Genomic DNA, 55053 nt, shown 5'->3' with positions numbered 1-55053 from the left:
TTCATCAACTACCCGACCCTCTCGGTGTTCGAGAACATCGCCTCGCCGCTGCGCGTCGCGCGCCTGAAGCGGGCCGAGATCGAGCAGCGGGTGCGGGAGGCGGCGCGCCTGATGCGCCTCGAGCCCTATCTGGCCCGCCGGCCGCTTGAGCTCTCCGGCGGGCAGCAGCAGCGCACGGCGATCGCCCGGGCGCTGGTGAAGCGCGCCGCGCTGGTGCTGATGGACGAGCCGCTGGCCAATCTGGACTACAAGCTGCGCGAGGAATTGCGGGAGGAGTTGCCGAAGCTCTTCGCCGAGACCGGCAGCACCTTCGTCTATGCGACCACCGAGCCCGCCGAGGCGCTGCTGCTCGGCGGCTATGTGGCGACGCTGTCCGAGGGGCGTGTCACGCAATTCGGCCGTGCCGGCGAGGTCTTCCGCCGCCCCGCCGATCTCGCCACCGCCCGGGTCTTCTCCGATCCGCCGCTGAACGAGGCACCGGCACGCTGCGAGGGCGGGCGGCTGGTGCTGGACTCCGGCCCGGTGCTGCCGGCGCCGGTCGGGGGCCTGGCCGAAGGGCCCTGCACCATCGGCATCCGCGCCCATCAGGTCTCGCTGGAGACGCTGCCTGGCGCCGTGCCGCTGCCTGCCACGGTGCGCGTCGCCGAGGTGACGGGGTCCGAGAGCTACGTGCATGTGACGGCTGGTGGCCGCGACTGGGTGGTCCTGGCACCGGGCGTGCGGCGGCCGGAGCCCGGCCAGGAGGTGACGCTCTGGCTCGACCCGCAGCGCTGCCTCGTCTTCGGTGTGGATGGCCGGCTTGCCGCCGTAGCCGCCCTGGCGGAGGCCGCCTGATGGCCCGCATCGCCTTCGAGCGCCTGGCGCATGGCTATCCCGGCAGCAGCGCCTATGCGTTGAAGCCGATGGACATGGTCTGGGAGAATGCCGGCGCCTATGCGCTGCTCGGGCCTTCCGGCTGCGGCAAGACGACGCTGCTCAACATCGTCTCCGGCCTGCTGCGCCCGCGCGAGGGGCGGGTGCTGTTCGACGGGCACGATGTGACGGCGCTGCCGACCGAGCGGCGCAACGTGGCGCAGGTGTTCCAATTCCCCGTTGTCTACGACACGATGACGGTGCGGGAGAACCTGGCCTTCCCGCTCCGCAACCGTGGCGTTCCGGCCGCCCAGGCCCGGATGCGGGTCGAGCATGTGGCGGGGCTGCTCGGCCTTGCCGGCATGCTGGACCGGCGGGCCCGCAACCTCGGCGCGGACGACAAGCAGAAGATCTCCCTCGGGCGTGGCCTGGTGCGCGACGATGTCGCCGCCATCCTCTTCGACGAGCCGCTGACGGTGATCGACCCGCATCTGAAGTGGGAGTTGCGCTCGCGGCTGAAGGAGCTGCACCGCCAGGTTCCGGTGACGATGATCTATGTCACCCATGACCAGACCGAGGCACTGACCTTTGCCGACCGCGTGGTGGTGATGTCGGAGGGCGAGGTGGTGCAGGTCGGCACGCCGGAGGCGCTGTTCGAACGGCCGGCGCATAGCTTCGTCGGCCATTTTATCGGCTCGCCGGGGATGAATTTCCTGCCCTGCGCGGTGGAGGGCGATGCCGCCCTGCTGCCGGGCGGCCACCGCATCAGCCTGCCCCGCGCCTATGGGCCGCTCACCGGCAAGGTGGAGCTTGGCATCCGGCCGGAATTCGCGGCCCTCGCGCAGGAGGGGCTGCCGGTGACGCTGCGGCGCATCGAGGATCTCGGGCGGCGGCGCATCGCCCGGGTGGAGCTGCAAGGTGTACCCTTCGCCGCCACCCTGCCGGAGGGGATGGTGGTGCCGGCCGAGCCGCGCCTGGCCCTCGATCCCGCCCGCCTGCATGTCTATGCCGATGGCCGCCTGGTCGAAGGGAGGGGCTGAGCGATGGCGAAGCCGGTCGATAACCGCGCCTGGTTCCTGGTGCTGCCGGTGGTGGCGCTGGTCGCCTTCTCCGCCCTCATCCCGGTCATGACGGTGGTGAACTACTCGGTGCAGGACAGTTTCGGGAACAACGAGTTCTTCTGGAACGGCACCGGCTGGTTCAAGGAGCTGCTGGACCCCTCGACCGATCTCGGCGGCCGGTTCCTGGATGCGCTCTGGCGGACCCTGTTGTTCAGCGGCCTCTGCCTGCTGATCGAGGTGCCGCTCGGCATCGGCGTGGCGCTGACCCTGCCGCGCCGGGGCTGGGGCGTCGCCGCCTCGCTGGTGCTGCTGGCGCTGCCGCTGCTGATCCCCTGGAACGTGGTCGGCACCATCTGGCAGGTCTTCGCCCGGCGCGATATCGGCCTGCTGGGCGCGGCGGTGAACGGCCTCGGCATCGAGTACAATTATGCCCAGAGTCCGCTCGCGGCCTGGGTGACGGTCGTCGCCATGGATGTCTGGCACTGGACCTCGCTGGTGGTGCTGCTCTGCTATGCCGGGCTGCGGGCCATCCCGGATGCCTATTACCAGGCGGCCAAGGTGGATGGTGCCAGCAGCTGGGCGGTGTTCCGTGCCATCCAGCTGCCGAAGATGCAGCGCGTGCTGACCATCGCCATCCTGCTGCGCTTCATGGACAGCTTCATGATCTATACCGAGCCCTTCGTGGTGACGGGCGGGGGCCCTGGCAATGCCACGACCTTCCTCTCGATCGACCTGGTGAAGATCGCGCTTGGGCAGTTCGACCTCGGCAAGGCGGCCGCCATGTCCATCGTCTACAACCTGATCGTGCTGACGGTGTGCTGGATCTTCTTCGCCACCACCACGCGTAGCCAGAGCGAGGCGGTGCAATGAGCGGCGTGAGCCTCGCCCCGGCCGCGATGGCCAAGCCCCGTGCCGCGGCCCGGTCGGGCGCGGTGCGGGCCATGGCGCCGCGCCTCGTTCTCGGCCTCTACATCCTGTTCCTGCTGGTGCCCATCTACTGGCTCGTGAACATGAGCCTGAAGACGAATCTCGAGATCAACTCGGGGATGACGCTCTGGCCGCAGAACCCGACGCTCGAGCACTACCGGCGCATCTTCACCGATCCCTCCTGGTACAACGGCTATCTCAACAGCCTGACTTACGTGGCGCTGAACACGGTGATCTCGCTCGCCGTCGCGCTGCCGGCGGCCTATGCCTTCAGCCGCTACCGCTTCCTCGGCGACAAGCACCTGTTCTTCTGGCTGCTGTCGAACCGGATGGCGCCGCCGGCGGTCTTCGCGCTGCCCTTCTTCCAGCTCTACAGCGCGGTCGGCCTGTTCGACACGCCCTGGGCGGTGGCGCTGGCGCATTGCCTGTTCAACATCCCCCTCGCGGTCTGGATCCTCGAGGGCTTCATGTCCGGCGTCCCGCGCGAGATCGACGAGATGGCGGCGATCGATGGCTGGTCCTTCCCGGCCTTCTTCATCCGCCACTTCCTGCCCCTGGTGGCGGGCGGCGTCGGCGTCGCGGCCTTCTTCTGCTTCATGTTCTCCTGGGTGGAGCTGCTGCTGGCGCGCACGCTCACCACGGTGAACGCCAAGCCGATCGTCGCCACGATGACGCGGACCGTCTCGGCGGCGGGGATGGACTGGGGCCTGCTCGCCGCGGCCGGGGTGCTGACCATCATCCCCGGCGCCATCGTCATCTGGTTCGTCCGCAACCACATCGCGCGCGGCTTCGCGCTGGGGCGGGTGTGAGCATGATCGTCCAAGGCGTTCACGCCGAAGGGCGTGAATCATGCGATTTGGCGGAGCTCGCGCAATGAATCTCTCCTGGATGGCCTGGACCTGGCAGACGGCGCTGTTCTTCGCCCTGCTGCTCGGCGTGCTGGCAACGATGACGACGCTCGCGGCGCTGCGGCCGGAGCGCGACCGCATCGGCATGCTCGGCCTGCCCACCACGCGCGGGGACCGGCTGTTCCTGACGTTGCTGGGCGCGGCCTTCATCCATCTCGGCTGGCTGGCGCTGGCCGGGGAGGCACCGCTCTGGGGAGCCAGCATCCTGTCGCTGCTCCTCGGGGCGATCCTGTTTCGCTGGGCCTGAACGAACGCGGCCGGCCATGGGCCGGACGTGCCTGACCAAGGGAGGAAACCTCAATGAACGCCATGTCGCCCCTCGGCCGTCGCCGGCTGCTGCTCGGCAGTGCCGCCGTCATCGCCGCGCCCGCCCTGCTCTCGCCCCGCCAGTCCGTCGCCCAGGGCGTCGATGCCGCCCGGCGCTGGGTCGCCGAGGAATTCCAGCCCTCGACGCTCTCGCAAGAGCAGCAGATGCAGGAGATGGAGTGGTTCGCCCGCGCCGCGCAGCCCTTCCGCGGTCAGGAGATCAACGTCGTCTCCGAGACCATCACCACCCATGAGTACGAGGCCCGGACGCTGGCCCGCGCCTTCTCCGAGATCACCGGCATCCGTCTGCGCCATGACCTGCTGCAGGAAGGCGATGTGGTCGAGAAGCTGCAGACCCAGATGCAGTCCGGCCGCAATGTCTACGACGCCTGGGTGAATGACAGCGACCTGATCGGCACGCATTTCCGCTACCAGCAGGCGGTGCCGCTGACCGACTGGATGGCGGGCGAGGGCCGCGACCAGACCCTGCCGACACTCGACCTCGAGGATTTCATCGGCCGCAGCTTCGGCACCGGGCCGGACGGCAAGCTCTACCAGCTCCCCGACCAGCAATTCGCCAATGTCTACTGGTTCCGCTACGACTGGTTCACTCGCCCGGCCATCCGCGAGGCGTTCCGGAAGCAGTTCGGCTACGACCTCGGCGTGCCGGTGAACTGGTCCGCCTATGAGGACATCGCCGAGTTCTTCACCAACACGGTGAAGGAGATCGACGGGGTCAAGGTCTATGGCCACATGGACTACGGCAAGAAGGACCCCTCGCTCGGCTGGCGCTTCACCGATGCCTGGCTCTCCATGGCCGGGAATGGCGACCGGGGCATCCCGAACGGCAAGCCGGTCGACGAGTGGGGCATCCGCATGGAGGGCTGCCGTCCCACCGGCTCCTCCATCGAGCGCGGCGGCGACACCAACGGGCCGGCGGCGGTGTACTCGATCACCAAGTATATCGAATGGCTGCGCAAATACGCCCCGCCCGAGGCGGCCGGCATGACCTTCTCCGAGAGCGGCCCGGTGCCGGCGCAGGGTAACATCGCCCAGCAGATGTTCTGGTACACCGCCTTCACCGCCGACATGGTGAAACCCGGCCTGCCGGTGATGAATGCGGATGGCACGCCGCGCTGGCGCATGGCGCCCTCGCCGAAGGGCGCCTATTGGAAGGAGGGGATGAAGCTCGGCTACCAGGATGCCGGCTCCTGGACCCTGCTGAAATCCACCCCCGTCGATCGCCGCCGCGCCGCCTGGCTCTACGCCCAGTTCTGCGTCTCGAAGTCGACCAGCCTCAAGAAGAGCCATGTCGGCCTCACCTTCATCCGCGAGAGCGACATCTGGCACCAGTCCTTCACCGAGCGGGCACCGAAGCTCGGCGGGCTGATCGAATTCTACCGCTCCCCGGCGCGGGTGCAGTGGACGCCGACGGGCGTGAACATCCCCGACTACCCGCGCCTCGCACAGCTCTGGTGGCAGAATATCGGCGATGCCTCCTCGGGGGCGAAGACGCCGCAGGCGGCGATGGATTCGCTGGCGGCGGCACAGGACAGCGTGCTGGAGCGCCTGCAGCGCGCCAATGTCCAGGGCGAGTGCGGCCCGCGCCTCAATCCCCGCACCAGCGCCGACCACTGGTACGAGCAGGCGCAGAAAGACGGCAACATCGCGCCGCAGCGCAAGCTGGCCAACGAGAAGCCACAGGGTGAGACGGTCGACTACGACAAGCTCATCCAGAGCTGGCCGGCCAACCCGCCACGCCGCGGCTGACGACCATCGGCGGGGGCCGCAGCCCCCGCCACCCTTGCAGCAGAGGTCACGCCCATGCCCGCCGAAGGCCATATCCTCGCCCTCGACCAGGGCACCACCTCGACCCGGGCGATCATCTTCCGCACGCCCGACCTCGCGCCCGTCGCCTCCGCCCAGCAGGAGTTCGCCCAAGCCTACCCGAATTCCGGATGGGTCGAGCATGAGGCGGAGGATCTCTGGGACACGTCCCTCGCCGTCATGCGGGAGGCGCTGGCCAAGGCCGGGCTGGCGGCGGGCGATATCGCCGGCATCGGCATCGCCAACCAGCGGGAGACGACATTGGTCTGGGACCGGCGCACGGGCCGCCCGATCCACCGCGCCATCGTCTGGCAGGACCGCCGGACGGCCGCCACTTGCGCGGCGCTGCGCGAGGCGGGCCATGCATCCGCCGTCGCCGCCAGCACCGGCCTGCTGATCGACCCCTATTTTTCCGCCACCAAGATCGCCTGGATCCTGGATGCGGTCCCCGGCGCGCGTGATGCGGCGGAGCGCGGCGAGCTCGCCTTCGGCACCGTCGATGCCTTCCTGCTCTGGCGCATGACCGAAGGCCGGGTACATGCGACGGATGCGACCAACGCGGCGCGCACGATGCTGTTCGACATCCGCGCCGGCGCCTGGGACCCGGCGATGTGCGCGCTGTTCCGCGTGCCCATGGCGATGCTGCCGGAGGTGCGCGACTGCGCCGCCGAATTCGGCACGACCGGCGTGCTCGGCGCCCCGATCCCTGTCCGCGGCATCGCTGGCGACCAGCAGGCGGCGACAGTCGGGCAGGCCTGCTTCGAGCCGGGCATGGTGAAATCCACCTATGGCACCGGCTGCTTCGCCCTGCTCAACACGGGCGAGACGCCGGTCGCCTCCAGCCACCGGCTGCTGACGACCATCGCCTACCAGCTCGGCGGTCGCCGCACCTATGCGCTGGAAGGCGCCATCTTCGTCGCTGGCGCCGCGGTGCAATGGCTGCGCGACGGCCTCGGCATCATCCGCGACGCGGCCGAGAGCGGCGAGCTCGCGGCGCGATCCGACCCGGCGAACCGGCTCTACCTCGTCCCCGCCTTCGTCGGCCTTGGCGTGCCGCATTGGGATGCCGAGGCACGCGGCACCATCCATGGCCTGACCCGCGCCTCCGGCCGCGCCGATTTCGCCCGCGCCGCACTCGAGAGCGTGGGCTACCAGACGCGGGATCTGGTGGAGGCCATGCGGGCCGATATGGGCGGCGGGGGAGGGGCGGTGCTGCGCGTCGATGGCGGCATGGTCGCCTCCGACTGGACGATGCAGTTCCTGGCCGATGTGCTCGGCGCGCCGGTCGACCGGCCGATCATCCGCGAGACGACGGCGCTCGGCGCCGGCTACCTCGCCGGGCTGCAGGCGGGGCTCTGCCCGGAGCCAGCGGAGTTCGCGACGCGCTGGCAGCTCGACCGGCGCTTCACCCCATCCATGCCGGACGGGACGCGGGATGCGGCCTATGCGGGCTGGCGCCGCGCGGTGCAGCGCACCCTCTCCGATCCCGGCTGAGCGGATTCAGCAGCCGGTGACGCGGCCCGAGGCGATGCAATCCTGGTAGCCCATCGCCGCCTGGAGATGGGGGAAGACAAGGTAGGCCCCCAGCATCACGGCGAGGATGGCGACAAGGGCCAGGAAGCCGAGGAAGTCGGGGCGGCTGGGTTTCGGCAACAGGGGCATCCCGGGCGGCGGAGGTAGTGCCACCCTATCCGCCCCGTCCTGGCCCTTCCAGGCTTGTGCCGGCTGCGATCCGACCTGCCTCAGACGTCGCAGCCCTCATCGAGCAGCAGCCGCTCCACCGCCTCGGGCGGCACATCCCCGGCGGTGAAGGCCTCGCCTGGCCCGCGCAGCAGCACGAAGCGCAGCGCGCCCTCCCGCGCCTTCTTGTCCTTCCGCATCCGCCCGAGCAGGGCCGCCGTCGAGAAGCGGCGTGGCAGGTCGCCGATTCGGGCCGGCATGCCGCAGGCCTGGAGATGGGCGATGACCCGCCCCGGCAGCTCCTGGCTGCAATGGCCGAGCCGGGCCGAGAGGCTGGCCGCCAGGCCGAGTCCGACGCCCACCGCCTCGCCATGCAGCAGCAGGCCGCCATAGCCGCACTCGGCCTCCAGCGCATGGCCGAAGGTATGGCCGAGATTGAGCAGGGCGCGGCCGCCCTCGGCGCTCTCCTCCCGCTCGTCGCCGGCGACGACGGAGGATTTCAGCCGGCAGCTCTCGAGCACCGCCGTCACCAGCGCCTCCCGGTCGCCCTGCACCAGCGCCGGGCCGTTCGCCTCGCACCAGCGCCACAGCGCCTCGCCGGAGAGCAGGCCATGCTTCGCCACCTCGGCATAGCCCGCCCGCAGCTCGCGAATCGGCAGGGTACCGAGCGTGCCGGTATCGGCCAGCACGAGGCGCGGCTGGTGGAAGGCGCCGACCAGGTTCTTGCCGAGCGCGAGGTTCACCCCCGTCTTGCCGCCGACCGAACTGTCGACCTGGGCGAGCAGCGTCGTCGGCAGCTGCACGAAGGGCAGGCCACGCAGCGCCGTCGCCGCGGCGAAGCCCGCCAGGTCGCCCACCACCCCGCCGCCGAGCGCCAGCACCGCGGTGCGCCGGTCGGCCCCGGCAGCCAGCATCTCCTCCAGCACGCGCTGCAGCACGGTGAAGTCCTTGCTCGCCTCGCCGGCCGGCACGACGATCTCGGCGAGGATCGCGGTGCCGGTCTCGGCCAGGCCTGCCCGCAGCGCCGGCAGATGGAGCGGCGCGACGACCTCATCCGTCACCACCACCACGCGACGGGCGGGCAGCACGGGGGCGAGCAGGGCACCGGCACGGGCCAGCAGCCCGTCGCCGACCAGGATGTCGTAGCCGCGTTCGCCGAGCGCGACCGCCAGCCGGGCCGGTGGCTGCCAGCCCTCCAGCGCCTGCTGCACTCGGCGGGTGGTGACTTCGGGGCTCTCGTCGGAACAGGCGATCACGATATCGGCCTCGGCATAGAAGGGGTGGCGCGCCACCATCAGCCGCTCCAGCACCTCGGCCGGATCGGCGTTGACGAACATCGGCCGGTGCTCCCGCCCCGCCACCCGCTTCAGCAGGGTGGCCATGCGGCAGTGCAGCCAGACGGAGACGGCGCCGGAGGCGCGGATGGCGGCCCGGGTACGGGCATCGACGAAGGCGCCGCCGCCGGTCGCCAGCACCAGGGGTGGGCCGGCCAGCAGCCGGGCGATCACCCGCCGCTCGCCGTCGCGGAAATGCGCCTCGCCGTAGCGGGCGAAGATATCGGTGATGGGCAGGCCGGCCGCCGCCTCGATCTCCGCATCCGCATCGAGGAAGGGCAGGCCGAGGCGCAGCGCCAAGCGGCGGCCGATGGAGGTCTTGCCCGCCCCCGGCATCCCGACCAGCACGATGCTGCGGCTGACGAGCCGCCCGGGCAGCGAGGCGCGCGCCGACGGGCCGGTCCAGGCGGCGGTATCCGGGGCCGGGGAGGCCCCTGGCGGAAGAATGGCATTGGCGGAGTTGCGCGACACGATGCGCAGAGGCTAGCACACCGCGGCCCCGATGCGATGGGGCCGGCTTCGTTGCGGAGGCCGCCGTTTCTCCAGGAGCTCACCCTGCCATGTTTCGCCGCCCCATCCTGCTGCTGGCCGTGATCCTGCTCGCCTTGGTGGCGGCGGGGCTGCTGGCGCTGGGCGCCTTCCCACCCACCGCCACCCCGACCGCGGTGGAGCGGGTCCTGCCGAACGACCGCTTCCAGACCCGCTGAGACTCGCTTGGCTGGAGCCCTGCGCGAGGCCTTCCTCGAGATGCTGGCGGCCGAGCGCGGTGCCGCCCGCAACACCCTGGCCGCCTATGCGACCGATCTCGAGGATTTCGCAGCCTTCTGCGCCCGCCGCGGCCTGGCGCCTGAGATGGTCGGTCCCGAGCCGCTGGGCGACTACCTGCGCTCGCTGGCCGATCTCGGGCTGAAGCCGCGGACCGCAGCGCGCCGCCTCTCGGCGTTGCGGCAGTTCTTCCGCTTCCTGGCCCGCGAGGGGATCCGGCCGGATGACCCGACCGAGCTGCTGGAAGGTCCGCGCCCGACGCCACCCCTGCCGAAGCCGCTGGCGGAGGAGGAGGTCATCGCCCTGCTTGCCGGTGCCGCCGGCCTGCCCAAGGGCCGTGGCCCGCTCGCCGTGGCGGCGATCGAGCTGCTCTACGGTGCCGGATTGCGGGCGACCGAGCTGGTCACGCTGCCGGCCTCCGCCCTCCGCCCGGACCAGCCGATGATCGCGCTCCGCGGCAAGGGCGGGCGGGAGCGGCTGGTGCCCATCTCGGCCGGCGCCCGGGCCGCCGCCCAGGCCGCCCGTGCCGGGGAGGAGGAGACGCCGCCCATGGACAAGCGGCGGCGCTGGCTCTTCCCCTCGCGCGGCGCCGCCGGGCACATGACGCGCCAGGGGCTTGGCCTGCTGCTGAAGGAAGCCGCCGTGGCGGCCGGGCTGGCGCCCGAGCGGGTCTCGCCGCATGTGCTGCGGCACTCCTTCGCCAGCCACCTGCTCGCCCGCGGCGCCGACCTCCGCAGCCTGCAGATCCTGCTCGGCCATGCCGATATCGCCACCACCCAGATCTACACCAAGGTGATGGAGGAGCGGCTGCGGGCGCTGGTGGAACAGCACCATCCGCTGGCCGAGCAGGGCGAGTAGCCGCTCCGGCTTTCGCGCCGCACGCTTTTCCGCTAACCCCCCGCGCCATGCGCCACTTCCTGGATTTCGAAAAACCGATCGCCGAGCTCGAAGGCAAGATCGAGGAGCTGCGGCGGACCTCCGATGCCGGCGGGATCGACGTCGCCGAGGAGGTCGCGCGGATGCGCGACAAGGCGCAGGCCCTGCTGAAGACCACCTATGCCAAGCTCTCCCCCTGGCAGAAGACGCTGGTGGCCCGCCACCCGGACCGGCCGAAATGCCTCGACTACATCCGCGCCCTGATCGAGGAATGGACACCGCTCGCCGGCGACCGCGCCTTCGCCGATGATGCGGCGGTGGTTGGCGGGCTCGGGCGCTTCCGCGGCCGGGCCGTCGCCGTCCTCGGCACCGAGAAGGGCAGCGATACCGAGAGCCGGGTGCTGCATAATTTCGGCATGGCGCGGCCCGAAGGCTACCGCAAGGCGCGGCGGATCATCGAGCTGGCCGGGCGCTTCGGCCTGCCGATCCTCTCCTTCGTCGATACGGCCGGCGCCTTCCCCGGCATCGAGGCGGAGGCGCGCGGCCAGGCGGAGGCCATCGCCCGCTCGATCGAGGCCGGCCTCGAGGCGCCCGTTCCCTTCGTCGCCACCATCATCGGGGAGGGCGGCTCGGGCGGCGCCATCGCGCTCGCCGCCGCCGACCGCATCCTGATGCTGGAGCACTCGGTCTATTCCGTCATCAGCCCGGAAGGCTGTGCCAGCATCCTCTGGCGCGACGCCGCCCAGGCGCCGACCGCCGCTGAGGCGCTGAAGCTGACGGCCGAGGATCTCCGCCGCCTCAACCTCGTCGATGCGGTGGTGCCGGAGCCCATGGGCGGGGCGCATCGCGACACGGCAGCGACCCTGGCCGCGGTGGGCGACAAGGTCTGGGACAGCCTCGAGCCCCTGCTGGCGCTGGACGGAGCCACGCTCTGCGCCCGGCGGCGGGAGAAATTCCTGGAGATGGGCCGCAACAGCGTGGTCTGACCGCGGGATTGCCCCATGGCGCGGAGGGGCACCAGGCACCATCCTGCACAGGACCAGGGGGAGGGGCCGGACTTGACGGACAAGCCGCGTCGATGACGCCGCCGGAGATGCGCGCGGCCTTCTTCCGCACCTTTCCCGGCGTCGCACCCGCCATCATCCTCTCCGCCATCGACCAGACCATCACCGCGACGGCCCTGCCGGCCATCGCCGGCTCGCTCGGCGAGGTGGAGAGCCTTTCCTGGGTGGTCGTCGCCTATCTGGTCGCCGCGACCATCGCCGCGCCGGTCTTTGGCCGGCTGGGCGATGCGTTCGGCCGCCGCAACCTGCTGCTGGCGGCGCTGTGCCTCGCGGCCTGCGGCGCCGCCATCTCCGCCACCGCCCCGCGATTCGAGGTGCTGATCGTCGGCCGACTGGTGCAGGGCCTCGCGGGTGGCGGGCTGGCAACCCTCGCCATGGCGCTGATCGGCGAGGCGGTGCCGCCGCGGGAGCGGGGGCGCTTCCAGGCCTGGATCGTCGCCTGCTTCACCACCGCCTCCTGCCTCGGCCCGCTGGCGGGCGGCTGGCTGACCGAGGAGTTCGGCTGGCGGGCGGTGTTCTGGGTGCTGCTGCCCTGGATCGGGCTGGCTCTGCCGCTGGCGCTCCGCATCCCGGCCGTGCCGGGCCACCGGCATGGCGGCTTCCGCTTCGACCTGGCCGGGCTGCTGCTCTTCGCCGGATTCGTCGGACCGGCCCTGCTGGCGCTCTCCTATGCCCAACGCCTGGTGCTTTCGGCACTGCCGATGGCGATCGGCCTCGCCCTGGTCGCCGCGCTTGCCCTCCACCTGCTGGTGCGGCAGGAGCGGCGGGTGCGGGACCCGCTGCTGCCGCTCGCCCTGCTGGCTGAGCCGACCATCCTGCGCAGCAACCTGATGACCGCCTGCGCCCATGGCGCGCTGGTCGCCCTGCTGACCTTCCTGCCGATCTTCCTCCAGAGCGTGCGCGGCGCCACGCCCGCCGGCTCGGGCCTGCTGATGCTGCCGCTCTCGCTTGGTGGCGGCATCGGCGGGCTCACCGCTGGGGCGCTGATGACCCGCACCGGCATCGCCATGCCCTTCGCCCGCTGGGGGCTCGCCATCGCGGCGGCGGCGCTGGCGGCGATCGCACTCTTTGCCGGGCGAATTCCGGATTGGGAGATGGCGGCGCTGTTCGGCCTCGTCGCGCTCGGCTTTGGCTGCTCCTACCCGGTGGTGCAGATCGTGGTGCAGGTGGCAGCAGGCCCGGCGAGGCTCGGCGCCGCCGCGGCCTCGGTGCAATACGCCCGTACCCTCGGCGCGGCGGCGGCGACGGCGATGCTCGGGGCGCTGCTCTTCGGCACCCTGGCAGCCGGGGATGCCGAGGTGGCCAACCTCTTCGCCCAGCTGGTGCGCCGCGGGCCCGGCCTGCTGGCGGAGCTCTCGGCCGAGCAGCAGACCGGCCTCCGCGCCGGCCTGGGGGAAGCCTTCCGTTCCGCCTTCCTCGGCGCCGCGGCGATGGCAGGCCTCGGCAGCTGGCTCGCCGGGCGGGTGCCGATGCAGCGCCTGGGTTAGCGCTGGCTCCGATCAGGTGGTGCCACCTGATCGGAGGCCGTGTTCGAGCGGATACCGGGCCAGGGCGGGTTCCACGAGTCGATGCGATGGGAGCCACTTGGTGCGGCCCATGGCAGCCGGCCCGACGGTTCGATATCAGGCGGGGGCGGCTTCCATGCCGAGCGACGGCGGGGCATCGGGGCGCGGCGCGGGCGCGGTCAGCACCGTCGTGGATGCGGTCCCGCAGGTCTCCACCGCCAGGTCGAGCGCCTCCGTCAGGCTCATGGCCAGTTGCAAGGGAGCCGTCTCGCTTTCCGCGCGCAGCGCCTTGGACAGCACGCCCTCGCTCGCCTCGACACCGCTCGGGCTCCAGGCAAGGGCGATGGCCGGCACGCCAGGGAGCCGGCGGCGGGCGCGGCGCAGCAGGTAGCGGGCGGTCGCGCTGCTGCTGCCGCCTTCGAGCAGGCACAGGCAGATCAGCCGCGGCGGGGCACCCGGCACGGCGCTGACGCCGCCCACCTGCACGCCGAAGCCGCGCCGTGCCAGCACCTGGGCCAGCATGTTCGCCGCCAGCGAGTCGAAGGGGCCGCGCCCCGGCAGGCAGAGCACGGCGCCGGGCACGTGCCAGGCGGGCGGCAGCGGCTCGGGCGGCGCCTCGCCTTCGGGCGGCGGCGGGTCATCCTCCTCCTCGAGGTCTTCGATGAGCAGCTCGACGCTGCGCAGCAGCGCATCGCGCCGCTCCGGCCGCAGCGCGCCATGCACCGCATCGGCCTGGGCGAGGCGCAGCGCCGGCATGGCGACGGCGTCGAGATACTCCGCCAGCGGCTTCTCGCTCAGGCAGCGCTCGGCCTGCTCGGCCAGGGCATTGGCATCGCCGGCCAGCGCCCGCTGGTAGAAGGTTTCCTCCGGGTCGAGCGGAGGGCGGTCGCCGAGCATGACCTCGAGGAATTCCAGCCGGTCCACATGCCGCCCGAGCACAACCAGGCAGACCGTCAGCGGCACCGCCAGCAACAGGCCGATCGGGCCCCAGAGCCAGGTCCAGAAGGTGGCCGCGGCGATGACGGCGATGGGGGAAAGGCCTGTGGAATGGCCGAAGACCAGCGGCTCGAAGACCTGGCCCATCAGCATCTCGCTGATGCCGAACAGCACCAGCACCCAGACCAGCGTCGCCCAGCCCGGATCGACGGCCAGCGCCAGCAGCAGCGGCCCGCTGACCGTGATGAAGACGCCGATGAAGGGCACGAAGCGCATCAACCCGGCGACGAAGCCCCAGAGCAGGGGATTCGGGATGCCAATCAGCCAGAGCGCCCCGGCGATGAACAGGCCGAAGCAGGTATTCATGCCCGTCTGCGCCAGGAAGAAGCGCGAGAGCCGGTAGGCGGCATCGTCCATGGCCGCCATGGTGCGGTGCAGGTCGCGCGCGCCTGCGAGGCGGATCAGCCGGTCCCGCAGGTCCTCCCGGTAGAGCAGGATGAAGATCACCAGGATGATGACGATGCCCGCCGTCGCCAGCGGGCCGAGCAGCGGCTCGGCAACGCGGCGTAGCATCTCGAGCGAGGTCGGGTCCGGCGTGCGGATCTCGACCGGCAGGGGTGGGCGCGTGGCATCGCTCGGGCTGGCCGTGGCGCCGGCGGATGGCGGCGTCTCATGCCCGCCCATGCCCTGGCCAACCGCCTGGACCGCACCGCTCAACCTGTCGATCAGGCCGCCGGCGCTCTGCAGGCCGGAGAGTTTCTGGCGGATGGTCGCCTGGTAGGTTGGCAGGTTCTCGGCCAGCAGCGTGGCCTGCCGCCCCACCAGCCCGCCGATCCCGAAGATGATGGCGCAGGTGAGCAGCACGCTCACCACCACCGCGGCGGAACGGGGCACATAGGCGCGTCGCATCAACCGCACCACCGGGGCGAGGACGAAGGCGAGCAGCACGGCCAGCACCAGGGGTACCAGCAGCTCCTGGCCAAAATACAGCACCGCGACAACGAGGATGGCGCCTTCAAGCATCTGCAGCCCGGAACCGGGCGTACCCGCCGCGGTCAGGCCGCGGCTGGGCGTCGGGGCTGGTCTTTGATCGGGCATCCGGCCTGGGTTCCGTCGTAGCGCTGGCCTGGAGCGGCCAATCCGGAACCGAACGCCCGGCCAGGGAATCCGTTGCGCTGGCCTATTCTTACAGGCGCGCCAGCTCCCGCTCGACCACGGCCGCCAGGATGCCGGCGCCATAGGGGATGGCGGCGTCGTTGAAATCGTAATGCGGGTTGTGGACCTCGCAGCCGCCGGCCTCGCCCTCGCCGTTGCCGACCAGGATATAGGCGCCGGGCACCTCGGCCAGCATGTAGGAGAAATCCTCCGAACCCATGGCAGGGATGCGGGCGCGGTCCATGGCGGCCTCGCCCACCATGGCGGCGGCGGCATCGGCGATCAGCGCGGTCTGCTCGGCGCCGTTCACCACCGGCACCGTGACCTCGCGGAAGTCGAGCGTCGCGGTCGCGCCGAAGCCCTCGGCGATGCTGGTGGCGAGCATGCTCATGCGCTGCTCGATCAGCGCCATGGTCTCCGTCCTGAAGGCCCGCACCGTGCCGCGCAGCGCGACTTGGTCGGGGATGACGTTATAGGCGGTGCCGGCGCTGAAGCCCGTCACGCTGACCACGCCGGTATCGTTCGGCGCCACGTTGCGGCCGATGATGGACTGGTAGGCCGAGACGATGGCCGCGCCGCAGACCACCGGGTCCACCGTGCTCTCCGGCCGCGCCCCATGCCCACCCCGGCCCTGGATGACGAGGTCGAAGAAGGCGCAGCCGGCCATCATCGCCCCGGCGCGGATGCCGTATTGCCCGACCGGCATCCCCGGGCGGTTGTGCAGCCCATAGACCGCGTTGCAGGGGAAGCGGCGGAACAGCCCCTCCGCCACCATCTCCCGGGCGCCGCCCTGGCCCTCCTCGGCGGGCTGGAAGATGAAATGGACCGTGCCGCTGAAATTCTTCGTCTCGGCGAGGTAGCGGGCGGCGCCGAGCAGCATGGTGGTGTGCCCGTCATGGCCGCAGCCATGCATCTTGCCGGGTATGGTCGAGCGATGGGCGAAGCCGTTCGCCTCCGGCATGTCGAGCGCATCCATATCGGCCCGCAGCCCGACCGCGCGGTCGCCATTGCCGGCGCGCAGCACGCCGACCACCCCGGTACGGCCGATGCCGCGATGCACCTCGATCCCCCAGGCCTCCAGCCGCTCGGCAACCAGGGCGCTGGTCCGCACCTCCTCGAAGCCGGTCTCCGGATGGGCATGGAAGTCCCGCCGCCAGGCAGTGAGCTCCTCCTGGTACCGGCGGATATGCTCGATGGGATTCAAGGCGGCCTCCTGCGGTTGAGGTGGGCAAGCCCTACCGCTCTGCGCTATGGCTTCCCGCTAAGCCTGTGACAGCATCGGGTCAACCACGTGTCCACGGAACATCATACGGAGGAAACGGCGCGGCCGCGCCGCGTGCTGCCGGCGCCGCACGGGCTCTCCCGCGGCGCACCGGTGCCATGGTGGGTGAAGCTCGGGGTGAAGCTGGGCCTCGCCGCGCTCGGGGTGCATGGCAGCCGGGCCCGGGCGCTGGGCCTGGCACGCCCCTCCTTCGATGCTCGGGACCCGGGGAAGCTGCTCGGCGCCCCGTCGGCCTGGATCGCCGATGCCACGCGACTGATGGGGCGCCGCCCCCGCACTATGCTGGAGGTTGGCCCGGGCCGGATGGTCCTGCGCGCACCGGTTCTGGCCGGGCTCGGCCTCGAACACATGTGGTTCATCGACCCGGCCGACAGCGCCCCGACCGAGGCGGCCGCCTATCAGCAGGTGGTGACGCTTGCCCGCAGCCAGGGCATGGCCGTGCCTGATCTCGCCGGCTGCACCGACCGCGCCGCGGTTCTGCAGCGCTGCCGCGCAACGTTGCTGCATGGTGGGCCTGCCGCGCTTGGGGCCATCCCGGACGGGGCGGTCGACCTCGTCGTCAGCGAGGCGGTGCTCGAGCATGTGCGGCGCGACGAGATGGGCCCCCTACTGGCGCAGCTCCGCCGGGTCACCGCGCCGGACGGCATCGGCCTGCACCGGATCGACTTCCAGGACCATCTCGGCGGCGGGTTGCAGCACCTGCGCTTCAGTGACGGCTTCTGGGCAAGCCCGCTGGTCGGCCGGGCGGGGATCTATGTGAACCGGCTCGGCCTCTCGGCGATGGTCGGGCGGTTCCGCCGTGCCGGCTTCCAGGTGGAGGTGCCGGAGGCCGTCATGTGGTCCCGCCGCCCACGCGGCCCGGCCCGGCCGCATCCGGAGGCGATGCGCCCGGCGGCTGATGACCTCGTGGCGCGGGCGGTGCTGGAAGTCCGGCCCCGGCGCTGACGCATGATCGCCGCGGGTCGGAGCAACGGGAGGCGTGAAGGCGGCGATGACCGCCGCTGAATTCGCGCTGGAGGAATTCCTCCCCTACCGGCTGTCGGTCGCCGCCAACCGCACCTCACGCCTCTTCGCCCGGCGCTATTCCGAGGAATTCGGCCTCTCCATTCCGGAGTGGCGGGTGCTGGCCGTGGTCGGGCGCTTCGGTGGCCTCTCGGCGAGCGAGGTGGTCGAGCGCACCGCCATGGACAAGGTGAAGGTCAGCCGCGCCGTCCGTGCCCTGCTCGGCCGTGGCCTGCTCGTGCGGCAGGAGGATGCGGCGGACCGGCGGGTGCAACGCCTGGCGATGACCGAGGAGGGGAGGCGCATCCATACCCGCATCCTGCCGCTCGCCCGCGCGCTGGAGGCGGAGCTGCTGGCCGGCATCGGCCCCGAGGACCGTGCCGCGCTGCACCGCCTGCTGGATGCACTCGATCGGCGGCTGACCGAGATGGGCGCGGAAACGGGAGCGGATGGACTTGATTGACGCCGCCGTGTTGTCCGCCATGGGTACAACCTATGGTCGCCCAAGGCCAGGCGGGGTTACTCTGCCGCCCTATCGTTCCGGAGGGTCGCATGTTGCGTCGCGTGGTGTTGGCCGCTGTCCTTGGGGTTCTGGCCTGGATGGGCCCTGGCCAGGCGCAGTCCAGCGATCCCTCCTTCCGGATCGTCAACAACACGCCGAATGTGGTGAACGAGGTCTATGCCTCGCCCTCCAACGAGCGCAGTTGGGGCCAGGACCGGCTGGGCAATGAGGTGATCGCCCCCGGTGCCTCCTGGATCGTCCGCCTGCCATCCGACGGGAACTGCAATTTCGACGTGCGGATCGTCTACCAGGGCGGCACGGCGGAGGAGCGGCGCAACCTCAACACCTGCAACATGACGGATCTGGTGCTTGGCCAGCCGAGCGGGCCGGCGCCGCGGACGGCGCCACGCAACCAGCCCGGCAGCACGCAGCAGGGCAATCCCTCCTTCAACTTGGTCAACCAGAGCGGCCGGGTGATCGAGGAACTCTACGCCTCGCCCTCCTCGCAGCAGAATTGGGGCCCTGACCGCCTGGGCGAGGATGTGGTGCAGCCGGGCGCCACCTATCCGGTGCGGCTGCCGCAGGGCGAATGCACCTACGACCTCCGCATCGTCTTCTCGGGCGGCCAGGCGCAGGAACGGCGGAACGTGAATGCCTGCGCGGTGACCAACTACACCGTTCGGTAGAGGGCGCCGTCACCCCAGGATGAAGTCGGTGGCGTGCAGGTGATGCACGCCGCTCAGGATGATGGCGGCATTGCCCATGCCGGGCGCCCCCGGCAGGGCAAAGAGCGGGATGAAGATCTCGGCTCCTTGGAGCAGGTCGCCACCGGCGCCCGCATGGATGGTGTTGGCTGCGACATCCATTTCTCTCCTTGAGGGTGAGTTTTAAATACAATATTCGCTCTTTGGGCGATGACCCTCCTCACACGGCACGAAGCCGACAGAGCGGAGCGCGCGCGGCGATTGACCCGGAGGCCCTTCGGCACGACTTTCCCGCCATGCCCGACGACCAACCCCTCCCGCTGCTCGACCGCCTCTCGGCCCTGCTCGGGCCGCGCGGCATCCTCACCGACCCGGCCGACCTGGAACCGCATCTGGCGGACTGGCGCCTGCTCTATCGCGGTCGCACCCCCTGCGTGCTGCGTCCGGCGAATACCGCGGAACTCGCCGAGGCGGTGAAGCTCTGCGCCGCCGCCGGCGTGCCGCTGGTGCCACAGGGCGGCAATACCTCGATGGTCGGCGGCGGCGTCCCGGATGAAGGCGGGCGGCAGGTCGTCGTCTCGCTTGCCCGGCTGAACCGCGTCCGCGACATCGACCCGCTCGACATGACCATGACGGCGGAGGCGGGCGTGGTGCTGAAGGCGGCGCAGGATGTGGCGGCCGAGGCGGGCTGCCTCTTCCCGCTCTCGCTTGGTGCCGAGGGCACGGCAACCATCGGCGGCGTGCTCTCGACCAATGCCGGCGGCAACACCACCGTCCGCTATGGCAATGCACGGGAGTTGATGCTGGGCCTCGAGGTGGTGCTGCCGGATGGCCAGATCTGGAATGGCCTCCGCCGCCTCCGGAAGGACAATACCGGCTATGCGCTGCGCCATCTCTTCGTGGGTGCGGAGGGCACACTCGGCTTCATCACCGCCGCCGTGCTGCGCCTCTATGCCCGGCCGAAGGAAAGCGAGGTCGCGCTCTGCGCGATGCGGGACGAGGAGACGGCGCTGGCGCTCTTCCGCCGCTTCCGCGACCGAGACGAGACGGCGGTCCGGGCCTTCGAATACATGTCGGGCACCGGCGTCGGCTTCTATGCGCGCCTGATCGAGGGCGGCAGCGTGCCCCTCTCGACACCGGCCGAGCATTACGTCCTGGTCGATCTCGCCTCCACCCGCCCCGATGCCGGACTCCGCCCGCTGCTCGAGGCGGTGCTGGAGGAGGCGCTGGAGGCCGGCGAGGTCCTGGATGCCGCCATCGGCGAGAGCGAGGCCCAGCGCGCCGCCATCTGGCGCATCCGCGAGGAGCATCCGGAGGCGCAGAAGCGCGAAGGTGCCTCGGTGAAGAACGACGTCTCCGTGCCGGTCTCCAGAACCCCGGAGCTGATCCGCCGCGCCTCCGAGGCCTGTCGCCGACTGATCCCCGGCGTGCGGCCGGTGCCCTTCGGCCATATGGGCGACGGCAACATCCATATGAACCTGCAGCAGCCGGAGGGGATGGATCCGGCCGCCTTCCTCGCCCGCAGCCACGACATCATGGAGACGGTGAACGAGATCGTGCGTGACCTCGGCGGCAGCTTCAGCGCCGAGCACGGCATCGGCCGGCTGAAGACGGACATGATGGAGGGCTGGCGCGGCGGGCCAGAACTCGCGGTGATGCAGCGCATCAAGCGTGCGATCGACCCGCAGGGGCTGATGAATCCGGGCAAGGTGTTGCCCTGAAGGGCACACCCGGACCGGAACGAAACAGGGCCGCGATCGCCACCACGATCGCCCTGGCGACAGTCGGGGCGATCCTGGTCTAGGGTGCCCGCCCGCACCCGCTTGAGTCGTAATGAGCCGCCTCGACCATTATATCTTCCGCCAGCTGGCCGTCGCGCTCCTCGCCGTCACCATCGGCCTGGCGGCGCTTGTCTGGCTGACCCAGTCGCTGCGCTTCATCGAGCTGGTGCTCGACCGCGGCCTTTCCTTCAGCGTCTTCATCGAGCTGACCGGCCTGCTGCTGCCAAGCTTCTTCGCCGTCATCCTGCCCATCACCACCTTCGTGGTCTCGCTCTTCGTTTATGTCCGGCTCGCCTCGGACCGGGAGCTGGTCGTGATGCGGGCGGCCGGCCTGTCGCAATGGCAGCTGGCCCGGCCCGTCCTGGCCCTGGCCACCCTGGCGATGGCGACCTGCTACATCCTGGAGCTCTGGGTGGTGCCTACCACCCAGGCGGCCTTCCGCGCCTGGCAATACGAGATCCGCAACGAGCTGGCAGCCATCCTGGTGCAGGAGGGCGTGTTCAGTTCGGTGGGCGACGATCTCACCGTCTATGCCCGCTACCGCGACCCGGACGGTACGCTGCGCGGCATCCTGGTGCATGACGCGCGGGAGGCGGGCGCACCCGTCACCATCCTGGCCGAGGCCGGCCGCATCGCGTCCGGTCCCAACGGTCCCCGCGTCACCCTCGAGAACGGCCAGCGCCAGCAGGTCGAGAAGGTCTCGCCGCCGCCCGGCTCCCTGCCCGGGACGGCGCCGCAATCCCGCCTCTCGGTGCTGTCCTTCAGCGAGAACAGCATCGACCTCGCCCGCGCCAGCCGGGGTGAGGCCGACAGCCGCTACCGCAATGCGCAGGAGCGCAACCTCCAGGAATTGCTGCATCCCGACCCCGCCGAGCGCATCCCCGACCGGGACCTCAAGCGCTTCGTCGCCGAGGCCCATCAGCGCCTCACCCGGCCGCTGAGCGCGATCGGCTACGCCCTGGTCGCCCTGGCGACGGCGCTGACCGGGCAGTTCCGCAGGCATGGCGGCAGCCTCCGCCTCTTCACCGGCATCGCCGTGGTGGTGGTGCTGCTTGCGATCGGCCTGACGGTCGGCAATCTCGCGGCGCGGAGCCCACGGCTCATCCCGCTGGTCTGGCTGAATGCGCTGCTGCCGGGGTTGGTCGCGGCCTGGATCCTCTCCGGCGCCCCGGGCTGGCCCCAGGGCTGGTTCACCCGCCGCACCCGGACCGCCGCGCCATGATCTTCGCGGCGACCATGACCCGCTACGTCGCCCGGCGCTTCCTCGGCGCCACGCTGGCCATGCTGGCCGGGCTGACGCTTCTTGTCTCCCTCTTCGACTTCATCGAGCTGCTGCGCCGCGCCGCCACCCGCCCGGATGCCGGCTTCACCCTGGTGGCGACCATTGCCGGCCTGCGGCTGCCCTTCGTGGCGCTGCAGATCCTGCCTTTCGCCATCCTGCTCGGCGGGTTGCTGGCCTTCTGGCGGCTGACCCGCTCCTCGGAGCTGGTGGTGGCGCGGGCCGCCGGCATCTCGGCCTGGGGCTTCCTGTCCGGTCCGGTGACGGTGGCCCTGCTGTTCGGGGTGATCGGCACTGCGGCCGTCTCGCCGCTCTCCTCGGTATTGCTGGCGCGGGCCGAACGGCTGGACTACGCCTATCTCCGGGCCAGCGCGGGGATCACCGCGCTGGCCGGAGGACGGCTCTGGCTGCGCCAGGCCGATCGGGGGCTCGAGGAGCAGGGCGTTGCCATCCTGTCCGGCCGGCCGCTCTCCGACCGCGAGGCGGCGAGGGCAGGGGGGGGCTTCGCCATGACCGATGTCTCCCTCTGGCGCCTTTCGGCCAGTGACCGGCCGCTCGCCCGCATCGAGGCGCCCCGGGCGCGGCTGCTGCCGGGCCGCTGGGTGCTCGAGGATGCAATAGCCTTCAATGCCGACCACAATGCCGGCCCGAAGCGGGACCTCGCCTTCCCGACCGAGCTGACGCCCGACCGCATCGAGAACAGCTTCGCCTCGCCGGATACGCTCTCGGTCTGGGCGCTGCCGGGCTTCATCGCCGTGCTGGAGGCGGCCGGCTTCTCCGCGGTGCGCCATCGGCTGCATCTGCAGAGCCTGCTCTCCCTGCCGCTGCTGGCGGCCGCCATGGCATTGCTCGCCGCCGGCTTCTCCATGCGGTCCTCCCGCCGTGGCGGCGTGGCGCAGATGATCGGCGCCGGCGTCGCGGCCGGCTTCATGCTCTTCGTGCTCGACAAGATCGCCAATGAATTCGGCGAAGCCGGGACGCTGCCGGTCTATCTGGCCGCCTGGGCGCCCACCATGGCCGGGCTGCTGCTGGCGCTCGCCCTGCTGCTGCATCTGGAGGATGGATGAGCCCTCGCCCCGTGCGCCCCTGGCTGCGCCCCGCCGGGAACCGCCTCCTGGTCCTCGGCGGCACCCTGGCCCTTGCGCTGATGCCGGCCGGACAGGCCCTGGCGCAGCTCGAGCAACCGAGCCTGACGCCGATGGAGGTCAACCCGTCCCGGCCGCCGACGATGCCGGGGGCAGGCCGGCCGATCGGAGCGGCCTCGCCCTCCGTCCAGCCCTTCGGCGGCATTGCCGGCGGCAGCGCGCCGGTCGACCGCAACGCGCCGGTTACCTTCACGGCGGAGGAGGTCGAGTACGACCGCGGCCGGGGCCTGGTCATCGCCCGCGGCCGGGTCGAGGCCTGGCAGGGCGAGCGGCTGCTGCGCGCCGACGAGTTCACCTATGACCGCAACACCGGCGTCGCCACCGCGCGCGGCAATGTCCAGCTGCTGGAGCCGGACGGGCAGGTTCTGTTCGCCGACGAGGCGGAGCTGAAGGACCGCTTCCGCGACGGCGTGCTGGAAGGCGTCCGCGCGCTGCTGGCGGCGAATGGGAGGATGGCGGCCAATGGCGCCCGCCGCACCGGCGGGACGATCAACGAGCTGGCGCGCGTCGTCTACTCCTCCTGCGACCTCTGCGCCGACGACCCGACCGCCCCGCCGCTCTGGCAGGTGGAGGCGCGCCGCGCCACCCAGGACAAGAACGAGCAGCGCATCACCTACCGCGACGCGACAGTCCGCCTCGGTGGCTGGCCGGTGCTCTACACGCCCTATCTCTCGCATCCGGATCCGAGTGCGCCGCGTGCCTCGGGCTTCCTCTTCCCGACCCTCGGCTATACCCGCTTCCTCGGCGCCTTCGCCGAAACCCCCTATTTCTGGGCGATCGACGACACTTCGGACCTCACCGTCATCCCCATCCTCTCGACGCGGCAATATCCGAATCTCGGCCTCGAATACCGCAAGCTGTTCAATTTCGGCGAGATCACCGGCAGCGCCTCGATCGGCGGGCTGAACGGCACCGACACCGGCGGAAAGGAGGAGCTGGCGGGCCACATCTTTCTGAAAGGCCGCTTCACCATCGACGAGAACTGGCGCGCCGGCTTCGACCTGAACCGTGCCAGCAGCGAGCAGTATCTCCGGACTTTCCGCTACGAATATCGCCGGGTGCTGACCAGCCAGGCCTTCGTCGAGGGCCTGTGGGGCACCGAGACCTATGCCCGGATCGATGGCCGTGCCTATCAGGGCCTGCGCAGCATCGACGACACGCGGCAGATCCCCTACGTACTGCCGAATGCCGTGGTCGAGCATGCACCTCGCGGCAAGTATCTCGGCGGCTTCCTGACCATGGATGCCGGGCTGCTCGGCATCAGCCGCGATATCGGCAGCTCGACCCAGCGCCTGTCGAGCCGCGTCTCCTGGCAACGGCCGGAGACGGACCGCTTCGGCGGGCTGTGGACGTTCAAGGTGCAGGGCGATGCGCTGGCCTACCGTGCCCAGGGGCTGCAGGAGCCGCCGACCTTCCTGCCGGCGGCCAATGGCAGCCAGGCGCTCGGCAACATCCGCGCCGCGATCGACTGGCGGATGCCCTTCGTCCGCTCGGCCGGCCGCTATGGCAGCCAGACCATCGAGCCGCATGTCCAGTTCGTCACCGGCCCGCGGGTCGGACCGCAATACAAGGTGCCGAACGAGGACAGCATCGATTTCGAATTCACCGATGCCAACCTCTTCTCGCTCAACCGCTACACCGGGCGGGACCGCCAGGAAGGCGGCACCCGCGTCGACGCCGCGCTCCGCGCCGCCTGGGACTTCCCCAATGGCGGCCAGGTGGAGGGGCTGATCGGCCGCTCCTTCCGGCTCGATGACCAGATCTCGAGCCCCTATGCCGGCTCCGGCCTCGACCGCCGCGCCTCGGATTATGTCGCCCGGCTGCGCGTCGCGCCCACCACCTGGTTCGACACGGTCGGCCGCATCCGCCTGGATGGCGAGAACATCACCGACCGGCGCATGATCGACACCATCGCCAATCTCGGCCTCGGACGGGTGACGCTCTCGGCCGGCTACCTCTACTCGCCGCCGCTGCCCTATCTGTTGCCCAGTCGCTCGCGCGAGGAGGTGGGCCTCGGCTTCAGCGCCCGGATCGGGCAGTACTGGCGGGTCTCGGCGACCGGGAAGTACGATCTCGGCCTTGGCCGGGCCGTGCTGGTGCAGGGCTCGGCCGGCTACGAGGATGAGTGCTTCATCATCGAGGGGCGCTTCATCAAGCGCTTCGCCGAGGACCCGACGACCCAGTCCCTCTACGCGGCGAACACCGTCGTGCTGTTCCGCCTCGGCTTCAAGACGCTCGGCGAGTACTTCTTCCGCGCGATCTGACCGTCAGACGCCGCCCGAGGCCGGCTGCCGTCGCAGCCGGCTTTCATAGACGAAGCGGTCGGCCGGGTGGATGCTCCGGCTGAGCAGGAAGCGCTTTCCCTTGGCATCGAGATAGGTCCGCGTGATCTCGAGCGCGCTCGCCCCCGGCCTGGCGCGCAGCGCGGCCGCCAGCCGCCGCGGCACGCCGATCGCGGTGATCCTCTGCCGGATCTCGGCCGTGCGGTGGCCGGCGAATTCCTCGATCAGGGTGCTGACGAGGCCCGGATAGTCCGCGATCTTCTCCCGCACCAAGGGGGCGAAGGTCGGCGCGACATAGACATCCGTCCAGCAGAGCGGCGTGGCCGCCTCGCCCCGTGGGCAGCGCAGGCTAGACACCCGAAGCCAGGTCTGGCCTGACGGGCAGCCGAGCAGCGCGGCGAGCGTGTCGTCCACGACCTCGCTGTCGACCTGCTGGACCCGCCGTTCGGTCTCGGCACCGTACTGGGCGACATCCTCGACCGTGGCGAGGGTCTGGTTGTAGCTCTCGGGCCCCCGCAGCGGACGCGACGATTCGACGCGCGTGCCGGCGTTGCGCCGCCGCGAAATCATGCCCGCGCGTTGCAGGGCATCGAGCGCTGCCCGGACGGTCGAGCGGCTCACGCCGAAATGCCCGGCCAGTTCCACCTCGCTCGGCATCACGGCCCCGACCGGGTAGGCACCCTCGGCGATCCGTTGTGTCAGCAACTTCGCCACGATGGACCAACGCGTCGGCAATGCCCGCCCTCTCCCCTGATGGTCCGTGCTATCCTAGTCGGACGGCAATGGTTGTCATAGGCGACAGGTCCGTACCTAACATTGACAGGAAGTCCGGGTCTGGCTTTAAGTCCGTACCTAAGGGGGCGGATGATGCGCCTTCGCCAGGGCGGGACCAGGATCGATGCCGAGCACAGTCACTGAATCCCTCATCTTCCGGGACATGTTCGGCACCGCTGCGATGCGGGCCATCTTCGCCGACGAGGCGCTGATCGGGCGCTATGTCGAGGTCGAGCTGGCGCTGGCCCGGGCCCAGGCGGAGACCGGCGTCATCCCCGCCGAGGCCGCCGCCGCCATCGCCGAGGCGGGGCGTGCCATGACGGTCGATTTCGACCGGCTGCGCCGCGAGACCGAGATCGTCGGCTACCCGATCCTGCCCATCGTGCACCAGTTGGCCGAGGCCGCCGGGCCTGCCGGCGGCTATGTCCACTGGGGCGCGACGACCCAGGACATCATGGACAGCGCCACCATCCTGCAGATACGCGACGCGCTGGCCCTGGTCTCGACCGATCTGCTGGCGCTGCGCGACATCCTCGCCGATCTCGCCGGGCGGCATCGCACAACGCCCATGGCGGGGCGGACGCATCTGCAACAGGCGCTGCCGGTGACCTTCGGCTACAAGGTCGCCGTCTGGCTCTCGATGATCGAGCGGCATATCGAGCGCCTCGACCAGATGCGGCCGCGCGTGCTGCTGGGCCAGCTCGCCGGCGCCGCGGGCACGCTCGCCTCCCTCGCGCCGGACGGGCTCCGCGTGCAGGCGGCCTTCTGCCAGGTGCTGGGGCTCGGCCAGCCCTCCGCCACCTGGCATGTCGCCCGCGACGGGCTGGCGGAGGTCGTCGCCTTCCTCGGCCTCGTCACCGGCAGCCTCGGCAAGATCGCCACCGACGTCATGCTGATGATGGCGACCGAATTCGCCGAGGTTGCGGAGCCTTTCGTGAAGGGGCGCGGCGCCTCCTCGACCATGCCGCAGAAGCGCAACCCGATCTCCTCCGAGCTGATGCTGGCGGCGGCGAAGGCGGTGCGGCAGCATGTGGCGCTCATGCTCGACGGCATGATCCACGACTTCGAGCGCGCCACCGGCCCCTGGCATGCCGAATGGGTGGCGATCCCCGAGAGCTTTATCATGACCGGCGGCGCGCTGGCCCAGGCGCGCTTCATGCTCAGCGGGCTCATCGTCGATGCCGGGCGCATGCGGGCCAATCTCGAGATCACCGGCGGCCTCATCGTCGCCGAGGCGGTGATGATGGCGGCGGCGCCAAAGCTCGGCCGCCAGCACGCCCATGACATTGTCTACGACGCCTGCCGCATCGCCGCGACGGAGCGGCGGCCGCTGGCCGATGTGCTGGCTGGGGTGCCCGTCATCGTAGAGGCGCTGGGCGGGATCGAGGCGGTCCGCACCCATTGCGACCCGGCCAACTACCTGGGCCACGCGCCCGAGATGGTCGACCGCCAGCTCGGCCTGCTCGGCGGCACCCGCTGAGCGGGCCTCATAGCCAACAAGGCGTCCATCGCCATTCGGGGAAACCGTCCATGACCAGCCTCAATCGCCGCCTGTTGCTGCGCGCCGGCGCCCTGTCTGTCGCCGCCATGCCGGCCTCGCGCCGGGCCGTGGCGCAGGAGGGCTGGCGGCCCAGCCAGACGGTGCGCATCGTCGTTCCCGGCGCGCCGGGCGGCACGACCGACCTGATGGCCCGCTTCCTCGCCAGCCATCTGCAATCCCGCTGGGGCCAGAACATCGTCGTCGACAACCGCTCGGGCGGCGGCGGCACGGTTGGCACGCTCGAGGTCGTGCGGTCGCGGCCGGATGGACATACCATCCTGCTCGGCAATATCGGCCCGCAGGCCATCGCCTACTCGCTGATCCGCGGCATGCAGTACCAGCCGGGCGACCTGATCCCCATCTCCGGCATGCTCCGGGGCCCGAACGTCCTCGTGGTGAATCCCGCAGTGCCGGTGCGGAGCGTGCCGGAATTCGTCGCCTATCTGCGCAAGAATCCGGACCGGCTGAGCTACGGCACGTCGGGCCTCGGCCAGTCGGTGCACATCTCCGGCGTGCTGTTCCACCAGCTGATCGGCCTCCCGGGCACCGCCGCGCATTTCCGCGGCTCCTCGCCGGCGCAGGTCTCGCTCATCGCCAACGACGTGCAGTACATGTTCGACAACCTGCCGACGATGGTCGAGCATATCCGCTCCGGCAAGGTCCGTGCCCTGGCGGTGACCAGCGCCGACCGCAACAGCCAGCTGGCGGAACTGCCCGCCCTCCGCGAGACCATGCCGGAGCTGGCGGGCTACGACGTCAACACTTGGTTCGGCGCCTTCCTCCCGGCCGGCACGCCCGCAGCCGTGGTGCAATCCCTGAATGCCGAGATGAAGGTGCTGCTCGACGGCCCCGAGACGCGGACGCGCTTCGCGGCCCTGGGCGGCGTCCCGGATTACCGCCCCCCGGCGGAGTATGGCGCCTTCGTGCAGGCCGAGATCGAGAAGTGGGGCACCGTGCTGAAGAAGGAAGGCTTGCAGGTCGAGGCCGACTGAGCCGCGAAGGGCGGCTTGCACCCCGGGCGGCCAGGCCCGACCATGCACCCGTGAAGCGGCCCGTGGAGAGGCCGTTGACGGGAGTTGTCCAAGCATGACCATCCGCCTGAGCCGCCGTGCCGCCCTTGTGACCGGGCTCTCCGCCGGGCTTCCCTCGCTGGCCGCCCCGGCCATCGCCCAGACCGGCTTCCCCAACCGGCCCATCCGCATGCTGGTGCCCTGGTTGCCCGGCGGCTCCTCCGATGTGCATCTGCGCGTGCTCAGCGACCTGGCCAGCCAGAAGCTCGGCCAGCCCGTCATCGTCGAGAACAAGCCCGGCGCCTCGGGCACGCTCGGCGCGCTGGCCATGTCGCAGGAGGCGAAGGGCGATGGTCACATGGTCGGGCAGATGCCGATCACCATCTTCCGCCTGCCGGCCATGTCCCGCCGGGCGACCTTCGACCCGATGAAGGATTTCAGCTGGATCCTGCACCTGACCGGCTATGTCTTCGGCGTCGTTGTCCGCGCCGACCAGCCCTGGCAGACATGGGGCGAGTTCGTCGCCTATGCCAAGGCCAACCCTGGCAAGGTCACCTATGGCACGCCCGGCGTCGGCAGCACGCTGCACATCACGATGGAGCGCATCGGCGAGATGCTCGGCATCGAATGGCTGCACGTGCCCTTCCGCGGTGGCGCCGACAACACCCAGGCCGTGCTTTCCGGCCAGACCATGGCGAATACCGACAGCACCGGCTGGGCGCCGCTGGTGCAGGAGGGCAAGCTGCGGCTGCTGGTGGTCTGGACGGCGGAGCGTGCCAAGCGCTTTCCCAATGTGCCGACGCTGCGCGAGGTCGGCATCGATATCGTCGCCGACAGCCCCTTCGGCATCGGCGGGCCGAAGGGGATGGACCCCGGCGTGGTGCGCGTCCTGCACGACGCCTTCAAGGAGGCGCTGTTCGACCCCAAGCATGTCGAGACACTCGACCGCTTCGACATGCCGCTGCGCTACATGAACAGCGAAGACTACGCAGCCTTCGCCCAGAAGCTCTACGCCGAAGAGAGCGCCGTCATCCGCAAGCTTGGCCTCCGGATGGATTGAACCTCAGGCCAGGATGAAATCCGCGGCAGTCAGCTGGTAGGTGCCGGCGAGCTCGATCTCGCCGAGCGGCCCTGCCGCAGGGTGAAGCCTCCGGTAAGGCCGCGTTACCCAGGAAGGGAGCCGGGGCCTGGCAGAGATGCGGGTAGAGGTAGCCGCTGAGGCCGACGCCGAAGCGGAACAGATCGACGCCCTCCCGACCTTCGATCCGGTCGTTGCCGGCGCCGGCGAGGACGATATCCATCCCCGCCGTGCCTGGCAGGCTGTCCACGCCGGAACCTCCCCTGATGAGCGCCATGACCCAGCCCCTCCCAGCTTTTGCGCGAGCCCGGGACGCGCTTCGCAGCCGCTGCGATAGCTTCAATGACACGCTTGCGCGACGCCGCTGGCGCTGTCGCTCGTGCCGGATTGGGGGTGGCGCGTCCTCGCCTTTCCGTCGCATGCTTCGGCAAGACCGGCCCCGCAAGCCGGCATGGGGGAGCGGAGGATGGCCATGGCCGGCATGCCGCGCTGGACGACAGAAAAGCCGGGCCCGGCAACCGAGGGGGCCAGCCGTCGGTGACGCCGCTGCTGCATCTGCGCTGCGGCGACGATCTCCGTGGCCGCCTGCAGGGGGCCGGCATCGCGGGGGAATATGCCTGTTTCGCCGATCCGGTCTGCGTCGGCCCGGCGCAGGATGATGGCGACCTGATGACCTGGCTTGGGATGCGGGCGCGCTACGTGGCGCTGCACACGGGCCAGGATGCGGCGGCGGTGCGCCAGCGCCTCGGCCGGGAATACGCCGCGCTGAACGGCCTGCACCGGCGCGAGGCGGTGTGGCTCTGGTTCGAGCACGATCTCTGGGACCAGGCGGCGCTCATGCGCATCCTGTCGCTGCTGGCGGAGAAGCGCCTGCTGCGTGGCCGGCTGATGCTCGTGCCGGCGGATGGGCGACGCGTCTTTCCGGCACTCAGCGATGCTGAACTGGCCGCGCTGCAGCCTGCGCCGCTCTCCGATTTGCAGATCGAGCAGGCGGCCGAGGCCTGGGCCGCTTTCGCCTCACCCGATCCGCGCGGCCTCGATGCGCTGAGCCGGCGCGCTCTGGCGCTGCCCTTCCTTGCCGCCGCGCTCCGCCGGCATCTGCGTGACCTGCCCTGGACCACCGATGGCCTCGGTGAGACCGAGCGCCGCGTGCTGCAGGCCATCGCCGACGGGGTGGGCGACGAGGCCGCGCTGTTCGACGCCATCCACCCGGCCGACCCGGTCTTCCATGTCACCGACCTAATCCTGCGGGAGACGGTCGGCCGGCTGCGCCAGGGGCCGAACCGGTTGGTAATGCGCGAGGGGCCGCTGCGCCTGACGCCCCGCGGCAGCGCCGTGCTCGCCGGTACCGATCGACATCGGCCACCGCCGCGCTTCCAGGCCGGGGTGCATGTGCTGCCGGACCCACCCTGGTTCTGGGACCCGACCCAGGCCGCCGTTGTCGCGGGGGCCGGCGCATGAATGCGACGCTGCTGATCCATGGCGGTGCCGGGACGATCCGGCGGGAGGAGATGTCCGAGGCGCGCGAGGCGGAACACCGGGCCGCGCTCACGGAGGCCCTTGCGGCCGGCGAGGCGGTGCTTTCATCCGGCGGTAGCGCCCTCGATGCCGTCGAGCAGGCGGTGCGTGTCCTCGAAGACTGCCCGCTCTTCAATGCCGGCCGTGGCGCCACATTCAACGCCGCCGGTTCGATCGAGATGGATGCCGCGGTGATGGACGGCATGGCCCGCATGGCTGGCGCCGTCGCCGGCGTGCAGCGCATCCGCAACCCGGTCCGTGCCGCCCGGGCGGTGATGGAGCGCACGCCGCATGTTTTGCTGATCGGCCCCGCCGCCGATGATTTCGCCGCCGCCGAGGGGCTGGAGCTGGCAGCGCCCGAGTATTTCCGCACCGAGCATCGCTGGCAGCAATTGCAGGCCGCGCTGGCCGCACGGCGCATCGCCCTCGACCATGACCTGCCGGCGCGCATGGGCACGGTCGGCGCCGTCGCGCGCGATGCGGCCGGCCGGCTCGCGGCCGCAACCTCCACCGGCGGGATGACGAACAAGCGTGCCGGCCGCGTGGGCGACAGCCCTTTGATCGGCGCCGGCACCTGGGCCGATGGCACCGTCGCGGTGAGTTGCACGGGTATCGGCGAGGCCTTCATCCGCTGCGCCGCGGCGCATGAGCTCTCGGCGCTGATGCGGCATGGCGGCCTTCCGGTGCAGCAGGCGGCGGCCGAGGTGGCGGAGGTCCTGGTGCCGGCAAGCGGCGGCAGCGGCGGGCTTATCGCGGTGGATGCGGAGGGCCGGCCCGGCATCGCCTTCGGCACCTCCGGCATGTATCGCGGCCTCCTGCGCCTCGGCGCCGCGCCGGAGATTGCCATCTACCGCTGATGCGACGGGGAAGGTGCCCGATGCATGGCGCCAGCCCCCCAAGGGTGCGGCGCCGAGGGCTTGTGTCATGCCGCAGCAACCGGCGGGGGGCGCGCAGACGCGCCCGCGGCGAGGCTGTGCGGCAGGAGAACCCAAGCCATGGCACGCTTCCGCTGCACGCCCATCCCGGCCGAGACCGCCTCGCGCTGGCGTGCGACCGGCCGTGACGACCGCAGCCTGCCGCTGCATCGCCGCATCGTCGATGGGCCGGGCTTCCCCTGTCGCTATTGCCTGCGGTTCGGTGAGGCGGGGGAGGAGATGCTGCTCGGCAGCTATGCCCTGTCGCATCCGCAGGGCGTCTACTGGACGCCGAGCCCGATCTTCCTGCACGCCCGCGACTGTGCCCGCTTCGCCGCCGAGGATGCCATCGCGCCCATTGTCCTGGCGAATGGCATCGTCTCCATCCGCGCCTATGACGCCGAGGAGATGTGCCTCTACGATCTCGGGGCGATCAGCGCCGGCAGCGAGGTCGCGCCCCTGCTGGAACGGGCCCTGGCCGATCCGCGTGCGCGCTTCATCAACATCCATACCGCGCGGCCGGGCTGCCTGCTGACGGCGGTGGAGCGGCTGTAGAGGGGGGCGGACAGCGCCCCGCGGAAGTTAAGCCGCCTCCAGTTTCTCCTGCAGCTCCAGCCACTCCGTCTCGAGACCGGGCAGGATCTTGTTGATCACCGCGCGGCGCGTCGTGGCACGGTTGATCAGGTCGGACCTGTTGTTGGCATAGAGGCGGGGATCGGCCAGCGCCTTGTCGATCACCGCCGCCTCATCCTGCAGCTTGGCGATCTGCGCCTCGATCTGCTTCAGCCGGTCGCGCAGGGGGGCGAGGGCGGTGCGGTTCTCCGCCCGGCCACGGCGCTCCGACTGGCGCGGCGCGCCGGCCGGCTCGCTGCGTGCTGCCCGCCGCCCGCCGCCGAGCATGGCCCGGTAGTCGTCGAGATCGCCGTCGAAGGACGATACCTTGCCGTCGCCGACCAGCCAGAGCCGGTCTGCCACCAGCTCCACCAGATGCGGGTCATGGCTGATGAGGATGACGGCGCCGTTGTAATCGGCCAGCGCCTTCACCAGCGCATCGCGCGCATCGATGTCGAGATGGTTGGTGGGCTCGTCGAGGATCAGCAGCTGCGGCGCCTCGCGCGTGCAGAGCGCCAGCAGCAACCGCGCCTTCTCGCCGCCGGAGCAGGCCGAGATCCTGGTCGTCGCCCGCTCCACATCGAGGCCGAACCGGGCGAGCTGGGAGCGGCACTGCGTCACTGTCGCCCGCGGCATCGCCGCCTGCATGTGGGAGAGCGGCGTGCCCTGCATGTCGAGCTCATCGGTCTGGTGCTGGGCGAAATAGCCGATCTTCAGCTTGGGCGAGCGGAATTCACGCCCGGTCATCAGCGGCAGCCGACCGGCGAAGAGTTTTGCGAGTGTCGACTTGCCGTTGCCATTGGCGCCGAGGAGCGCGATGCGGTCGTCCTGGTCCAGCCGCAGGTCGAGCCCCTTCAGCACCACGCGCCCGTCATAGCCGATGCTGCCGCCGGTGATGGAGAGCACCGGTGGTGCCAGCTCCGCGGGCTCGGGGAAGGCGAAGCGGGTCACATGGTCCTCGACCACGCTCTCGATCGCCGGCATCCGCTCCAAGGCCTTGATGCGCGACTGCGCCTGGCGCGCCTTGCTCGCCTTGGCGCGGAAGCGGTCGACGAAGCTCTGGATATGGGCGCGCTCGGCGGCCAGCTTCTCATTCTGCGCCGCCTGCTGGGCCTGGCGCTCGGTCCGGACGCGTACGAAATTGTCGAAGGCGCCCGGATAGAGCGTGAGCTTGCCCCGGTCGAGATGGGCGATGGCATCGACGCAGCGCTCGAGCAGCCCGCGGTCATGGCTGACGATGATGGCGGCGCCGGAGAAGCGCTGCAGCCAGCCCTCCAGCCACATCGTCGCCTCGAGGTCGAGATGGTTGGTCGGCTCGTCGAGCAGCAACAGCTCGGGCTCGAGGAACAGCACGCGGGCCAGCGCCACGCGCATCCGCCAACCGCCGGAGAATTCGGTGCTCGGCCGCGCCTGGGCCGCGGCATCGAAGCCGAGGCCGGCGAGGACGGTCGCGGCCCGCGACGGTGCGCTGTCCGCCTGGATGGCGATCAGCCGCTCATGGATTTCGGCCATCCGGTGCGGCTCGGGGTGGCCCTCGGCCTCGGCCAGCAGCTCGGCCCGCTCGGTATCGGCGGCCAGCACCGTCTCCAGCAGGCTCTCCGGCCCGCCCGGTGCCTCCTGCGCCACATGGCCGAGCCGGGCCCGCTGGGCCAGGCGGATCTCCCCGCCATCCGGCTGGATCTCGCCGGTGATCGCCTTCAGCAGCGTCGACTTGCCAGCGCCGTTGCGGCCGACAAGCCCGACCTTGCGGCCAGGGTCGACGGCGAGGTCGGCGCTTTCCAGCAGGGCGCGGCCGGCGATGCGGAGGGTGAGGTCGCGGATGGCGAGCACGGTCATGCGCGCCTTCTACCGCTGCCACGCCCCTCCGTCACGCATCGCAGCATACCGTTCTAGCTGGGCTGCCCCTCGGTTTCCGCCTCGGGCGGGGAAGGGGGCTTCGGCGCGGGTGCCTCGGCCCATTCGTCGGAGACCATGCCCTGCTGGCTGCTGACCAGGTCGATATCGGCCTGGCTGGGCGGGCGGGGGATACGGGGTTTCGGCGGTGCGTCGTCCTGGGCCATGTGGCGGTGCTCCTCGTCCTGAGGGGGCAACGCGGCGGGAGGGCCCGGGTTGGGCCTGCATCCCGCCTCTTGCATCCCGCCCTGGGCCCGCCTATCCCGCCGCCACCGTCACGAAGGGATGCCACCATGGCCGTTGAACGCACGCTCTCCATTATCAAGCCGGATGCCACCCGCCGGAACCTGACCGGCAAGATCAACGCCAAATTCGAGGAGGCCGGCCTCCGCATCGTCGGCCAGAAGCGGCTGCAGCTCAGCGAGGCCCAGGCCGGCGCCTTCTACGCCGTCCATAAGGAGCGGCCCTTCTACAAGGACCTGGTCAGCTTCATGATCAGCGGCCCGGTGGTGGTGCAGGTGCTCGAGGGCGAGAACGCGGTGGCCAGGAACCGCGAGATCATGGGTGCCACCAACCCCGCCAATGCGGCGCCGGGCACCATCCGCAAGGAATTCGCCGAGAGCATCGAGGCGAACAGCGTCCATGGCTCGGACAGCGCCGAGAACGCGGCGACGGAGATCGCCTTCTTCTTCGCCGGCACCGAGATCGTCGCCTGAGGCAGGCCGGGCCGGCCTCCGGGCCGGCCCCCGTTACCCCCCAGGCGACGCGAAGCGCCGTTGGGTCCAGGCGTTGGGCTCAGGCCACGAAGAGCAGCAGCGCCAGCAGCAGCAGCACCGTGATCACGATGCCCCAGGTGCTGAACTGGACAAAGCCGTCCCAGCCCCGCTGCCGGTCGGCGAGCAGGGCCTTGTCGTCGACGCCCCCGAATTCATAATTCTGCTGATGTTCGGCCACGGTCCGGTCCTCATGCACTCTCGGAATGGGGTGTAGAAAGGGCCAGCGGGCTCGGCAAGGGGTTGGCGAGTACCGCCGAGGCCGGCGGGTGCGCCAGCCCGCCGCCGGCCGCCGCCCGGAGCGCGGCCGGGTAGACCCGGTGCTCCTGCGCCAGCACCCGGGCGGCGAGGACCTCCTCCGTATCGTCCGGCAGCACGGGCACGGCTGCCTGGGCCAGGATCGGCCCGGCATCCATCTCCTCGGTCACCAGATGCACCGTGCACCCATGCAGCCTGACGCCGGCGGCAAGGGCCCGCGCATGGGTGTCGAGCCCGGGAAAGGCCGGCAGCAGGCTCGGATGGATGTTCAGCATCCGCCCCGCCCAGCGCCCGATCAGGAAGGGGGTCAGCAGCCGCATATAGCCGGCGAGGCAGACGAGGCCGATGCCATGCGCCTCCAGCACCGCCTGCACCGCCGCCTCATGCGCCGCCCGGTCGCGGCCGAAGGGCCGGCTTTCCACCACCGCCGTCGGCACCCCGGCGGCCGCGGCGAGCGCCAGCCCGCCCGCATCCGCCTTGTTGGAGAGAACGAGGGCGATCTCGGCCGGAAAATCCGGCACCCGCGCCGCCTCCAGCAGCGCCACCATGTTGGAGCCGCGGCCGGAGATCAGGATAGCGGTGCGCATCCTCACCGTGGCCAGCTCTCCGGCAGGTTGTCGATCCGCACCCGCGCCTCGCCGCTGCCGGCCTCCAGCGTGCCGATGCGGAAGACGGTCTCGCCCGCACCCTCCAGCAGCGCGGTCGCCTCCGTCGCCGCCCCGGCCGCGACCACCACCACCATGCCGATCCCGCAATTGAAGACCCGCAGCATCTCCTCCGGCGCCACGTTCCCGGTCCGCGCCAGCCAGCCGAAGACCGCCGGTACCGACCAGGACCCGGCATCCACCTCCGCCGCGACGCCGTCCGGCAGGACCCGTGGCAGGTTGCCCGGCAGGCCGCCGCCGGTGATATGCGCCGCCGCCTTCAGGAGCCCTGCCCGATGCAGGGTCAGCAGCGACTTCACATAGATGCGGGTCGGCGCCAGCAGCGCCTCGCCCAGCGTCCCGCCGCCGAAGGGGGAGGGGGCGCCTAGGCCGAGTCCGCCTGCCTCCACCACCCGCCGCACCAGCGAGAATCCGTTGGAATGCACCCCGGTGCTGGCCAGCCCGAGCAGCACGTCGCCGGGCCCGACATCCGGCTTCGGCAGCAGCGCCCCGCGCTCCGCCGCGCCGACCGAGAAGCCTGCCAGGTCGTAATCCTCGTCGGCATACATCCCCGGCATCTCCGCCGTCTCGCCGCCGACCAGGGCGCAGCCGGCCTGCCGGCAACCCTCGGCGATACCGGAGATCACGGCCCGCGCCTGGTCCAGCCGCAGCTTGCCCGTAGCGAAATAGTCGAGGAAGAACAACGGCTCGGCGCCCTGCACCACCAGGTCGTTCACACACATGGCGACGAGGTCGATGCCGACCGTCCCATGCAGCCCGGCATCGAGCGCCACGCGCAGCTTGGTGCCGACGCCATCGGTCGAGCTCACCAGCACCGGGTCGGTGAAGCCGGCCGCCTTCAGGTCGAACAGCGCGCCGAAGCCGCCGAGCCCGCCCATGGTGCCGGAGCGGCTGGTGGATTTCGCCAGCGGCTTGATCGCCTCGACCAGCGCGTCGCCGGCATCGATATCCACCCCGGCATCACGGTAGGTCAGGCTGTTTCGCGGGGAACTGGTCAGGTCGGCCTCCGATCGGCTAAGGGGAGTCGGCGGCTTTCTAGCGCGCCTTGGGCGGCGCGTCCCCTGTGCCGGGCCGCATGGCAGGAGAAAGCGCAATGCTGGGCAGCAGATCGGGCGTCGTCCGCGGCATCACAGGCGGGGTGCTGCTGCTGTCCGCGGCCTTTCCCCTGGCCACGCCGGCCGTGGCGCAGGTCGCCGCACTGCCGCCCCCCATCGCCACCCCGGGCGCCGAGGCCCAGGCGCTGAACCTCACCCAGCGCGGCATCCCGGCCGAGGCCTCGGCCGAGAACGGCGTCCTGGCGCGGGAGCGGGCGCTGGCGGCCGGCCGCCGCACCGCCTGGGAGCGTGCCCTCTCCGAGGCCGGCCTGCCGCCGGTGAACCTCTCCGACCAACGGCTCGAGGACATGGTCCGCTCCATCGTCATCGAGCAGGAGCGGACGGCCCCGACGCGCTACACCGGCCGCATCACCGTGGTCTTCGACCCAAACCGGGTGCGCTCGGCGCTTGGCGGCAATGTCACCGTCCCGGGCGCCGCGCCGCCGCCGGTCGCGGCCAGCGCTCCGGCCTCGAATTGGGTCGAGGCGGTCGCCATCTATCGCTCCATGGGCGAATGGCTCGAACTCCAGCGGCGGCTGCGTGGGGCACCTCCGGTCGCCTCGGTCGATATCCAGGGCATCGCGGTCGATGCCGCGCGGCTGCGGCTTGGCCTGCGCGCCCCGGCGCCCGAGGCGGCGGCGCTGCTCGCTGCCATCGGCATTGCGCTGGAGCCTGCTGGCCCCTCCTGGCGGCTGGGCCTTGCCGGAAGCTGAGACGCGCCGGACCGGGCAGAAGGAGGCCCCGCCGGAGGCCCAGCCGGCCGCGCCGCCGCATGTGCTCATCACCCTGCCGAACCTCATCACCCTGGCCCGGCTCTGCGCCGTGCCGGCGACCATCTGGCTGATCCTGCATCACCGGCTCGACATTGCCTTCTATGTCTTCGTCGGCGCCGGGATCTCCGATGGGATTGATGGCTGGCTCGCCCGCGTGCTCAATGCCCGCAGCGCCCTCGGCGCCCTGCTCGACCCGGTGGCGGACAAGGCGCTGCTGGTGTCGGTCTATGTGACATTGGCTGGCATCGGCGAGTTGCCGGACTGGCTCGCCATCCTGGTCGTGTTCCGCGACCTGCTGATCGTCGGCGGGGTGCTGGTGCTCTGGGTGCTCGGGCAGCCGCCGCGAATCCGTCCGTTGCTGGTCTCGAAGCTGAACACCTGCCTGCAGATCGCCCTTGCCGCCCTCGCCTTGCTGGTCGCCGGCTTCGGCTTGTCCGCCGCGGGGCTGATCGAGGCGATGATCTGGGCGGTTGCGGTCACTACTCTGGCCTCCGGCATCGCCTATGTGATCTCGACGCTGCATTGGACGCATCATCCAGGGGCACGGCGATGAATCTGGTGCCGCCGCCGTCCCCGGCCGCGCCGCCTGCGCCCGTGCGCCGGCGGATGGCGCCACCGGTCGCCACCCGCGCCCAGCGCGTCGCCCTGATGCTCGGCCTGGGCGGTGGGTTGTTCCTCGCCTTCTGGCTTTTCTCGCCGATCCTCACCCCCTTCGTGCTGGCCGCCGTCATCGCCTATTTCCTGGACCCGCCGGCGACGCGGCTGACCCGCATCGGCATCCCCCGCGGCGTCTCGGCGCTGCTGATGATCCTGGCGCTGGTGGCGCTCGCCCTGCTCTGCCTGCTGCTGCTCTATCCGCTGCTGGTCGCCCAGGTGACGATCCTCGTGCAGCGGCTGCCAGCCTATGTGCTCGGCATCGGCCAGGCGGTGCGGGATGCGCTGACCGCGCTGTCCGAGCGCCTCGGCCCGGAGGTCTTCGACCAGCGCCTGCAGGAGCTGGCGGTGGGGCAGGCGGGCGCCATCATCTCCTATCTCGGCACCTCGCTGGCCCGGATGATTACCGGCGGCATCGCGCTCTTCAGCGTCTTCACCCTGGTGACCGTGACGCCGGTCGTTGCCTTCTACCTGCTGCGCGACTGGCCGCGGATCATCCGCCGCATGGATGCCTGGCTGCCGCGCCGCTCCGCCTCCACCCTCCGCCAGCTGGCGCGCGACACGGACCGCCTGCTCTCCGCCTGGCTGCGCGGCCAGCTCCTCTGCTGCGCGCTGCTTGCCGTCTACTATGCGGCGGCGCTCTCCATGGTCGGGCTGGAACTCGGCCTGACGGTCGGGCTGATGTCGGGCATCCTCTCCTTCATCCCCTATATCGGCTCCATCACCGGCCTCATCACCGCGCTGGCGCTGGCGCTCGCCCAGTTCGGCACCTGGAATGGCGTGCTGGTGGTGCTCGCCGTCTTCGTCGCCGGCCAGGTGGTCGAGGGCTACATGATCTATCCCTGGCTGCTCGGCGACCGGGTCGAGCTGCATGCGGTCTGGGTCATCTTCGCCCTCTTCGCGGGCGGCGTCGCCTTCGGCTTCCTCGGCGTGCTGCTGGCGGTGCCGCTGGCCGCGGTGATCGGCGTCATCGCCCGCTACTGGCTGCGGCGCTACCTGGAGAGCCCGCTCTATCTCGACCCGCCCCGGACCGGCTGATGCTGGACACCGCAACGCTACCGCGGCAGCTCGCCCTGCCGCTGCCCGCCTTTGCCTGCTTCGACCCCGAGCCCGTCCTCGCCGATGAGAGCAATGCCGAGGCGCTGGCCTGGCTTGCGCGGCCGGAAGCCTGGCCGCAGGGGCGGCTCGCCCTGCATGGCCCGCCGGCCACCGGCAAGTCGCTGCTGCTCCGTGGCCTCGCAGCCCGGCGCGGCTGGCCGGTGCTGACGGGCCCCGCGCTGCGCGGGCTGCCCGAGGTGCCCGCCGCGCTTGGCCTCGCCCTCGACGATGCCGACTGCATGGCCGAGGAGGCGGCGCTGCTGCACCTGCTGAATCTCTGCGCCGAGCGTGGGCAGCTCGTCCTGCTCGCCGGCCGCGCCCCGCCGGCGCGCTGGCCGGTGGCGCTGCCCGACCTGCGGAGCCGGCTGCGGGCCATGCCGGCGGTCGGCATCCGCCCGCCGGGCGACGGGCTGCTCGCCGCCCTGCTGCGGCGCGACTTCGCCCGCCGCCAGCTCCGGGTCGAGGATGGGGTGCAGGCCTGGCTGCTCGCCCGCCTGCCGCGCGAGGCCGCTGCCGTCGCCGAGGCCGCCGCCCGGCTCGACCGTGCCGCGCTCGCCTGCGGTGGCCGCGTCACCCGGGCGCTCGCGCGCGCAACCCTGGCCGAGCTGCCGGGATTCGGTGCGGATGACGAATCCATGGCATTGGCCGAGACCGGCTGCCCGCCCACCCCGACCCTGCTGTAGGGTGGCGGGATGAGCCTCGCCGAAACCCGCACCCCGCCCGCGCCCGAGCCAGCGCCCGCCTCCGGCCCGCAGGGGCCGGAGCGGTTCATCAACCGCGAATTATCCTGGCTCGACTTCAACACGCGCGTGTTGGAGGAAGCCGGCAACGAGCACCACCCGCTGCTGGAGCGGCTGCGCTTCGTCGCCATATCGGCCGCCAATCTCGACGAATTCTACTCCGTCCGCGTCGCCGGCCTGATCGGGCAGGAGCGGGCCGGCATCACCAGCCGCTCGCCCGATGGCCGTACCCCGCCGCAGCAGCTCGCCGCCATTCATGACCGTGCCCAGGTGCTGATCGAGGCGCAGCAGGATGCCTGGCGGGACCTGCGCGGCCTGATCCGCGAGGCTGGCATCATCGTCTGCCGTGTCGAGGAACTGAGCGAGGCCGACCGCGCCTGGCTCGACGGCTGGTTCATGGAACGCGTCTTCCCGGTGCTGACCCCGCTCGCGGTCGATCCGGCGCATCCCTTCCCCTTCATCCAGAACCTCGCCGCATGCATGGTCCTGAAGCTGGTGCGGGAGGAGGATGGCGGCACCATGCGCGCCCTGCTGCCGCTGCCCTCGCAGATCGAGCGCTTCATCCGCCTGCCACGCGCCGAGGGCGAGACGGCCATCCGCTTCCTGCTGCTCGAGGACCTGATCGAGCTCAGCCTGCGCCGTGTCTTCCCCGGCTTCATCCCGGCCGAGCACGGGCTGTTCCGCCTCATCCGCGACACCGACGTTGAATTCGAGGAGGAGGCGGAGGACCTCGTCCGCTCCTACGAGACCGCGCTGAAGCGCCGCCGCCGCGGCCGCGCCATCCGCCTCAGCGTGACCGCCGCGACACCCTCCGACATCGTCGATTTCGTCATCGAGGAGCTGGATGCCGAGCGCAGCGGCGTCTTCGTCGTCGACGGGCTGCTCGGCCTCGACGACCTCCGCCAGCTCATCGTGGATGACCGGCCGGACCTGCTGTTCACCCCCTACACGCCGCGCTTCCCGGAGCGGATCCTCGATTACGGCGGCGATTGCTTCGCCGCCATCCGCGCCAAGGACATCGTCGTTCACCACCCCTATGAGAGCTTCGACGTGGTGGTGCAGTTCCTCCGCCAGGCGGCGCGGGACCCGAATGTCGTCGCCATCAAGCAGACGCTCTACCGCACCAGCCGCGACAGCCCGATCGCCCGCGCGCTGATCGAGGCGGCGGAGGCGGGCAAGAACGTCACCGGCATCGTCGAGATCAAGGCCCGCTTCGACGAGGAGCGGAACATCGCCCTGGCGCGGGAGCTGGAGGCGGCCGGCGTGCAGGTCGTCTTCGGCTTCGTCGAGCTGAAGACCCACGCCAAGATGTCGCTGGTGGTGCGGCGGGAAGCGGGGGCGCTGCGGAGCTACGCGCATTTCGGCACCGGCAACTACCACCCGATCACGGCGCGCATCTACACCGACCTCTCCTTCTTCACCGCCGACCCCGGGCTGACCGGCGATGCCGCGCGTCTCTTCAATTACATGACCGGCTATGCGCGGCCGGAGCGGATGGAGGGCCTCGCCTTCGCCCCGCTGACCATCCGCCCGACCCTCCTCGGCCTGATCGAGCAGGAGCGGCGCTTCGCCGAGGAAGGCAAGCCCGCCGGCATCTGGCTGAAGATGAACAGCCTGGTCGACGAGCAGCTGATCGACGCGCTTTATGCGGCCGCTCGCGCCGGCGTGAAGATCGATTGCGTGGTGCGCGGCATCTGTTGCCTCCGCCCTGGCGTTCCCGGCCTTTCGGAGAACATCCGGGTGAAGTCCATCGTCGGCCGCTTCCTCGAGCATTCCCGCATCTATGTCTTCGGCAACGGCCACAGGCTGCCCTCGCGGCGGGCGTGCGTCTTCATCTCCTCGGCGGATTGGATGGCGCGCAACATGGACTGGCGGGTCGAAACCATGGTGCCGGTCGAGAATGCCACCGTGCATGCCCAGATCCTCGACCAGATCATGGTGGTGAACCTGAAGGACACCGCCCAGAGCTGGGAGCTGAACACCGATGGCACCTGGCGCCGCCTGACGCGCGGTGCCCAGCCGGTCTCGGCGCATGAGTATTTCATGACCAACCCCTCCCTCTCCGGCCGCGGCAGCGCGCTGCAGCGCTCGGCCCGTGCGGCCATGCGCAAGCCGCGCCCCGACCGCCTCGCTCAGGACTGAGCCCGATGCCCACGCCCGAAAGCCAGCGCTGTGGCGTCGTCGATCTCGGCTCCAACTCCGTGCGACTCGTCGTCTTCGAGGGACGCGGACGGAACCCGCAGGCGATCTTCAACGAGAAGGCCGTGCTCGGCCTTGGCCGCGGACTGCAGACGACAGGACGGCTGAACGAGGACGCAATCGGCCCCGCGCTCACCGTCCTCGCCCGCTACCACGCCGTGGCGCGCGCGATGCACGCCGACCCGCTGGAGGTGGTGGCGACGGCCGCCGTGCGCGACGCGGAGAACGGTCCCGCCTTCGTGGCCGCCATGCAGGAGCGGATGCCGGGGCTGCGCATCCGCATCCTGACCGGGGAGGAGGAGGGCCGGCTCTCAGCCGATGGCGTGCTGCTTGGGTTTCCCGGCGCCGATGGCGTGCTGGGCGACCTCGGCGGCGGCAGCCTTGAGGTGGTGCGGCTGACGGAAGGCCGGGTTGCCCGCGCCGCCTCGCTGCCCATCGGGGCCATCCGCCTCGCCGAGCGCGCCGGCGGAGAGGTCGCCCGCGCCCGCGCCATCACCGAGGAGGAATTGGCCAAGCAGCCCTGGCTTGCCGAGGGTGGCGGGCGTGACCTCTATCTGGTCGGCGGCGCCTGGCGGGCCCTGGCGCGGATGCATATCGCCCAGACCGGCTACCCGCTGGCGATCGTCCATCACTATGTCCTCCGCCGGGAGGAGGCGCGTGACCTCGCGGGCGTCGTCATGGCCGCCTCTCGCCGGGTGCTGGAGCGCATGGCGGGCGCGCCGCAGAAGCGCCTGGCCGACATGCCTTTCGCCGCGGTGACCATGCGCCGCCTGCTGCGGGCCACCGGGGCCTCCCGCGTCGTCTTCTCGGCCAATGGGCTGCGCGAGGGCTGGTATGCCCGCCTGCTGGCCGAATCGGTGCGGCAGGATGACCCGATGCTGGCCGCGGCCCGCGAGCTCGCCGCCGCCTGGGGCCGCGACCCCGGCCTGCCGCCGGCGCTGATCGCCTGGACCGACCCGGTCTTCCCCGAGCAGGATGCCGGCATACGCGCCCTGCGTGAGGCGGCCTGCTGGATCTCCGATATCGGCAGCCACGACCATCCTGAATACCGCGCCGAGCAGGCCTTCCTTCGCGTGCTGCGCCAACATGGCGCGGGGCTCGACCACCATGCCCGCGCCTTCCTCGGCCTCTGCGCCGCGCTGCGCTACGAGGCCGAGCCGAGCGCGCCCTTCCTCGGCCCGACCCGTGTGCTGCTCGACCTGCAGACCATCCGCCGGGCGGAGGCGCTCGGCGCTGCGCTTCGCCTTGCCTATACGCTGTGCGGCGGCACGCCCGATCTTCTCGCCGGCACGAGGCTGGAACGGACGAGTGGCAGGCTGGTGCTGCGCCTCGCCGAAGGCACCGGCGTCTTCGCCGGGGAGAGCGTGCTGCGCCGCGTGGAGCAGCTTGGCGCCGTGCTCGGGCTCGAAGCCCTCGTCGAGGTCGAGGGCTAGCCGAACCCCCTATCCCAAGCCCGGCGGTTGCGTGCTTACTGCCTCGCATCGAAACCAGGAGGGAACCACTCGATGCGCTGGATGGCAGGTTTGGGCGCTGCGCTCGCGGTGTTGGCGATAAGCATCTCCGGCGCTGCGGCGCAGGAGCAGGCGCGGCCCCACTTCGTCCTTCGTGAGGTGGTGCAAGGCATGCCGCGGGGCGAGCGGCAGGAGGTGCAGGTCCTCACCGCGACCATCGCCCCCGGCCAGGCCACGGCCTTCCACACGCATCGCTTCCCGGTGACCGTCTATGTGCTGGAGGGTGCCTTCACGCTCGAGATGGAGGGGCGCGAGGCCGTCACCATCCCGGCGGGCGGCGCCATGGTCGAGCCACCCCATGTCCGCATGACCGGCTACAACCGCAGCACCGTCACGCCGACGCGCGTGCTGATCGTCTATGTGGCCGATCCGGGAACCCCCTTCCTGGACCCGGCCCACTAGGCCTCTCCGCCACGCCGAGGTGGCCGGCGAGGCTCAGCGCTGGATATTCTGCTCGAGGCTGGGCGGTGCCGCGGCGCCCCCGGTGCCGAGCGCCCCACGCTCCTCGGGCCGCCCCACACCAGGCTGCAGCGAGCGCCGGTCCGTCTCCAGCGGCAGGACCTGGGGGGGCGGCATGGCTGGCAAGCCGCTGCGCGCGGCCTCAGCCGCATCCACCGCGCGATCCTGCCGCTCCTCGCGGTTGAACTCCCGCGAGGCCCGTTCCGCTGGCGTCTGCGCCAGCACGGGCGTGGCGACCAGCAGGGAGGCGAGGACGAGGAGCCGGGTCGGGGTATGATAGCGCATGATGGACAGAGCGCCCGGCCTTCGGTTCGGTTCCGTGGCTAACGCCGGGCCGGCGCCCACTCCGCCGGCGCCACGCTGCCGGTCTGTTCGGTGATCCGCCCATAGGCCTCGACCCGCCGGTGGGCAGCGAAGTTGAAGATCGTGCGCCGCCCCAACTCGCACATGCCGAGATCGCAATCGGCGACGATCAGCTCATCTCCCCAGCTCGTCGCCTGGGCCATGATCTCGCCCTGCGGGTTGACGATGATGGAATGGCCGAACAGCTCATGCCCGTCCTCGTCGCCCGCCTTGGCGACGCCGGCGGCGAAGCAGGCATTCTGGTAGCAGCCCGCCTGGATCGAGAGGTGACTGTGGAAGACCCGCAGGTGATGCGCCTCGAAGCCGCGGTTCTCCATGTTGAGGCTCGGCGTGTTGTAGCCGAGCATGACGAGCTCCACCTGCTGCAACCCGAGCACCCGCCAGGCCTCCGGCCAACGCCGGTCGTTGCAGATCATCATCCCGATATTGACCGAGGTCTCGCCGATGGGCGCGCGGATCACGGGGAAGCCGAGATCGCCCACCTCGAAATAGCGCTTCTCCAGGTGCTGCACGCGGCGGGTCGGGTCATGCTCCGCATGTCCGGGCAGATGCACCTTCCGGTACTTCAGCACCACCTCGCCCGAGGGATGCACGTACACGGCGGTGTTGAAGCGATGCCCGTCCGGCGTCCGCTCGGCATAGCCGAGATGGAAACCGATGTTGAATTTGCGGGCCGCCTCGAAGAGCGGCGCCGTGGCATTGGAGGGCAGGGCGGTCTCGTACCAGTGGTCCGCCTCCGCCAGGTCCTCGTGGTACCAGCGCGGGAAAAAGGTGGTCAGCGCGAGCTCCGGAAAGACCACCACCTCCGCCCCGCGCCGGTGCGCCGTCTCCATCAGCCGCACCATGCGCCCAACCGCGACATCGCGCCCCTCGGCCTTCTGGATGGGGCCCATCTGGGCGGCGGCGAGGACAAGGCGGCGGGACATGGCAGGGCTCCGGCGGGTGGCGCCGGCAGTGGTCGCACCCGCCGCCCCGGTTTTCAAGCCATGGTCAGGCCCTGACGAAGGCGCAGCCACCCTCGCCGAGCGGCCTGAATGCCTCGTCGCCCGCCGTCGTCTGCAGCAGCTTGTAGTAGTCGAAGGGCCCGCGGCTCTCCTCCGGCTTCTTGACCTCGAAGAGGTAGGCCGGGTGCAGCTTGCGGCCATCGGCACGGATGGTCCCGGGGCCGAAGCAGTCGTCGTCGCAGGGCATGGCCTTCATCCGCGCCACCGTCTCGGCGCCATTCGCCTTCGCCGCCGGCACGCCCATATCGGCCACCGCCTTCAGGTAATGCAGCACGGCCGCATAGCCGCCCGCATGGTTCATGCAGAGCGCGTTGTTGCCGATATTCGGCCGGACTCGCGCGGAGAAGGCACGGGTCCGGTCGTTCAGGTCCCAGTAGAAGGTCTCGGTGCAGATCAGCCCCTGCGCGGTGGCGAGGCCGAGCGCGTGCACATCGGGGAGGAACATCAGCAGCGAGGCGAGCTTGATGCCGCGCCGCGCTAGGCCGAACTCCGCCGCCTGCTTGATGCAGTTGACGGTATCCGAGCCGGCATTGGCCAGGCCGATCACCTTCGGCTTCGCCGCCATCGCCTGCACCAGGTAGGAGCTGAAATCGGTGGTGCCGGGGAAGGGGGTACGGACGGAGCCGATGATGCTGCCGCCCGCGCCCTTGACGAAGGTGCCGGTGTCCCGCTCCAGCGCATGGCCGAAGGCGTAGTCGGCGGTGATGAAGTACCAGCTGTCGCCGCCCGCCCGCACCGTGGCGCCGCCCGTCGATTTCGCCAGCATCCACGTGTCGTAGGTCCAGTGGACCGTGTTCGGCGAGCATTTCGACCCGGTGAGGTCCGAGGTGGCGGAGGATGTGTTGAGGAAGACCTTGTTCTTCTCCCGCACCACCTCGTTCACGGCCAGCGCCACCGAGGAGGCGCCGCCATCCACCACGACATCGACGCCCTCCCGGTCGAGCCACTGGCGGGTGACGTTGGACCCGACATCGGCACGGTTCTGGTTGTCGGCGTAGAGCACCTCGATGGCGATGCCCCGGTTGGCGAATTCCGCCGCTGCCTGGCGGATGCAGGCCAGCTCGGTGGGGCCTGTCACGTCGCGGTAGGTGCCGGAGAAGTCGCAGAGCAGGGCGATGCGGATGGTATTGGCCGCTTGCGCGCGGGCCCCGCGCCAAGGAAGGCCGCCGGATAGCGCGGCGCCCGCGCCCAGCAGGGCGCGCCGAGATATTGTCATGATTGTTGTCCTCCCGGGCGACGTTCCGCCGCCTGCGCCGCAGGCTACACCGTTTCGGTCGCCGCATGCCAGGACCACAAGCCCCGATGACAGAGGCCGCCGCTTGCGGCATGTCAACGGGCCGAGGAGGAACCGCCATGTCCCGTGCCTATGGCCGCCGCGCCGCGCTTGCGCTCGCCGCCGCCCCGCTTGCCGCCCCCGCCCTGGCCCAGCCGGGCGACTTCCCCAGCCGCCCGCTGCGGATGGTGATCCCCTTCCCGCCAGGCGGCGGCAGCGACATCCTCGGCCGGCTGCTGGCCCAGCGCATCGGCGACGTCATCGGCCAGCCGGTGGTGCCGGAGAACCGCTCCGGCGCCGGCGGCAATATCGGCACCGATGCCGTCGCCAAGGCCCCGCCCGACGGCTACACGCTGGTGACGGTGTTCAACACCATCGTGGTGAACCAGTTCATCTTCCGCTCGATGCCCTTCGACCTGAAGCGGGACCTGACGCCCGTCGCCCGCGTCGCGCTGGCGCCCACCGTCATCGCCGGCGGGCCGAAGCTGAAGGCCAAGGACCTGGCGGAGGTCATCGCCATCACCCGCGCCCAGCCCGGCCTGCTGAACCACGGCACGCCCGGCCTCGGCACCATCACCCATGTCTCGGCCGAGCTGATGGACAGCATGTCGGGCGGCAAGCTGACCCATGTGCATTATCGCGGCACCGGCCCCGCCGTGACCGCCTGCGTGGCCGGCGAGGTGGAATTGGTCTCCGCCCCGTGGTCGGCGGTCGAGCCGCTGGTGAAGGGCGGCCAGCTCCGGGCGCTGGGCAACCTCGCGGCGCAGGACAGCCCGCTGATGCCGGGCGTGCCGACGGTCGCGGCGGCCGCCAACCTGCCGGGCTATGCCGTCGACAATTGGGGTGCGGTGCTGGCCCCGGCCGGCGTTCCGCCTGCCATCCTCGCCCGCATCGCGGAGGCTGTCCGCATGGCCATCGACACGCCCGAGGGCAAGGCTGCCATGGCGGCCCGCGGCATCGAATCCGCCTGGGCGGACGGGCCGACCGTCGCCCGCATCATCGAGGAGGATGGGGCGCGGTGGGAGCCGGTGATCCGGAAGGCCAATATCCGGGTCGAATGACCGCTCGTCACGCATCCGTCCCGGCCGGCAGCGCGTAGCGCCGGCAGGGCAGGGGAGTGGACACATGATGCCGGAGGGTCGAAGGCCCGGCAGGGCATGGAAGGTAGCGGGCCAGGAAACCGGCGAGGCGCTCGGCCTGCTGATCCTGGCGGCCGATGCGCTCGGCCTGCCGGTGACGCGCGCGGTGCTGGCCGACGCGCTGCGCCGCCTCGACGAGACGGCGGCGCCCGCCCCGCCTCAATCCTCGCCCAGATAGGTCTCCCGGTGCTGCCGCGGCACGAAGTGCCCCTGGCCCGGCCTCGCCAGCACCTCCTCGCCGTTCCAGATGAGGCTGCCGCGCAGCCAGGTGGCCGCCACCCGCCCCCGCATCCGCCGTCCGTGATAGGGCGACCAGCGCGCATCCGGCCGGTCCTGGATCGACGCCTCGTCGAAGGTGAAGTCGCCGCGCTCCAGCACCAGGAGGTCGGCATCGGCGCCGATGCGGATCGCGCCCTTCTTCGGCGCCAGCCCGTGGAAGCGCGCCGGCCGCTCGGCGCAGAGGCTCGCCATCAGCGTCACCGGCAGCCCCCGCTCCTCCAGCAGGCTGAACATCAGCGGCGCGAAGCTCTGCAGCCCCGTCAGCCCCGCGCCGGGGGCGAAGATGTCGCCCCGGTACAGTTTCCGCTCGCGCGGCCAGGGCGCGTGGTCGGTCGAGACATAGGCGATGCGCCCGGCCGCGAGCGCGCCCCACACCCGCTCCACCTCCTCGGCCGTGCGGAAGGGCGGGTTGCACTTGCCGAACCCTTCCAGGCGGACGAGATCCTCCTCGGTCATGCAGAGATACTGGATGCAGGCCTCGCCGCTGGTCCGCGCCCCCTGCCGGCGGAACAGCTCCGCCAGCTCGAAGCCCCGGGCGAGGGAGGAATGGGCGATATGCACATGGCAGCCCGTCTCCAGCGCCATCTCGAAGATCTCGAGATCGGCCATGCTCTCGGCCAGCGGCGGCCGGGTGCGGGCATGCATGATCGGGTCGGTGCGCCCGGCGGATTTCGCCTCCGCCGTCAGCCGCTCGACCAGCTCCTGGTCCTCGTTGTGGATGGCGCACATGAGGCCGGTCCGCGCGATCTCGCGGAAGGCGGCCAGCATGGTCGGGTGGTCGATGCGCGGGAAGCGCACCGCGTCATACTCATAGGTCGACAGTTTGAAGGAGCAGACGCCCGCCTCCGCCAGCCCGGCGATGGCCGCGACGCCCCCTGTCTTGGTGATGGTGCCATAGAGCGCCATGTCCACATGGCTCGACGCCTCCACCACCCCGACCTTGGCGCGGAGGATGCCGGCATCCGTCACCGGCTGCGGCACGTCATAGGGCATGTCGACGCAGGTGGTGACGCCACCCGCCGCCGCCGACATCGAGGCCCCCTCGATCCCGGGCCAGCCGGTGCTGCTGCTGGTGTGCATGTGGCCGTCGACCAGCCCGGGCAGGACCAGCTTGCCGCTGTAGTCGGCGATGGCCGCGGCGGGCGGCGGCGCGCCCTGGCCGATGGCGGCGATGGTCTCACCGCGGATGGCGACATAGCCGCGCGGCAGCACCGCCTCGGGCAGCACGATGTCGCCGAGGATCACCCGGTCGAAGGGGCTCTGGTCCATGCTGGTCTGGCGTCCCTGGAGTCGTTGTGGGCCGAGGCTAGGCCCCATCCCCCGCCGCCGGAAAGGCCCGCCGTGCCGCGGCGATCGCCGCCCGCGCCGCCTCCGTCTCCCGCTCGCCATTCCACACCAGCGCCACACCGACCGAGCCGACCGGCCCTGCCAGGGCACGGAAGGCAACGCCCGGCGGCCGCAGCACCGCCATCCCCGAACTCACCAGCGCCACGCCCAGCCCCGCCGCGACGAAGGCGAGCTGCGCCATCGCGCTGCCGACCTCGCGCATCGCCACCGGCTCGAACCCCGCCTCGCGGCAGGCGGTCACCTGCCGGTCGAAATAGGCCGGGCTGATCGAGCGCGGCAGCAGCACCAGCGCCTCGCCGGCCAGCGCCGAGAGCGGCAGCGGGCCTCCCTCGCGCAGCAGCGCATGCCCCTCCGGCAGCGCTGCCACCAGGGCATCGGCGCCGAGCGGCAGCACCCGCAACGGCGGCCGGTCGCGGTCGAGCCGCGCCAGGGCGAAATCCACCTCGCCCCGCCGCAGCGCCTCCACCGCATCGGCGGTATCCATCTCCCGCACCGCCAGCGCGCTGTCGGGCGCCGCCGAGCGCAGCCCGCGCACCAGCGGCGGCAGGTAGTCGAAGAGGGCGGAGGTGACGCAGGCCATGGCCATCGGCGCATGGCGGCCGGCGCGCAGCTCCCGCGCCAGGCTCTCTACCTGCTTCGCCTCCTCGGCCAGGCGCCGGAGGATCGGCAGCAGCGCCTCGCCCTCCCGCGTCGGCCGGGCGCCCTTCCGCGTGCGCTCGAGCAGGCGCACGCCGAGCTCCGCCTCCAGCGCCTGGATCTGCGCCGTCAGCGGCGGCTGCGAGACGCCGAGCCGCGCCGCCGCCCGGCCGAAATGCCCCTCCTCGGCGACCGCCAGGAAGTGCCCCATGCGGCGGAGGATACGGAAATCCATGAACCTAATCCCGCTTCGATACGGAAAACCTATCGTGCTTGCCGCTCAATCGGAATGGACGAAGATGCCCAGCGGGGGGACAAAGCAATCCTCACCAATCCGCCGGGGAAGACCGCCGATGCAGAAGCATGCCGTAAAGCTCTATCCGTCCAAGTCGCTGCTGAAGCGCGAAGACCAGCTCGCCTGGAAGATCGCCGGCGTCGCCGCCGACAAGGTCGCGGTCGAGAAGGACGTGGCCGGGATGATCATCAACCGGATCATCGACAACGCCTCCGTCGCCATCGCCGCCATCAACCGCCGCCCCGTGACCTCCGCCCGCACCATGGCCCTCGGCCATCCGCGGAAGGGCGGCGCCACCATCTTCGGCGTCGGCGCGAACAAGCGCTTCTCGCCGGAATGGGCGGCCTGGGCGAACGGCACCGCGGTGCGCGAGCTCGACATGCACGACACCTTCCTCGCCGCCGACTACTCCCACCCCGGCGACAACATCCCGCCGATCCTGGCGGTCGCCCAGACCATGGAGAAGTCGGGCCGCGACCTCATCCGCGGCCTCGCCACCGGCTACGAGATCCAGATCGACCTGGTGAAGGCCATCTGCCTGCACGAGCACAAGGTGGACCACATCGCCCATCTCTGCCCCTCGGCGGCGGCCGGCATCGGCACCCTGCTGAAGCTGCCGCAGGAGACGATCTACCAGGCGGTGCAGCAGGCGCTGCACGTCTCCATCTCCTTCCGCCAGAGCCGCAAGGGCGAGATCAGCAGCTGGAAGGCCTTCGCTCCCGCCCATGCCGGCAAGCTGGCGGTCGAGGCGGTGGACCGCGCCATGCGCGGCGAAGGCGCCCCGAGCCCGATCTACGAAGGCGAGGACAGCGTCATCGGCTGGGTCCTCTCCGGCCGCACCGTGGCCGACAAGGAGGGCCGCGCCGCCGCCTATGAGCCGGTCTATTACGAGGTGCCGCTGCCCGGCGCCGGCGAGGCCAAGCGCGCCATCCTCGACAGCTACACCAAGGAGCATTCGGCCGAGTACCAGTCCCAGGCGCTGATCGACCTGGCCTTTCGCATGCGGGACCGGATCGAGGACATGGAGCAGATCGAGAAGATCGTCATCCACACCTCCCACCACACCCACTACGTCATCGGCACCGGCGCCAACGACCCGCAGAAGATGGACCCCAAGGCGAGCCGGGAGACCCTCGACCACTCCATCATGTACATCTTCGCCGTCGCCCTGCAGGACGGGCGCTGGCACCATGTCGACAGCTACGCCCCGCGGCGGGCCGCACGGGCCGACACCGTCCGCCTCTGGCAGAAGATCGAGACCCGGGAGGAGGCCGAATGGACCCGGCGCTACCACTCGCGGGACCCGAACGAGCTCTCCTTCGGCGGCCGTGTGGAGATCACCATGAAGGACGGCTCGGTGCTGAGCGACGAGCTGGCCGTCGCCAATGCCCATCCGCTCGGGGCGAAGCCCTTCGGCCGGGAGGACTACATCAACAAGTTCCAGATCCTGACCGACGGCATCATCTCGGCGCGGGAGAGCAACCGCTTCCTCGCCGATGTGCAGGACCTGGCCCGCATCCCGGCCGGCGAGCTGCATGTGCTGAACGTCGCCCTGCCCAACGGCGCGCTGGCCGAGGGCAAGCCCGGGATCTTCTAGGCCCATGATCGGCCTCCGTCCCGCCAGCCCGGCCGATGCGCCGGCGCTGGTGGCCATCCACCGGGCCGGGCTCGATGCTGCGCGGCCCGGCCTGGCCTCGCCCTGGACGGAGGCGAAGACGCTCGCATGGTTCGCCGGCGAGCTGCCCGGCACCCTCACCCTCGAGGGGGATAGGGTGCCGGGCCTCATCGTGACGCCCACCCTGCACCGCAGGGGCACCGGCGCCATGACGACCGAGACGGCGAAGGCTGCCGCGCCGGGTTGCCTTCGCCTCGCCTGCTTCCGGCGCACCGGGCCACGCTCGCCGTCCATCGGCGGCGCGGCTACCGGGCCATCGCCTGCCGCGACGCCACGGCCCATGCGGCAGGGGAGCCGGACGTGACCCGCGCCTGGACCCCGCCGCCAGCCTCACACGTGCCAACGGGCACACGCAAAGGAGAGACCCCATGAGCGAAGCCACTCCCGAGATCAAGAAGGGCCTCGTCGGCGTCTATGCCGATGTCTCGACCATCTCCAAGGTGATGCCGGAGACCAACAGCCTCACCTATCGCGGCTATGCGGTGCAGGATCTCTGCGAGAACTGCAGCTTCGAGGAGGTCGCCTACCTGCTCTGGAACGGCGAGCTGCCGAACCGCGGCCAGCTCGCCGAGTTCAAGGCGGCCGAGGCGGCCGAGCGCGAGATCAGCCCGGCGCTGCACCGCGTCATCAAGGACTTCCCCGCCAGCGCCCATCCGATGGACGCCATCCGCACCGCCGTCTCCTTCATGGGGATGGAGGACCCGGAGAGCGCCGATGTCAGCGAGGCAGCCACCCGCCGCAAGGCCATCCGCCTGCTGGCGAAGATCCCGACCGCCATCGCCGCCGCGCACCGCGCCGCGAAGGGCCTGCCGCCGGTGGCGCCCGACCCGAGCCACAGCTTCGGCGAGAATTTCTTCAACCTCGTCTTCGGCAAGGTACCGCAGCCCGAGGTGCTGAAGGCCTTTGACGTCTCCCTCATTCTCTATGCCGAGCACACCTTCAACGCCTCGACCTACACCGCGCGGCTGGTGACCTCGACGGGGGCGGACATCCACGGCGCCATCACCGCCGGCATCGCGGCGCTGAAGGGCCCGCTGCATGGCGGCGCCAACGAGGCCGTGATGCACATGCTGACGGAGATCGGCGGGCCGGAACAGGCGGAGGAGTGGCTCTCCACCCGCTTCGACCACAAGGCGCTGGTGATGGGCTTCGGCCACCGGGTCTACAAGTCGGGCGACAGCCGCGTGCCGACGATGACCAAGTACGCCGAGAAGATGGCCGAGGTGGTGGGCGACCGGCGCTGGATGGAGACCTCCCGCGTGCTGGCGGCGAAGATGCTCAAGGAGAAGAACATCCACCCGAACCTCGATTTCCCCGCCGGCCCTGCCTACTACCTGATGGGCTTCGACATCCCGCTCTTCACGCCGATCTTCGTCGCCGCGCGCATCACCGGCTGGGCCGCGCATGTCATCGAGCAGGCGGCGGACAACCGACTCATCCGCCCGCTCTCCCACTACACCGGGCCGGAACAGCGCCCGGTACCGCCGATGGACCAGCGCTGAACGCCAGCGCCCGCGCATCCCGTCCGCGCTGACGAGCGGCCGCCGGAGTCATCCGGCGGCCGTTTGCTTTGCGCGCCTCGCGCATAAAAGCAGCGCGCGAATTGCGGTTTCTGTTGACACGGTGGTTGCGTGTGCAGATAGCGTGATTCGCGCGCACGATGTTGCAGCGATTCGTTCGGCGGTGTCCGCACCGCTGCACGTCGCGGAGCCATCCGGCGACAGCGTGCCGCAGCAGGGAAGGACGGTCCATGGACCGCAGGCAGGATGACGGCGCGGCCACTCGCATCGCGCTCGTCGGGCCGGAGCAGGGCGAAGTCTTAACGCCCGGTGCCGGATATGCGGTAGGCGGCAGCACGATGCGGCACATGGCCGCCGATCGCCCGTCACCGCTTGCTGCCCGCGAGGCCTGGACAGCGTTGCATGCGGCGCCGCGCATTCCGCGATCGACGCGCCGCATCGCCCGCACGGCCGGACCTGCTGCCACCCGGGCGTCGCGCCCTCGCGCTGCCGCCCGACCAACACCGGAATGCGCAAGGAGATGCCAACCGTGACCGATACCCCAGAGACCCCCGCCGCCGGCCGCGCCCAGCCGATGGCCGTCGCCACCAGCCGCCGCACCGCGAAGAAGCCGACGACCGCGCGCAGCCGTGCCGCCGCGGTGAAGAAGCCCGCCGCGCGCAAGGCCGCACCGAAGAAGGCCGTGGCCGCGAAGAAGCCGGCGGCGCGCAAGCCGGCAGCGAAGAAGGCCGCGCCGAAGCGCGCGACCGCTGCCGCGACGCGGAAGCCCGCCGCCCGCAAGACCGC

Annotated in this window: 55 protein-coding genes (1 of these 55 running past the window's edge); 38 read left to right on the top strand and 17 right to left on the bottom strand. The window is 70.9% G+C overall.

Features of this window, described 5'->3' with window-relative positions; genetic code table 11:
- From BLR02_RS19245 to glpK, 7 genes are all read left to right on the top strand, one after another.
- Positions 1-834: the 3' portion of an ABC transporter ATP-binding protein gene (locus BLR02_RS19245; protein WP_090664292.1), read on the top strand. Its footprint begins 246 nt before the window's first position; the window shows 834 of its 1080 coding nt (coding positions 247-1080); the start codon falls outside the window, past its left edge; its stop codon occupies positions 832-834.
- Entirely contained in the window at positions 834-1892 is a 1059-nt protein-coding gene (locus BLR02_RS19240; RefSeq protein ID WP_090664291.1) for an ABC transporter ATP-binding protein, read from the top strand. Before BLR02_RS19245 ends, BLR02_RS19240 begins: the two co-directional genes overlap by 1 nt.
- 3 nt (positions 1893-1895) lie before the next feature.
- On the top strand, positions 1896-2783 hold the full coding sequence (locus BLR02_RS19235; protein WP_090568801.1) for a carbohydrate ABC transporter permease: 888 nt from the start codon (positions 1896-1898) through the stop codon (positions 2781-2783).
- Positions 2780-3649 (top strand): carbohydrate ABC transporter permease, encoded by an 870-nt coding sequence (locus BLR02_RS19230; RefSeq protein ID WP_176849685.1) that lies wholly within the window; start codon positions 2780-2782, stop codon positions 3647-3649. Before BLR02_RS19235 ends, BLR02_RS19230 begins: the two co-directional genes overlap by 4 nt.
- 64 nt (positions 3650-3713) lie before the next feature.
- Entirely contained in the window at positions 3714-3995 is a 282-nt protein-coding gene (locus BLR02_RS19225; protein WP_090664290.1) for a DUF2160 domain-containing protein, read from the top strand.
- A 53-nt stretch (positions 3996-4048) separates the two neighbouring features.
- Positions 4049-5824 carry an ABC transporter substrate-binding protein gene (locus tag BLR02_RS19220; RefSeq protein WP_090664289.1) on the top strand — a complete coding sequence of 592 codons (1776 nt, stop codon included), beginning with the start codon at positions 4049-4051 and terminating at the stop codon, positions 5822-5824.
- Positions 5825-5878: 54 nt separating this feature from the next.
- Positions 5879-7375 carry a glycerol kinase GlpK gene (gene glpK / locus BLR02_RS19215; RefSeq protein WP_090664288.1) on the top strand — a complete coding sequence of 499 codons (1497 nt, stop codon included), beginning with the start codon at positions 5879-5881 and terminating at the stop codon, positions 7373-7375.
- Between the two features lie 6 nt (positions 7376-7381).
- Here the strand turns inward: glpK and BLR02_RS29630 are convergent, their stop codons facing one another.
- Together BLR02_RS29630 and aroB are read right to left on the bottom strand one after the other, a co-directional pair.
- Positions 7382-7534, bottom strand: a complete 153-nt coding sequence (locus tag BLR02_RS29630; RefSeq protein WP_176849684.1) for a hypothetical protein — start codon at positions 7532-7534, stop codon at positions 7382-7384.
- An 89-nt stretch (positions 7535-7623) separates the two neighbouring features.
- On the bottom strand, positions 7624-9366 hold the full coding sequence (aroB, locus tag BLR02_RS19210; protein WP_090664287.1) for a 3-dehydroquinate synthase: 1743 nt from the start codon (positions 9364-9366) through the stop codon (positions 7624-7626).
- An 89-nt stretch (positions 9367-9455) separates the two neighbouring features.
- On the opposite strand from aroB, the gene BLR02_RS29625 reads away from it, so the two are divergent.
- The 4 genes from BLR02_RS29625 (at position 9456) to BLR02_RS19195 (ending at position 13087) form a co-directional block, all read left to right on the top strand.
- Positions 9456-9602, top strand: coding sequence for a hypothetical protein (locus tag BLR02_RS29625; RefSeq protein WP_176849683.1), 147 nt, complete (start codon positions 9456-9458; stop codon positions 9600-9602).
- 7 nt (positions 9603-9609) lie between these two features.
- Complete coding sequence (locus tag BLR02_RS19205; protein WP_090664286.1) at positions 9610-10518, top strand: tyrosine recombinase; 909 nt, start codon at positions 9610-9612, stop codon at positions 10516-10518.
- 47 nt (positions 10519-10565) lie between these two features.
- Positions 10566-11522, top strand: a complete 957-nt coding sequence (locus tag BLR02_RS19200; RefSeq protein ID WP_090568820.1) for an acetyl-CoA carboxylase carboxyltransferase subunit alpha — start codon at positions 10566-10568, stop codon at positions 11520-11522.
- Between the two features lie 92 nt (positions 11523-11614).
- Positions 11615-13087 carry an MFS transporter gene (locus tag BLR02_RS19195; RefSeq protein WP_090664285.1) on the top strand — a complete coding sequence of 491 codons (1473 nt, stop codon included), beginning with the start codon at positions 11615-11617 and terminating at the stop codon, positions 13085-13087.
- A gap of 135 nt (positions 13088-13222) precedes the next feature.
- On the opposite strand, the gene BLR02_RS19190 is transcribed toward BLR02_RS19195, so the two are convergent.
- Together BLR02_RS19190 and BLR02_RS19185 are read right to left on the bottom strand one after the other, a co-directional pair.
- Positions 13223-15139, bottom strand: coding sequence for an AI-2E family transporter (locus tag BLR02_RS19190; RefSeq protein ID WP_176849682.1), 1917 nt, complete (start codon positions 15137-15139; stop codon positions 13223-13225).
- A gap of 88 nt (positions 15140-15227) precedes the next feature.
- Positions 15228-16400 carry a M20 aminoacylase family protein gene (locus tag BLR02_RS19185; protein ID WP_090568830.1) on the bottom strand — a complete coding sequence of 391 codons (1173 nt, stop codon included), beginning with the start codon at positions 16398-16400 and terminating at the stop codon, positions 15228-15230.
- A gap of 87 nt (positions 16401-16487) precedes the next feature.
- On the opposite strand from BLR02_RS19185, the gene BLR02_RS19180 reads away from it, so the two are divergent.
- The 3 genes from BLR02_RS19180 (at position 16488) to BLR02_RS19170 (ending at position 18668) form a co-directional block, all read left to right on the top strand.
- Entirely contained in the window at positions 16488-17423 is a 936-nt protein-coding gene (locus BLR02_RS19180) for a class I SAM-dependent methyltransferase (RefSeq protein ID WP_143018195.1), read from the top strand.
- Between the two features lie 46 nt (positions 17424-17469).
- Positions 17470-17943, top strand: coding sequence for a MarR family winged helix-turn-helix transcriptional regulator (locus BLR02_RS19175; protein ID WP_090664284.1), 474 nt, complete (start codon positions 17470-17472; stop codon positions 17941-17943).
- Positions 17944-18032: 89 nt separating this feature from the next.
- Positions 18033-18668 carry a hypothetical protein gene (locus BLR02_RS19170; protein WP_090568839.1) on the top strand — a complete coding sequence of 212 codons (636 nt, stop codon included), beginning with the start codon at positions 18033-18035 and terminating at the stop codon, positions 18666-18668.
- A 9-nt stretch (positions 18669-18677) separates the two neighbouring features.
- On the opposite strand, the gene BLR02_RS29620 is transcribed toward BLR02_RS19170, so the two are convergent.
- Positions 18678-18848, bottom strand: coding sequence for a hypothetical protein (locus tag BLR02_RS29620; RefSeq protein ID WP_176849681.1), 171 nt, complete (start codon positions 18846-18848; stop codon positions 18678-18680).
- A 134-nt stretch (positions 18849-18982) separates the two neighbouring features.
- Between BLR02_RS29620 and BLR02_RS19165 the strand changes: the two genes are divergently transcribed.
- The 4 genes from BLR02_RS19165 (at position 18983) to BLR02_RS19150 (ending at position 25155) form a co-directional block, all read left to right on the top strand.
- Positions 18983-20407 (top strand): FAD-binding oxidoreductase, encoded by a 1425-nt coding sequence (locus tag BLR02_RS19165; RefSeq protein WP_090664283.1) that lies wholly within the window; start codon positions 18983-18985, stop codon positions 20405-20407.
- 112 nt (positions 20408-20519) lie between these two features.
- Positions 20520-21689, top strand: a complete 1170-nt coding sequence (gene lptF, locus BLR02_RS19160) for an LPS export ABC transporter permease LptF (protein ID WP_090664282.1) — start codon at positions 20520-20522, stop codon at positions 21687-21689.
- On the top strand, positions 21686-22813 hold the full coding sequence (gene lptG, locus BLR02_RS19155) for an LPS export ABC transporter permease LptG (protein WP_090664281.1): 1128 nt from the start codon (positions 21686-21688) through the stop codon (positions 22811-22813). Before lptF ends, lptG begins: the two co-directional genes overlap by 4 nt.
- Positions 22810-25155 (top strand): LPS-assembly protein LptD, encoded by a 2346-nt coding sequence (locus tag BLR02_RS19150; protein ID WP_245704857.1) that lies wholly within the window; start codon positions 22810-22812, stop codon positions 25153-25155. Before lptG ends, BLR02_RS19150 begins: the two co-directional genes overlap by 4 nt.
- A gap of 3 nt (positions 25156-25158) precedes the next feature.
- On the opposite strand, the gene BLR02_RS19145 is transcribed toward BLR02_RS19150, so the two are convergent.
- Positions 25159-25878 (bottom strand): GntR family transcriptional regulator, encoded by a 720-nt coding sequence (locus BLR02_RS19145; protein ID WP_218127995.1) that lies wholly within the window; start codon positions 25876-25878, stop codon positions 25159-25161.
- A 193-nt stretch (positions 25879-26071) separates the two neighbouring features.
- Here BLR02_RS19145 and BLR02_RS19140 point away from each other — a divergent pair, with 193 nt between their 5' ends.
- The 3 genes from BLR02_RS19140 to BLR02_RS19130 all read left to right on the top strand — a co-directional run bounded on the left by BLR02_RS19140 (position 26072) and on the right by BLR02_RS19130 (position 29557).
- Positions 26072-27427, top strand: coding sequence for a class-II fumarase/aspartase family protein (locus BLR02_RS19140; protein WP_090664279.1), 1356 nt, complete (start codon positions 26072-26074; stop codon positions 27425-27427).
- 50 nt (positions 27428-27477) lie between these two features.
- A complete protein-coding gene (locus BLR02_RS19135; RefSeq protein ID WP_245704856.1) occupies positions 27478-28479 on the top strand; it encodes a Bug family tripartite tricarboxylate transporter substrate binding protein in 1002 nt (333 codons plus the stop codon).
- Between the two features lie 94 nt (positions 28480-28573).
- Positions 28574-29557, top strand: a complete 984-nt coding sequence (locus tag BLR02_RS19130) for a Bug family tripartite tricarboxylate transporter substrate binding protein (RefSeq protein WP_090568856.1) — start codon at positions 28574-28576, stop codon at positions 29555-29557.
- On the opposite strand, the gene BLR02_RS31080 is transcribed toward BLR02_RS19130, so the two are convergent.
- On the bottom strand, positions 29526-29798 hold the full coding sequence (locus BLR02_RS31080) for a hypothetical protein (protein ID WP_408735523.1): 273 nt from the start codon (positions 29796-29798) through the stop codon (positions 29526-29528). The genes BLR02_RS19130 and BLR02_RS31080 overlap by 32 nt on opposite strands.
- Positions 29799-30112: 314 nt before the next feature.
- Here BLR02_RS31080 and BLR02_RS19125 point away from each other — a divergent pair, with 314 nt between their 5' ends.
- The 3 genes from BLR02_RS19125 (at position 30113) to BLR02_RS19115 (ending at position 32562) form a co-directional block, all read left to right on the top strand.
- Positions 30113-31036 (top strand): DUF1835 domain-containing protein, encoded by a 924-nt coding sequence (locus BLR02_RS19125; protein WP_090664278.1) that lies wholly within the window; start codon positions 30113-30115, stop codon positions 31034-31036.
- The gene (locus tag BLR02_RS19120) at positions 31033-31950 is read left to right on the top strand and encodes an isoaspartyl peptidase/L-asparaginase family protein (protein WP_090664277.1); all 918 of its coding nucleotides are present in this window, start codon (positions 31033-31035) and stop codon (positions 31948-31950) included. The genes BLR02_RS19125 and BLR02_RS19120 overlap by 4 nt, the downstream gene beginning before the upstream one ends.
- A gap of 138 nt (positions 31951-32088) precedes the next feature.
- Positions 32089-32562, top strand: a complete 474-nt coding sequence (locus BLR02_RS19115) for a DUF1203 domain-containing protein (RefSeq protein WP_090664276.1) — start codon at positions 32089-32091, stop codon at positions 32560-32562.
- A 27-nt stretch (positions 32563-32589) separates the two neighbouring features.
- On the opposite strand, the gene BLR02_RS19110 is transcribed toward BLR02_RS19115, so the two are convergent.
- Both BLR02_RS19110 and BLR02_RS29610 read right to left on the bottom strand, forming a co-directional pair.
- Positions 32590-34455, bottom strand: a complete 1866-nt coding sequence (locus BLR02_RS19110; protein ID WP_090568868.1) for an ABC-F family ATP-binding cassette domain-containing protein — start codon at positions 34453-34455, stop codon at positions 32590-32592.
- A gap of 53 nt (positions 34456-34508) precedes the next feature.
- A complete protein-coding gene (locus tag BLR02_RS29610; protein WP_176849679.1) occupies positions 34509-34679 on the bottom strand; it encodes a hypothetical protein in 171 nt (56 codons plus the stop codon).
- A 126-nt stretch (positions 34680-34805) separates the two neighbouring features.
- Between BLR02_RS29610 and ndk the strand changes: the two genes are divergently transcribed.
- Positions 34806-35228: a nucleoside-diphosphate kinase gene (gene ndk / locus BLR02_RS19105; protein ID WP_090664275.1), complete on the top strand. Its 423-nt coding sequence runs from the start codon at positions 34806-34808 to the stop codon at positions 35226-35228.
- Between the two features lie 79 nt (positions 35229-35307).
- Here the strand turns inward: ndk and BLR02_RS28760 are convergent, their stop codons facing one another.
- The 3 genes from BLR02_RS28760 to purM are packed head-to-tail and all read right to left on the bottom strand — an operon-like array spanning position 35308 to position 37206.
- Positions 35308-35466, bottom strand: coding sequence for an aa3-type cytochrome c oxidase subunit IV (locus BLR02_RS28760; RefSeq protein ID WP_143018193.1), 159 nt, complete (start codon positions 35464-35466; stop codon positions 35308-35310).
- Positions 35467-35476: 10 nt separating this feature from the next.
- The gene (gene purN, locus BLR02_RS19100) at positions 35477-36130 is read right to left on the bottom strand and encodes a phosphoribosylglycinamide formyltransferase (protein ID WP_090664274.1); all 654 of its coding nucleotides are present in this window, start codon (positions 36128-36130) and stop codon (positions 35477-35479) included.
- Between the two features lie 2 nt (positions 36131-36132).
- Complete coding sequence (gene purM / locus BLR02_RS19095) at positions 36133-37206, bottom strand: phosphoribosylformylglycinamidine cyclo-ligase (protein WP_090664315.1); 1074 nt, start codon at positions 37204-37206, stop codon at positions 36133-36135.
- A gap of 95 nt (positions 37207-37301) precedes the next feature.
- Here purM and BLR02_RS30520 point away from each other — a divergent pair, with 95 nt between their 5' ends.
- The 7 genes from BLR02_RS30520 to BLR02_RS19060 all read left to right on the top strand — a co-directional run bounded on the left by BLR02_RS30520 (position 37302) and on the right by BLR02_RS19060 (position 44679).
- On the top strand, positions 37302-38015 hold the full coding sequence (locus BLR02_RS30520) for a hypothetical protein (protein WP_090664273.1): 714 nt from the start codon (positions 37302-37304) through the stop codon (positions 38013-38015).
- A complete protein-coding gene (locus BLR02_RS19085; protein ID WP_245704855.1) occupies positions 38002-38628 on the top strand; it encodes a CDP-alcohol phosphatidyltransferase family protein in 627 nt (208 codons plus the stop codon). Before BLR02_RS30520 ends, BLR02_RS19085 begins: the two co-directional genes overlap by 14 nt.
- Positions 38625-39767 carry an AI-2E family transporter gene (locus BLR02_RS19080; protein WP_245704854.1) on the top strand — a complete coding sequence of 381 codons (1143 nt, stop codon included), beginning with the start codon at positions 38625-38627 and terminating at the stop codon, positions 39765-39767. The genes BLR02_RS19085 and BLR02_RS19080 overlap by 4 nt, the downstream gene beginning before the upstream one ends.
- Positions 39767-40510 carry a P-loop NTPase family protein gene (locus tag BLR02_RS19075; protein WP_090568880.1) on the top strand — a complete coding sequence of 248 codons (744 nt, stop codon included), beginning with the start codon at positions 39767-39769 and terminating at the stop codon, positions 40508-40510. Before BLR02_RS19080 ends, BLR02_RS19075 begins: the two co-directional genes overlap by 1 nt.
- A gap of 9 nt (positions 40511-40519) precedes the next feature.
- Entirely contained in the window at positions 40520-42709 is a 2190-nt protein-coding gene (locus tag BLR02_RS19070; protein WP_090664272.1) for an RNA degradosome polyphosphate kinase, read from the top strand.
- A 5-nt stretch (positions 42710-42714) separates the two neighbouring features.
- On the top strand, positions 42715-44199 hold the full coding sequence (locus BLR02_RS19065) for a Ppx/GppA family phosphatase (protein WP_090568889.1): 1485 nt from the start codon (positions 42715-42717) through the stop codon (positions 44197-44199).
- A 72-nt stretch (positions 44200-44271) separates the two neighbouring features.
- Complete coding sequence (locus tag BLR02_RS19060) at positions 44272-44679, top strand: cupin domain-containing protein (protein ID WP_090664271.1); 408 nt, start codon at positions 44272-44274, stop codon at positions 44677-44679.
- 33 nt (positions 44680-44712) lie between these two features.
- Here BLR02_RS19060 and BLR02_RS19055 read toward each other — a convergent pair whose 3' ends face one another.
- The 3 genes from BLR02_RS19055 to BLR02_RS19045 all read right to left on the bottom strand — a co-directional run bounded on the left by BLR02_RS19055 (position 44713) and on the right by BLR02_RS19045 (position 47319).
- Positions 44713-45021: a hypothetical protein gene (locus BLR02_RS19055; RefSeq protein WP_090568895.1), complete on the bottom strand. Its 309-nt coding sequence runs from the start codon at positions 45019-45021 to the stop codon at positions 44713-44715.
- A gap of 38 nt (positions 45022-45059) precedes the next feature.
- Entirely contained in the window at positions 45060-46025 is a 966-nt protein-coding gene (locus BLR02_RS19050) for an N-carbamoyl-D-amino-acid hydrolase (RefSeq protein ID WP_090568899.1), read from the bottom strand.
- A 64-nt stretch (positions 46026-46089) separates the two neighbouring features.
- Positions 46090-47319 (bottom strand): ABC transporter substrate-binding protein, encoded by a 1230-nt coding sequence (locus BLR02_RS19045; protein ID WP_090568902.1) that lies wholly within the window; start codon positions 47317-47319, stop codon positions 46090-46092.
- Positions 47320-47456: 137 nt separating this feature from the next.
- Between BLR02_RS19045 and BLR02_RS19040 the strand changes: the two genes are divergently transcribed.
- Positions 47457-48437: a Bug family tripartite tricarboxylate transporter substrate binding protein gene (locus tag BLR02_RS19040; protein ID WP_176849677.1), complete on the top strand. Its 981-nt coding sequence runs from the start codon at positions 47457-47459 to the stop codon at positions 48435-48437.
- Positions 48438-48501: 64 nt separating this feature from the next.
- Positions 48502-48693, top strand: coding sequence for a hypothetical protein (locus BLR02_RS19035; RefSeq protein WP_090568908.1), 192 nt, complete (start codon positions 48502-48504; stop codon positions 48691-48693).
- Here BLR02_RS19035 and BLR02_RS19030 read toward each other — a convergent pair.
- Positions 48675-50063: a dihydroorotase gene (locus tag BLR02_RS19030; protein ID WP_090568912.1), complete on the bottom strand. Its 1389-nt coding sequence runs from the start codon at positions 50061-50063 to the stop codon at positions 48675-48677. The two genes, BLR02_RS19035 and BLR02_RS19030, sit on opposite strands and share 19 nt — an antisense overlap.
- Before the next feature lie 37 nt (positions 50064-50100).
- Entirely contained in the window at positions 50101-51012 is a 912-nt protein-coding gene (locus BLR02_RS19025) for a LysR substrate-binding domain-containing protein (protein WP_090568916.1), read from the bottom strand.
- Between the two features lie 118 nt (positions 51013-51130).
- Between BLR02_RS19025 and BLR02_RS19020 the strand changes: the two genes are divergently transcribed.
- The 4 genes from BLR02_RS19020 to BLR02_RS19005 form a co-directional block, all read left to right on the top strand.
- Positions 51131-52669: an MmgE/PrpD family protein gene (locus BLR02_RS19020; RefSeq protein ID WP_090568919.1), complete on the top strand. Its 1539-nt coding sequence runs from the start codon at positions 51131-51133 to the stop codon at positions 52667-52669.
- Positions 52670-52673: 4 nt separating this feature from the next.
- Positions 52674-53051, top strand: coding sequence for a GNAT family N-acetyltransferase (locus tag BLR02_RS19015; RefSeq protein WP_090664270.1), 378 nt, complete (start codon positions 52674-52676; stop codon positions 53049-53051).
- A gap of 64 nt (positions 53052-53115) precedes the next feature.
- Positions 53116-54249, top strand: a complete 1134-nt coding sequence (locus tag BLR02_RS19010) for a bifunctional 2-methylcitrate synthase/citrate synthase (RefSeq protein ID WP_090568925.1) — start codon at positions 53116-53118, stop codon at positions 54247-54249.
- Positions 54250-54796: 547 nt separating this feature from the next.
- Positions 54797-55053: hypothetical protein (locus BLR02_RS19005; protein ID WP_218127543.1), on the top strand; the 257-nt coding region annotated here is incomplete at its 3' end.

The organism is Belnapia rosea (assembly GCF_900101615.1).
GTDB classification, from domain to species: Bacteria; Pseudomonadota; Alphaproteobacteria; order Acetobacterales; family Acetobacteraceae; genus Belnapia; species Belnapia rosea.
Note: the sequence above shows the minus strand (reverse complement) of the source record. Positions and strands in the feature narration are given on the sequence as shown.

What these genes read in the sequence shown, in the direction of transcription:
- BLR02_RS19240 (WP_090664291.1), top strand. Translation starts at nt 834, where the DNA reads ATGGCCCGCATCGCCTTCGAGCGCCTGGCGCATGGCTATCCCGGCAGC.
- BLR02_RS19235 (WP_090568801.1), top strand. Translation starts at nt 1,896, where the DNA reads ATGGCGAAGCCGGTCGATAACCGCGCCTGGTTCCTGGTGCTGCCGGTG.
- BLR02_RS19230 (WP_176849685.1), top strand. Translation starts at nt 2,780, where the DNA reads ATGAGCGGCGTGAGCCTCGCCCCGGCCGCGATGGCCAAGCCCCGTGCC.
- BLR02_RS19225 (WP_090664290.1), top strand. Translation starts at nt 3,714, where the DNA reads ATGAATCTCTCCTGGATGGCCTGGACCTGGCAGACGGCGCTGTTCTTC.
- BLR02_RS19220 (WP_090664289.1), top strand. Translation starts at nt 4,049, where the DNA reads ATGAACGCCATGTCGCCCCTCGGCCGTCGCCGGCTGCTGCTCGGCAGT.
- glpK (WP_090664288.1), top strand. Translation starts at nt 5,879, where the DNA reads ATGCCCGCCGAAGGCCATATCCTCGCCCTCGACCAGGGCACCACCTCG.
- BLR02_RS29625 (WP_176849683.1), top strand. Translation starts at nt 9,456, where the DNA reads ATGTTTCGCCGCCCCATCCTGCTGCTGGCCGTGATCCTGCTCGCCTTG.
- BLR02_RS19200 (WP_090568820.1), top strand. Translation starts at nt 10,566, where the DNA reads ATGCGCCACTTCCTGGATTTCGAAAAACCGATCGCCGAGCTCGAAGGC.
- BLR02_RS19195 (WP_090664285.1), top strand. Translation starts at nt 11,615, where the DNA reads ATGACGCCGCCGGAGATGCGCGCGGCCTTCTTCCGCACCTTTCCCGGC.
- BLR02_RS19190 (WP_176849682.1), bottom strand. Translation starts at nt 15,139, where the DNA reads ATGCCCGATCAAAGACCAGCCCCGACGCCCAGCCGCGGCCTGACCGCG.
- BLR02_RS19175 (WP_090664284.1), top strand. Translation starts at nt 17,470, where the DNA reads ATGACCGCCGCTGAATTCGCGCTGGAGGAATTCCTCCCCTACCGGCTG.
- BLR02_RS19170 (WP_090568839.1), top strand. Translation starts at nt 18,033, where the DNA reads ATGTTGCGTCGCGTGGTGTTGGCCGCTGTCCTTGGGGTTCTGGCCTGG.
- BLR02_RS29620 (WP_176849681.1), bottom strand. Translation starts at nt 18,848, where the DNA reads ATGGATGTCGCAGCCAACACCATCCATGCGGGCGCCGGTGGCGACCTG.
- BLR02_RS19165 (WP_090664283.1), top strand. Translation starts at nt 18,983, where the DNA reads ATGCCCGACGACCAACCCCTCCCGCTGCTCGACCGCCTCTCGGCCCTG.
- lptF (WP_090664282.1), top strand. Translation starts at nt 20,520, where the DNA reads ATGAGCCGCCTCGACCATTATATCTTCCGCCAGCTGGCCGTCGCGCTC.
- lptG (WP_090664281.1), top strand. Translation starts at nt 21,686, where the DNA reads ATGATCTTCGCGGCGACCATGACCCGCTACGTCGCCCGGCGCTTCCTC.
- BLR02_RS19150 (WP_245704857.1), top strand. Translation starts at nt 22,810, where the DNA reads ATGAGCCCTCGCCCCGTGCGCCCCTGGCTGCGCCCCGCCGGGAACCGC.
- BLR02_RS19140 (WP_090664279.1), top strand. Translation starts at nt 26,072, where the DNA reads ATGCCGAGCACAGTCACTGAATCCCTCATCTTCCGGGACATGTTCGGC.
- BLR02_RS19135 (WP_245704856.1), top strand. Translation starts at nt 27,478, where the DNA reads ATGACCAGCCTCAATCGCCGCCTGTTGCTGCGCGCCGGCGCCCTGTCT.
- BLR02_RS19130 (WP_090568856.1), top strand. Translation starts at nt 28,574, where the DNA reads ATGACCATCCGCCTGAGCCGCCGTGCCGCCCTTGTGACCGGGCTCTCC.
- BLR02_RS31080 (WP_408735523.1), bottom strand. Translation starts at nt 29,798, where the DNA reads ATGGATATCGTCCTCGCCGGCGCCGGCAACGACCGGATCGAAGGTCGG.
- BLR02_RS19120 (WP_090664277.1), top strand. Translation starts at nt 31,033, where the DNA reads ATGAATGCGACGCTGCTGATCCATGGCGGTGCCGGGACGATCCGGCGG.
- BLR02_RS19115 (WP_090664276.1), top strand. Translation starts at nt 32,089, where the DNA reads ATGGCACGCTTCCGCTGCACGCCCATCCCGGCCGAGACCGCCTCGCGC.
- BLR02_RS19110 (WP_090568868.1), bottom strand. Translation starts at nt 34,455, where the DNA reads ATGACCGTGCTCGCCATCCGCGACCTCACCCTCCGCATCGCCGGCCGC.
- BLR02_RS29610 (WP_176849679.1), bottom strand. Translation starts at nt 34,679, where the DNA reads ATGGCCCAGGACGACGCACCGCCGAAACCCCGTATCCCCCGCCCGCCC.
- ndk (WP_090664275.1), top strand. Translation starts at nt 34,806, where the DNA reads ATGGCCGTTGAACGCACGCTCTCCATTATCAAGCCGGATGCCACCCGC.
- purN (WP_090664274.1), bottom strand. Translation starts at nt 36,130, where the DNA reads ATGCGCACCGCTATCCTGATCTCCGGCCGCGGCTCCAACATGGTGGCG.
- BLR02_RS30520 (WP_090664273.1), top strand. Translation starts at nt 37,302, where the DNA reads ATGCTGGGCAGCAGATCGGGCGTCGTCCGCGGCATCACAGGCGGGGTG.
- BLR02_RS19080 (WP_245704854.1), top strand. Translation starts at nt 38,625, where the DNA reads ATGAATCTGGTGCCGCCGCCGTCCCCGGCCGCGCCGCCTGCGCCCGTG.
- BLR02_RS19075 (WP_090568880.1), top strand. Translation starts at nt 39,767, where the DNA reads ATGCTGGACACCGCAACGCTACCGCGGCAGCTCGCCCTGCCGCTGCCC.
- BLR02_RS19070 (WP_090664272.1), top strand. Translation starts at nt 40,520, where the DNA reads ATGAGCCTCGCCGAAACCCGCACCCCGCCCGCGCCCGAGCCAGCGCCC.
- BLR02_RS19065 (WP_090568889.1), top strand. Translation starts at nt 42,715, where the DNA reads ATGCCCACGCCCGAAAGCCAGCGCTGTGGCGTCGTCGATCTCGGCTCC.
- BLR02_RS19060 (WP_090664271.1), top strand. Translation starts at nt 44,272, where the DNA reads ATGCGCTGGATGGCAGGTTTGGGCGCTGCGCTCGCGGTGTTGGCGATA.
- BLR02_RS19055 (WP_090568895.1), bottom strand. Translation starts at nt 45,021, where the DNA reads ATGCGCTATCATACCCCGACCCGGCTCCTCGTCCTCGCCTCCCTGCTG.
- BLR02_RS19050 (WP_090568899.1), bottom strand. Translation starts at nt 46,025, where the DNA reads ATGTCCCGCCGCCTTGTCCTCGCCGCCGCCCAGATGGGCCCCATCCAG.
- BLR02_RS19045 (WP_090568902.1), bottom strand. Translation starts at nt 47,319, where the DNA reads ATGACAATATCTCGGCGCGCCCTGCTGGGCGCGGGCGCCGCGCTATCC.
- BLR02_RS19040 (WP_176849677.1), top strand. Translation starts at nt 47,457, where the DNA reads ATGTCCCGTGCCTATGGCCGCCGCGCCGCGCTTGCGCTCGCCGCCGCC.
- BLR02_RS19035 (WP_090568908.1), top strand. Translation starts at nt 48,502, where the DNA reads ATGATGCCGGAGGGTCGAAGGCCCGGCAGGGCATGGAAGGTAGCGGGC.
- BLR02_RS19030 (WP_090568912.1), bottom strand. Translation starts at nt 50,063, where the DNA reads ATGGACCAGAGCCCCTTCGACCGGGTGATCCTCGGCGACATCGTGCTG.
- BLR02_RS19025 (WP_090568916.1), bottom strand. Translation starts at nt 51,012, where the DNA reads ATGGATTTCCGTATCCTCCGCCGCATGGGGCACTTCCTGGCGGTCGCC.
- BLR02_RS19020 (WP_090568919.1), top strand. Translation starts at nt 51,131, where the DNA reads ATGCAGAAGCATGCCGTAAAGCTCTATCCGTCCAAGTCGCTGCTGAAG.
- BLR02_RS19015 (WP_090664270.1), top strand. Translation starts at nt 52,674, where the DNA reads ATGATCGGCCTCCGTCCCGCCAGCCCGGCCGATGCGCCGGCGCTGGTG.
- BLR02_RS19010 (WP_090568925.1), top strand. Translation starts at nt 53,116, where the DNA reads ATGAGCGAAGCCACTCCCGAGATCAAGAAGGGCCTCGTCGGCGTCTAT.